The following is a 50,048-nucleotide window of genomic DNA, read 5'->3' on the forward strand; positions in this document are numbered from 1 at the left end:
GGCATTCTCGCTCATCCTCACCATCGTCGGCGTCGTCGCGTGGGTTTACTCCCTCGGTCCGCTGCCTTTCGACGACGCCCGCCAGGTTTCCACCACCATCGTCGATCGGAATGGCAAGCTGCTGCGCGCCTATGCGATGGCGGATGGACGCTGGCGACTGCCGGTCGAGACAAAAACGAACGTCGATCCGACCTATCTGAAGCTGCTGCTCGCCTACGAGGACCAGCGCTTTTACGCACATGACGGCATCGACCCGGTGGCGCTGGGGCGCGCTGCGTTTCAGCTTGCGACGCGCGGCCACATCGTCTCGGGCGGCTCGACCATCTCGATGCAGCTCGCGCGGCTGATGGAGCCTCGGCGGCAGCGCTCGCTCCATGCAAAGCTGCGGCAGATCGTGCGTGCGATCGAGATCGAGCGCAGCTTGAGCAAGGAGCAGATCCTCGACCTCTATCTGGCGCTCGCGCCTTACGGCGGCAATCTCGAGGGCATTCGCGCTGCCTCGATCGCCTATCTCGGCAAGGAGCCGAAGCGGTTGTCGCTGGCTGAAGCCGCGTTGCTGGTCGCGCTGCCTCAATCGCCGGAGACCCGCAGGCTCGATCGCTATCCCGATGCGGCGCGCAAAGCGCGTGACCGCGTGCTCGACCGCATGGTCGAGGAGCAACAGATCAGCCTCGACGATGCGAAGCAGGCGAAAGCCGTTCCTGTGCCGAAACTGCGCAAGCCGATGCCGATCCTGGCGCCGCACGCCTCCGATGCGGCGCTTGCGACGGTCAAGGACGCGCCAGTCATCAAGCTGACGCTCGATGCCACCCTCCAGAAGGTGCTGGAGCCGCTAGCGCGCGATCGTGCCATTGCGTTGGGGCCGAACATCTCGGTCGGCATCATCGTCGTCGACAATGAGAGCGGCGACGTGCTCGCGCGCGTCGGCTCGGCCGATTATTTCGACGAGCGCCGGGCAGGGCAGGTCGACATGACCCGCGCCATCCGCTCGCCGGGCTCGACGCTGAAACCCTTCATCTACGGGCTGGCCTTCGAGGACGGTTTTGTTCATCCGGACAGTCTGATCGACGATCGGCCCGTGCGCTTCGGCTCCTACGCGCCGGAAAATTTCGACATGACGTTTCAGGGCACGGTGCCGGTGAAGAAGGCGCTGCAGCTGTCGTTAAACGTGCCCGCGATCGTGCTGCTCGACCGCGTCGGCGCGAGCCGGCTGGCCTCGCGGCTGCGTCAGGCCGGTGGCAATCTGGTTCTGCCCAAAGACGAGGCGCCGGGACTTGCCATGGGCCTTGGCGGCGTCGGCGTGACGCTGCAGGACCTCGCCCAGCTCTATGCGGGCTTCGCCCGGCTCGGCACCACCAAGCCGCTGCGCGAGATCATGAGCGACGGGGACGAGCGCGAGCCGCTGCGGCTGCTCGATCAGGTCGCGGCCTGGCAAGTGGGCAATGTGCTGCTCGGTACCCCGCCGCCGGAGAACGCGGCTCATAACCGCATCGCTTTCAAGACCGGCACCTCCTACGGCTACCGCGATGCCTGGTCGATGGGCTTCGACGGGCGCATGACCATCGGGGTCTGGGTTGGCCGGCCCGATGGCGCGCCGGTTCCGGGCCTGATCGGTCGGGTTGCCGCCGCGCCGATCCTGTTCGACGCCTTCGCCCGCACCGGCAAGACGCTCCTGCCGTTGCCGAAGCCGCCGAAAGGAACTCTCGTGGCCAGCAACGCCAAGCTGCCATTGCCCTTGAGGCGGTTCCGCCCGGTCGGGGATCTGGTGCGGACCGGGGGCGAGCAGGCCCTGCACATCCAGTTTCCGCTGAACGGCTCGCGGATCGACGTCGATCGCTCAGGTGGCGAGGGCGGCGCAGCCATGCCGGTCAAGGTCGCCGGCGGCGTTCTGCCCATGACCGTCATGGTTAACGGAACGGCGCAGGGCGAGATCGACGGACGGCGCCAGCGGCTGATCGATCCGCCCGGTCCGGGCTTTGCGCGGCTGACCGTCATCGATGCCACGGGCGCCGCGGACACAGTTGTCATTCGAATTCAGTGACCCTGCCTCAAGCGGTTGTGGCGATGGCGGTTTCAGCGTAAGCGGAACCGATGGCCGAGACCTATCCAACACCCCGTTTTGGAGCTCCCCGCGAGCCGAAATCCCCGGTGAATCCGGGCAGCCGGCTCGTGTCCATGTTCGACATCGCCACGGCCAGCCACGTCCGCGCGGTCGCCTTCCTGCTGCTGTGCGCGCTGCTGCTATTCCTGCCGGGCTTCTTTACGATTCCGCCGGTTGATCGCGACGAGGCGCGCTTTGCGCAGGCCACCAAGCAGATGGTCGAGAGCGGCGATTATGTCGACATCCGCTTCCAGGAAGACGTCCGCTACAAGAAGCCCGTCGGCATCTACTGGCTGCAATCGGCCGCGGTCGAGACGGCATCGGCGCTCGGTCTGCCGCGGGCCGAATTGCGCATCTGGGTCTATCGGCTTCCCTCGCTGATCGGCGCGATAGGCGCCGTGCTCATGACCTATTGGACGGCGCTCGGCTTCGTCACGCGGCGCGCCGCGGTGCTTGCAGCACTTCTGATGTGCGCCTCCGTGCTGCTCGGCGTCGAGGCGCGGCTTGCGAAGACCGACGCCATGCTGCTGTTCTGCGTGGTCGCCGCGATGGGCGCGATGGCACGGGCGTATCTGTCGTGGCAGCGCGCCGAGGACGAGACCCATCCGCCCTGGAGCTGGCCCGCGATCTTCTGGACGGCTCTCGCTGTCGGCATCCTGATCAAGGGCCCGCTGATCCTGATGTTCGCAGGCCTGACCATCATCGCGCTCGCGATCCAGGACCGCGATGCCTCCTGGCTGTGGAAGCTGCGCCCGCTCTGGGGCCTGATGTGGATGCTGGTGCTGGTGCTGCCCTGGTTCGTCGCGATCTTCTGGCGCGCGGGCGATGCCTTCTTCGCCGATTCCGTCGGCGGCGACATGTTGAGCAAGTTGGGCGCGCAGGAATCCCACGGCGCGCCGCCCGGACTGTATCTGGTGCTGTTCTGGATCACGTTCTGGCCCGGCGCGCCGCTCGCGGCGATGGCCGCGCCCGCGGTCTGGCGCGCGCGGCGCGAGCCCGGCGCGCAATTCCTGCTGGCCTGGCTGGTCCCGTCCTGGATCGTGTTCGAGGTGGTGCTGACCAAGCTGCCCCATTACGTGCTGCCGCTGTATCCTGCGATCGCGATCCTCACCGCGGGCGCGCTCGAGCGGCGGGTGCTGTCGTGGTCCTGGCTGATGCGCGGCTCGGCATGGTGGTTCGCAATCCCCGTGGGCGGCTCGATCATCGCGGTCGTCGGCGCGGTGATGCTGACGCGGCAGCCTGCTTTCGTGGCATGGCCGTTCATCGCGGCCTCGCTGATCTTTGGCCTGTTCGCCTGGTGGCTTCACGACAACAATCACGCCGAGCGCTCGCTGCTCAACGCGCTGGTCGCAGCCCTGATGCTCGCGCTAACGGTCTACGGCATCGTGCTGCCGTCGCTGACGCCGCTGTTTCCGAGCATCGAGATCGCACGCGCCCTTCGCAACGTCACCTGCGTGGGCCCGAAGGCGGCCGCGGCCGGCTATCACGAGCCGAGCCTGGTCTTTCTGACGGGTACGCAGACGCTGCTCACCGACGGTTCGGGTGCGGCGGATTTCCTGCGGCAGGGGAGCTGCCGTTTCGCGCTGATCGAGCAGCGTTCGGAGCGCGGCTTCGTGCAGCGCGCCGAGGCGATCGGGCTGCGCTACAAGGTTGGCACCCGCATCGACGGCTACAATTTCTCGCAAGGGCGCGCGATCTCGATCTCGATCTTCCGCTCGGAAGGCACCGAGTAGGATGTCGGCACCAACCGACATCTCGCCGCGCGCGAGCTATCCCGCACAATTGCTCACGCTCTCGGGGCGCGCCCTGGCACAGCTCGTGCGCACGCCCTCGCATTCGCGCCGCGCCGAGGCCGCGCGAAAGCTGGCGCGGCATTCGCTTTGGCTGAGTGCTGCAGGTGCAGCCCTGGTCATCGCGCTGATGGTCGTGTTCGACCTGACCGAGATCCAGCTGATGCCGCCGCGTGGCACGCCAGGCCTGTGGCCGATCCGCATCCTCACCGATTTCGGCAAGGACGAGTATGTGCTCTCGGTGCTCGGGGGTGTGCTGGTGGTGCTGGTGCTGGTTGCGGCGGGATTGCACGGCACAAGCCGCGCATTGCTGCTCGGCCTCGGCACGCGGCTGCAGTTCGTGTTTCTGTCTGTTGCCGTGCCGATATTCGTCGCCGAGATCCTGAAATATCTCATCGGCCGCGGACGTCCGTTTGTCGGCGGCAAGGCCAATCCCTTCAACTTCATCCCGTTCGAGGGGACCGGGGCCTATGCCAGCTTGCCGTCGGGGCATGCAGTGACGGCGTTCGCCCTGGCGTTTGCGGTCTCGGCGCTGTGGCCGCGCCTGCGCGTGTTCATGTTCACTTACGCGATCGTGATCCTGCTGACGCGACTGGTGCTGCTTGCGCACCACCCGAGTGACGTGGTGGCCGGCGCCCTGGTCGGCATGGTCGGCGCGATGGCGGTGCGCTACTGGTTCGCGGCCCGCAGGCTCGGCTTTGCCATCCGTGCCGACGGGACCATTGTGCCTCTTGCGGGGGCAGTCTCAGGCCGCCTCAAAAGGGTTGCCCACGGGGCATCCGCCCCATAAAAGCGGCTGCCTGCCGGGACCGCCGGTTCCCGAGCCAAGCCAATTCCAACCACGAGCTTCGATTTGTCGTCCCAGCCTTCGGTTTTCCAGCCCTCGGTTTCCATCGTCGTTCCCGTGCGCAACGAAGCCGACAACATCGTGCCGCTGATCGAGGAGATCGGCGCGGCGCTCGACGGCCGCTGGGCCTATGAGATCATCTACGTCAATGACGGTTCGACGGACGCGACCGGCGAACGGCTTGGCGCGGTCATGAAGCAGCGGGACAATCTGCGCCAGCTGCGCCATGCCAGATCAGGCGGCCAATCCGCGGCCGTGCGCAGCGGGGTGCGTGCGGCACGCGGCGCGATCGTGGCGACGCTCGACGGCGACGGCCAGAACAATCCGGCCTTCCTGCCGGACCTGATTTCGGCTGTCGAGAACGGAAGCAAGGTCGGACTTGCGGCTGGACAACGCGTCGGCCGCAAGGATACCGGCTTCAAGAAATTCCAGTCACGTGTCGCCAACGGCGTCCGCAACGCGATCCTGAAGGACGGTACGCGCGACACCGGCTGCGGCCTGAAGGCGTTCCGGCGCGAGGTGTTCCTGATGATGCCCTATTTCGACGGGCTGCACCGCTTCCTGCCGGCGCTGGTGCGCCGCGAGGGTTACGAGATCGCCTATGTCGACGTGATCGACCGTCCGCGCCGCTCCGGCGTGTCAAACTACGGTTTCTTCGACCGGCTGTGGATCGGGATCATGGATCTCGTGGGCGTCTGGTGGCTGATCCGCCGCAAGAAGCCGACGCCGGATGTGACTGAGGTGACGGCATGATCATCCAATACGGTCAGGCGCTGAGCAATTATTTCTACGATGTCTTCGTGGCCAAGTTCGACTTCTGGCTCGCGTTCGGCCTCGTCGCGCAGCTGTTCTTCACGGCACGCTTCCTGGTGCAGTGGATCGCGAGCGAGCGCGCCGGCAACAGCGTGGTGCCGATGGCGTTCTGGTTCTGCTCGATGGGCGGCGGGCTGATGACGCTGGTCTATGGCGTCGTCAAGCGCGAGCCTGTCATCATCCTCGGCCAGGCGCTCGCGACCATCATCTATATCCGTAACATCATGTTGATTGTGAAGAACCGCGGCCGCGCGTCAAAGACGCTGGAGCGCTGATCCAGGCTAGCGCGGCAACGCGGACGCCGCGCCCGGCGCGGGCAGGGCGGCGGTCTCCGCTTCGTGCCTGCGATGGGGCTCCCCGGCCGCGTCGAGCACGGGATAGGCGACCGAGCAGATATGCGAGTGGATGCGGCGCAGGTCCCGCAGCACGTCGAGATGCAGCGACGTGGTTTCGATTGTCTCGGGGCGGCCCTCGCGCAGGCGGTCGAGGTGGCGCTCGACGGCGGCAAGCTCGGTATTGCGCAGCGCAGTCTTCTCCACCAGCAGCTTGCGCGCCTCGTTGGCGTCGCCCGACATGAAGACGCCGAAGGCGATGCGCAGCGAATCCATCGTGCGCTTGTGGAAGGCGGCGAGCTCCTCGGCGCCCTCGGGCGAGAACTGGAAGCGACGCTTGATCTTCTTGGTCGCGAGCTCGCTCAGGCTCTTGTCGATGATATCGCCGATATGTTCCAGATTGATGGCGAAGGAGATGATCTCCATCGCGCGCCGGCCCTCGCTCTCGTCGAGGCTGCCGCGCATGAGTTTAGTCACGTAGAGCTTGATGGCTTCGTCGAGGCCGTCGACGATGTTGTCCATCTTCGAGACCTGGTCGACGAGCGCACGGTCGCCGCTCATCATCGCCGCCATCACCTTGCGCAGCATGATCTCGACGAGATCGCCCATGCGCAGGGTTTCGCGGCCGGCATCGGCCAGCGCCAGCGACGGCGACTCCAGCGCGGTTTCGTCGAGATAGCGCGGCCGGGCCGGATCGGCCTCCTGAACACGATCGGGCAGGAGCCGGGTCAACAGGCGCGACACGGTATCGAGCAGGCCGATGAAGATGATGGCCGTGCCGACGTTGAAGGCGATATGAAACGCCGCCGTCATCCTGGCGAGATCGGGCTGCCAGGCGTGCATGTGCTCGGCGATCGGGCCCAGGAAGGGCAGGACCAAGGCGATCCCGATCACGCGGTTGACGAGATTGCCCACCGGCAGGCGATAACTGGCGGGATCGTCACGCTTGGCGCCTTCGAATACGGGATTGATGGCGCTGCCGAGATTGGCGCCAAGCACCAGTGCGAGCGCCGCGTAAGGCGAGATGAACTGCGAATAGGCGAGCGACATGATCAGCAGCACGCTGGCGACGCTCGAATGCACCGCCCAGGTGACGAGCGCCGCGATCACGATGCACAGAACGGGATCGCCCGTGATGGAGGACATCACGATGCGGACGCCCGGCGCGTTCTCGGCCGGCGCCAGCGTGTCGAGCAGGATGTGCAGCGACAGCAGCATCAGCCCGAGGCCGATCAAGACACGGCCAACGTCCTTGATCCGTGAGCGTGGACCCACGCGGAAGGCGACCAGTCCGAGCACGAACAGGACCGGCGCGACGGCGGCGATGTTGAACGACAGCACCTGCACGATCAACGTCGTGCCGACATTGGCGCCGAGCATGATGGCGAGCGCGGTGACCAGGCTGAGCAAGCCCTCGGCTGCGAACGAACTCGTGAGCAGCGCGGTCGCGGTGCTGCTCTGGAGCAGGGCAGTAAGGCCGAGACCGGCGGCGAACGCGTTGAAGCGGTTACCAAGCGCCTTGCCGAGGAGCCGTCGCAAGTCCGGGCCAAAGGCGCGCAGAATCCCGCTGTGGACCATGTGCAGGCCCCACAGCAACAGCGCCACGCCGCCCATCAGATCGAGCAGTACCAACGTTCCCATGCTCCGTGTCCGGATTGGAGTCGATTGGTGAGGCTAGCGCCAAATGCTTGAGGTTCAAACCATTCGTTGGCGCGTCGGCGTTAACGTTTGCGGCTTCTGCACGTTCCCACGGCGTGATGCCTTGTGAGCAGGCTCACATTGCTGCCTTGAGGGCAGCGAAGCCGCGATCGAGGTCGGCCTTGAGGTCGTCGACGCTTTCGAGCCCGATATGCAGACGCAGCGTCGGGCCGCCCGGCGACCATGTCGTGGCGGTGCGATAGGCGTCGCAATCGAAGGGAATCGCCAAGCTCTCGAAGCCGCCCCAGGAAAAGCCCATGCCGAACAGTTTGAGCGTATCGAGCATGGTGTCGACCGCCTTCTGCGGCGCCGGCTTCAAGACGATGCTGAACAGGCCCGAAGCGCCGGTGAAGTCGCGCTTCCAGATCGCATGACCCGGATCGGTCTCGAGCCCCGGATGCAGCACGCGCGCGACCTCGGGACGGCTCGCAAGCCAGCGCGCCATGTCGAGCCCGGAGCGATGATGCTGCGCCAGCCGCACCGACAGCGTACGCAGGCCGCGCAGTGCCAGGAAGACGTCATCGGGACCGGCACAGACGCCGAGCAGGCGGATGCCTTCGGCGATCTGCGGCCATGCCCTGGCATTGGCCGAGATGGTGCCGAACATGATGTCGGAATGACCGCCGATATATTTGGTGGCGGCCTGCATGCTGATGTCGACGCCCTGTTCGAGCGAGCGGTGATAGAGCGGCGTCGCCCAGGTGTTGTCGTCGATGACGATCGCGCCGCGGGCATGCGCGACCTCGGCGATGGCGCGGATGTCTGGCATCTCGAACGACTGCGAGCCTGGCGCCTCGACCAGCACAGCGCTTGTGTTGGGCCTGAACAGCTTGTCGATGCCGGCGCCGATCATCGGATCGAAATAGGTGGTCTCGACGCCGTAGCGGGTGAGCATGCCGTTGCAGAAATTGCGCGAGGGCCGATAGACGTTATCGCAGACCAGGATGTGGTCGCCGGCCTTCAGCACCGAGAGCAGGGTGGTCGAGATCGCCGACAAACCCGACGGCACGATGCCGACGCCGGCGCATTGCGGCCCCTCTAGCGTCATCAGCGTCTCCTGGAACGCCTTGGTGGTGGGGGAACCATGGCGGCCATAGGTGAACTCGCCGCGATGGGCGTGCAGGTCCTCGGCGGTCGGATAGAGCACGGTCGAGCCGTGGAACACCGGAGGATTGACAAACCCCTTCTGCGCCTTGGTGTCGCGGCCGGAGGTGACCAGCCGGGTCTCGGCGTGCTGTTCGGAGGGGGGTGAGGAATCCATGCGTCTGCTTTCAAAAGCGCGTTTCCACCAGGCACGCTGCGCCCGCGGGCTGGCCGAAAGGCCGCTGTCGTTAATAACAGAACACAGAAGAGTCCCGTCAACCCCTTGACCCGGCAGGCCAGTCGTTCTGTTATCGCAGGTGCTATTCAGTCGCCGCATGTTGAGGGGCCTGCCGCGACCTTCGATCCATCGCCTGACCGGACCAAGCGCCACAGCCGTAACGGCGGGCGCCTGTCGGCGGGGATTAAGGCAGGGCCTCCCGGGATCGGCGGGTGATCGGCAAGGATTTCCAGCATGACTCTTGCAGGGCTGGTCTTGAGACGGCTAGCCCTGGCAGAGGCGATCGCAAAGACAACGTTCCTGACCTTGAGACGACTTTGAAAGGCCCAAAGCCCATGAAACGCGTAACCCTGGCTCTCTCTCTCGCTCTCGCCGCCGGCCTGACTGCCCAAGCCGCCGATGCGCAAACGCTCAAGACCGTCAAGGACCGCGGCATGCTGTCCTGCGGTGTCAGCCAGGGCCTGCCCGGCTTCTCCTCGCCGGACGACAAGGGCAACTGGACCGGGCTTGATGTCGACGTCTGCCGCGCGATCGCCGGGGCGATCTTCAACGATCCGACCAAGGTCAAATACGTGCCGCTCTCCGCCAAGGACCGTTTCACGGCGCTGCAATCCGGCGAAGTCGACGTGCTGTCGCGCAACACCACCTGGACCATCTCGCGCGACACCTCGCTCGGCGCCAACTTCACCGGCGTGACCTATTATGACGGGCAGGGCTTCATGGTGAAGAAGTCGCTCAAGGTGAACTCGGCGCTCGAGCTCAACAGCGCGTCGGTCTGCGTCCAGACCGGCACCACGACCGAGCAGAATCTCGCCGACTACTTCAAGGCCAACAACATGAAGTACGAGGTGATCGCGTTCGGCACCAACGACGAAACGGTCAAGGCCTACGAGGCCGGGCGCTGCGACGTCTTCACCACCGACCAGTCGGGCCTGTACGCCAACCGCCTGAAGCTTGCCAATCCCGGCGATCACATGGTGCTCCCGGAAATCATCTCGAAGGAGCCGCTCGGTCCGATGGTGCGCCACGGCGACGACCAATGGTTCGACATCGTGAAATGGACGCTGTTTGCCATGATCACCGCCGAAGAGCTCGGCGTGACCGCGAAAAACGTCGACGAAAAGGCGAAAGGGGAAAATCCTGAACTGAAGCGCGTTCTGGGTACCGATGGCAATTTCGGTGAACAGCTCGGCATAAGCAAGGATTGGGTGGTGCGCATCGTGAAGGCCGTCGGCAATTACGGCGAAGTGTTCGACCGCAATGTCGGCGCAGGCTCGCCGCTCGGTATCAATCGGGGTCTCAACAATCTCTGGAACAAGGGCGGTCTCCAATACGCCCCGCCGATCCGCTGATCCGGCCTGACCCGCGCTCGCGGCGATGAGCATCGAGGCTCGCAAACCCCCGCCCCAGATCGCGCTGAAGATCAGGCGGGTGCTGGGGGGCAAGACAGGCTGGAACGGCATCGCCGTCCAGTTTGCCTTCGCTGCGATCCTGGGCTGGATTGCCTATGAAATCGTCTCCAACGCCCGCGCCAACCTCGAGAACCAGCATATTGCCGCCGGCTTCGGCTTCCTCGCGAACAACGCCGGTTTCGACGTCAATCAGACGCTGATTTCGTATACCGGCTCGGACACGTTCCTGCGCGTATTCCTGGTCGGGCTCCTCAACACGCTCGTGGTCTCGGTGGTGGGCGTTGTGTTCGCCACCTTGATCGGCTTCATCGTCGCGCTGTGCCGGCTGTCGCCCAACTGGCTGCTCGCGCGCATTGGCGAAATTTATGTCGAGATCATCCGCAACTTGCCGCTGCTATTCCAGATCCTGTTCTGGTACCTGGCGGTGCTCGCGGCCTTGCCCAATCCACGACAGAGCATTTCGCTGCTCGGCATAGCTTTCGTCAGCAATCGCGGTCTCGTCATTCCCCGCCCGATCGGCGAGAGCGGCTTCGAGGCGTTTCTGGCGGTGCTGGCCCTCGGCATTGTGGCTTCGGTGGCGTTGCGCATCCATGCGCGCCGGGCGCTGTTCGAGCGGGGTCAGGTGATCCGGATCTGGCCCTATCTGCTGGGCCTGCTGTTCGGACTGCCGCTCGTCACCATGCTGGTAGCGGGTCTGCCCTTCAGCTTCGAGCTGCCGCAGCTCAAGGGTTTCAATTTCGCCGGTGGCTCGCGGATCATCCCGGAGTTCGTGGCGCTCACGTTGGCCTTGTCGACCTATACGGCCGCCTTCATTGCCGAGATCGTGCGCGCGGGCATCCTCTCCGTCCACAGCGGACAGATGGAGGCGGGATCGTCGCTGGGCCTGAGCCGCGGCACCACGCTGCGCTTGGTCGTCGTGCCGCAGGCGATGCGCGTCATCGTTCCGCCGCTGACCAACCAGTACCTCAATCTCACCAAGAATTCGTCGCTGGCCGTCGCGATCGGCTATCCCGACCTCGTCTCCGTGTTCGCCGGCACGTCGCTGAGCCAGACCGGGCAGGCCATCGAGATCATCGCCATGACGATGGGCGTGTATCTCCTGATCTCGCTGATCACCAGCGCCGTCATGAGCGTCTACGGTTGGCGCGTCAGCCGGAGTCTCGGCGCATGAGCGATATCACCTCGTCCAGTTTCGTTCGCCGGGATCTTCTGGATGAGCGTCCCGCGCCGGTGAAGACCACGGGCTTCGTCGGCCTGGTGCGGACGCGCCTGTTCAACTCGCCGACCAACATCCTGCTCACGATCGTCGGCGCCTTGCTGCTCTGGTTCACCATCATTCCTTCCGTCAAATTCCTGATGGTCGATGCAGTCTGGACCGGCAAGGATCGCACGGCCTGCCTCGCCGAGAACGCCGGCTTTACGGTCGGCGCCTGCTGGCCCTACATCCAGGCCAAGCTGCCGCAACTGATCTACGGCTTCTACCCCGAAGCCGAACGCTGGCGGGTCAACCTCACGCTCGTGTTGTCAGTAGTCCTGTTGGTGCCGTTGCTCATTCCGCGACTGCCGTCGAAAGGATTGAACGCTGGCCTGTTCTTCCTTGCGTTTCCGGTGGTCGCATTCTTTCTGCTGCATGGCGGCGGCATCAAGGGATTTGGCCTGAGCTGGACCGCTGACCTGCTGCAATTGTTCGACGACAGCATCATCGGCGCTGGGCAGGCTCTGCTCGGTCTCGGCAAGACCTCCTCTGCCGCACCGCTGTTGTGGGTCGTCGGCAATGTCATCGTGCTCGTGGGTACCGCGATCTACTGGCTGATCTTTCCGCTGACCTGGCTGCGTGACCAGTTGCAGGGGACAGGCCAGTCGGTCTGGGCCGATTTCGCCATCACTGCCGCGATCGTCTCACTGATCGCCTTCGTTCTCGGCGGCGGCCTCCGCACCGGGGGGCGGGCCCTCACATCCAGCATCGTCACCTTCGCCGCCATCGCAATCGTGATCAAGCTGATGGGGCTCGATCACGGCGGACTGCCGATCGTGCAGACGAACCTGTGGGGCGGACTTCTGGTGACGCTGGTGGTCTCCGTCACCGGCATCGTCACCTCGCTGCCGATCGGCATTGCGCTGGCGCTTGGCCGCCGCTCGACCATTCCGCTGATCCGGATCTTCTCGATCGCCTTCATCGAGTTCTGGCGCGGCGTGCCGCTGATCACCGTGCTGTTCTTTGCCACCTACATGCTGCCGCTGTTTCTGCCGGGCAATTTCACGGTCGATGGTCTCGTGCGTGCGCTGATTGGAATCTCTCTGTTCACGGGCGCCTATCAGGCCGAGAACGTCCGCGGCGGGCTGGCTGCGATCCCGCGCGGGCAGGGCGAGGCGGCCGCGGCATTGGGGCTGTCCTGGTGGAAGACGACCTCGCTGATCGTGCTGCCGCAGGCGCTACGCCACGTCATTCCGAACCTCGTCAACAGCTTCATCTCGCTGTTCAAGGACACTTCGCTGGTCTCGATCGTGGCGCTGTTCGATCTCCTCGGCTCGCTGCGGGCGTCGTTCTCGGATCCGAAATGGTCGTCGCCATCGACCGCTTTCACAGGGTTCGCCTTCGCCGGGATCATCTACTTCATCTTCTGCTTTGGAATGTCACGCTACTCGCTCTTCGTTGAGCACCGCCTCAACGCTCACCGCCGCAACTGATCGAGGTCACCATGTCCGACCCCATCGTCAAGATTTCCGGCCTGAACAAATGGTACGGCGAGTTTCACGTGCTGCGCGACATCGACCTTACGGTCGAGAAGGGCGAGCGCATCGTGATCTGCGGCCCCTCCGGCTCGGGCAAGTCGACGCTGATCCGCTGTATCAACGCGCTCGAGGAGTTTCAGGAAGGCGAGATCGTCGTTGACGGCATCGAGCTCGGGCCGAACCTCAAGCACGTCGATGCGGTGCGGCGCGAAGTCGGCATGGTGTTCCAGAGCTTCAACCTGTTTCCGCACCTGTCCGTGCTGGACAATTGCACGCTGGCGCCGATCTGGGTGCGCAACATCCCCAAGAAGGACGCCGAGGCTGCGGCGATGAAGTTTCTGGAGCGGGTCAAGATCCCGCACCAGGCCAACAAGTTTCCGGGACAGATGTCCGGCGGTCAGCAGCAGCGCGTCGCGATCGCCCGCGCGCTGACGATGAACCCGAAGGTGATGCTGTTCGACGAGCCGACCTCGGCGCTCGACCCCGAAATGGTCAAGGAGGTGCTGGACACCATGGTCGACCTTGCCGAGGAGGGCATGACCATGCTGGTGGTCACCCACGAGATGGGCTTTGCCCGCGAGGTCGCCAACCGCGTGGTGTTCATGGACGCGGGCCAGATCATCGAAGCCAACACGCCCAACGAGTTCTTCGCGGCCCCACAGCACGCCCGAACAAAACTGTTCCTGAGCCAGATCCTGCGCTGAGCACCTGCAATCCGGTGGCGTCGCGGGTCTAACCGGCCCGCCAGCTTGGCACCATGCGAATCGGCCAAGCTCTTTTCGGGCCATCCTCCGGAGAGAGACTTTGCAGAGCAGCGCCGGCGCGCGCGCATTCCAGAACGCGCGATTGCAAAAGAAATTGAAGAAGCAGGCGGACGCACTCATGTCCGCCGCGGTTCAGGCACTCGGCCAAGGCAGATACGCGGAGGTCGAGACACTCTGCCGCCGGATTTTGACGGAGGTTCCGGATCATTTCGACGCCGCGCACTTGCTCGGTCTGCGCGCGTATGATGGCGGGCGGCTCGATGAGGCGCAACAACTGCTCGAGCGCGCGACCGTGCTCGATCCGCGTTCGCCCGATGCCCATGGTAATCTCGGGGCGGTGTATTTCACCCTCCAGAAGTTTCAGGAGGCTCGCGCATGCCAGGAGAAGGCCGTTGCGCTGAAGCCGAATTCTCCGATCGCCTTGACCAATCTCGGCAATACGCTGCTGCACATGGGCCTCGCCGAGCAGGCTATCGAGCTGCACGATCGCGCTATCAGGCTGAAGCCGGACTATGCCGATGCATTTTGCAATCGGGGCATGGCGGAGCTGATCGAAGGCCAGTCCCAGCGCGCCAAGGAGAGTTTCGATCGCGCCCTCGCGTTTCAACCGCGTCACGCGGAAGCGATCGCAGGCAGGGGCATGGTATGCATCGAGCTCCGGCACTACGAAGAGGCGGCCGCGGCGATCGCGGCAGGGCTCGCGATCAAGCCGGATTCGCCGAAGATTCTGGCGCAGCGCGGACGGCTCAATCTCGATCTGTTGCGGCTGGAGCAGGCGCTCGCGGACTTTGATGCGGCGCTGGCGCTTTCGCCGAGGCTCGAAGTGGCCTTGCAGGGAAAGGCGCAAGTCAACCTTGTCAAGGGCAACACGGCCGAGGCGATTGCGGCCGTCGAGACCTTGCTGGAGGAAAATCCGCGGTCCGACATCGGAATTGCGCTCCTGGCTTCCTGCTATGCGAGCCAGGGAGACATCGCGACGGCGCTCGAACATCTCGACGCCGGGCTGGCAATGGCGCCTGATTATGCGGACTTGATCGGGCGCAAGATATTCTTCCTGGACTATCTCCCGGAGGCCGATTTTTCGGTTCAGCAGGCTGCGCGAAAACAATGGTGGGACGCGATCGGCGCCAAATTGGCGCAAAGGGCGTTGGCGCCCCGCACGCTTGATCCGGACAAGCGGATTTTGATCGGATATGTCGCTTCCGAATTGAGGAACCACTCGGCAGCGTTCGCTCTGTTGCCGGTGCTGCGCCATCATGATCATGCCAGGTTCGAGATCGTCTGCTATTCGTGCTCGCCGGTAAGAGATGAGATGACCGCCGCATTCAGGTCCTCGGCGGACGTCTGGGTCGACGCCTGGCAGATGTCGGACGACGAACTGGCCGATCGCATTCAGGCCGACAAGGTCGATATCCTGATCGACGTATCCGGGCACACGACCGGCAACAGGCTCCATGTCTTCGCCCGCAAGCCGGCCCCGATCCAGGTCTCGGGGTTTGGTCACGCCACGGGCACGGGCCTTCAGACCATGGACTACGTGCTCGCGGATCCCGTCTTCATTCCGCAATCGGCGCGCCATCTGCTGGCTGAAAAGGTCTACGACCTGCCGTGCCTGATCACGATCGATCCCATTTTGGATCTACCTGCATCGGAGCCGCCCATGCTCCGCAACGGCCATGTCACCTTCGGCGTGTTCAACCGCATCTACAAGATCTCGGACGAGGCCATCCGGGTGTGGTCGAAATTGATGCGCGAAGTGACCGGTTCGAAGATCATCGTCAAACATACCCTGCTTGACGATCCCATGTTGCGCGACAATTTGGTCGCGCGGTTCGTGGCACAGGGCGTTGCCGAGGAGAATGTCACCTGCCTGGGCTCGTCGCCGCGCCCCGAGCACCTGCGGGCCTTTGCGAACGTCGACATATCGCTCGACACGTTCCCGCAAAATGGCGGCGTCAGCACCTGGGAATCGCTCTATGCCGGCGTTCCGGTCGTGGCCAAGCTCGGCAACGGCGCCTCGTCGCGTGCCGGTGGTTCGATCGTGGCTGCGGTCGGTCTCGACGACTGGATCGCGCAGGACGACGAGGGCTATGCCGCGATCGCCTGCAAATATGCGGCGCAGCCGGCGTATCTGGCGAGGTTGCGCAGCGGCTTGCCGGCCCGAATCGCAGCGTCCCCCGCCGGCAATGTCGAAATCTACACGCGCGAGGTCGAAGCGGGCTATCGCCAGTTCTGGCGCGACTACTGTGCCGCGGCTGTCGAAGGCAGCGAGGTTGCGTAGGGGACCGGCAGCGCCGGGCCGCTGAGCCCCGGGAAATCCCGGGGGTGTCACCGTGCCAGCTGACCGGCAGGTCGGGCTTGCGAATCAGTTAGACTCTGCCCCGGGCCATCTTCCGGAGAGACACCTTGCAGAGCAGCGGCGGCGCGCGCGCATTCCAGAACGCGCGATTGCAGAAGAAATTGATGAAGCAGGCGGACGCCGTCCTCTCCGCCGCGGCTACCGCCTATGGCCAGGGCCGATATGCTGAGACTGAAGCACTCTGCCGGGAGATCCTTAAAGCGCTGCCCGATCATGTCGACGCTCTGCACCTGCTCGGCATGTGCGCGCATGACGGCCGGCGCCTGGAGGAGGCGCAACAGCTGCTCAAGCGCGTGATTGTGCTCGATCCGCGCCTGCACGATGCCCATAACAACCTCGCGACCGTGCATTTCGATCTCGGCAATTACGAGGAGGCGCGGCGGTGCCAGGAGAGGGCCATCGCGCTAAAGCCGAATTTTGCGGTCGCGCTGACCAACCTCGGCAACACGCTGATGCATCTGGGGCAGTACGAACAGGCGCTCGAGCTGCATGAGCGCGCCATCAAGATCAAGCCGGATTATGCCGACGCGTTCTGCAATCGCGGTATGGTCGAGATTGTGCTTGGACAGATCATGCGCGCCAAGGAAAGCTTCGACCGCGCCCTGCTGTTTCAGCCCCGTCACGCCGAGGCTATCGTCGGCAGCGGCATGGTCAGCATGGAGCTGCGGCACCACGACGAGGCGGCCGCCAAATTTGCCATGGCGCTGGCGATCAAGCCCGGCTCGCCGAGGATCGTGGCCCAACGCGGGCGGCTCAGTTACGAGTTGCAGCGCCTGGAGCCCGCGCTTGCGGATTTCGAGGCGGCGCTTGCGATCTCGCCCAAGCTCGAGCTGGCGCTACGCGGCAAGGCCCAGGCCTGCCTCGTCATTGGAAAGACCGCGCAGGCGATGGCAGCCGCAACGGCCCTGATCGAGCAAAATCCGCGCTCCGAGGTGGGGCTGGCGCTGATGGGCTTCTCTTATTCGAACCAGGGGGACATGGACGCAGCGATCGAGTATCTCGATCGCGCGCTGGCAGTCCGGCCGGACTATGGGGATGCGATCAGAGGAAAGATCTTCCTGGAGGACTACCGCGCCGAGGCCGATTTCGTGGTCCAGCAGGCGGTGCGAAAATCCTGGTGGGACCAGATCGGCTCCAAGCAGCCGCGAAGGGAGTTGCCGAAGCGGCCGCTGGACCCGGAAAAGCGGATCGTGGTCGGCTATGTCGCTGCCGAATTCCGGCAGCACTCCGCGGGGCTCACGCTGCTGCCAGTGCTGCGCCATCATGATCACACTAAATTTGAAATCATCTGCTACTACTCATGGCCGGGCGCGGACGAGTACACCGCCATGTTCAAATCATTGGCCGACGTCTGGGTCGATGCCTGGGGGCTTTCGGACGACGAACTCGCCGATCGTATCCAAGCCGACAATGTCGACATCCTGATCGACGTTTCGGGCCACACGACCGGTAACAGGCTGCAGTGTTTTGCGCGTAAGCCGGCCCCGATCCAGGCCACTGGCTTCGGACACGCGACGGGCAGAGGCATGCCGATTATGGACTACGTGCTCGCGGATCCCATTTTCATTCCGCCGTCGGTTCGGAATCTGTTTGCCGAGAAAATCTACGATCTGCCGTGTCTGATCACCATGGAGCCTGTCTCGGATCTGGCGCCTTCGGAGCTGCCGATGCTCCGCAACGGCTACGTCACCTTCGGCGTGTTCAACCGCATCTACAAAATATCGGATGATGCGATCCGTGTGTGGTCGCGCATCATGCGGGAGCTGCCGGGATCGAAGATCGTCCTCAAGCATGGTCTGCTCGATGATCCCCTGCTGCGCGCTAGCCTGGTCGCGCGCTTCCTGGCGCAGGGCGTTACCGAGGAGAACATCACCTGCCTCGGCACCACCTCGCGCGACGACCATCTGGTGGCTTTCGCCCAGGTCGATATGTCCCTCGACACGTTCCCGCAAAATGGCGGCATCAGCACCTGGGAATCTCTCTACAAGGGCGTTCCCGTCGTGGCCAAGCTCGGCATCGGGGCCTCCTCGCGTGCCGGCGCCTCTATCGTGACTGCCGTCGGCCTCGGCGACTGGGTGGCCGAGGATGACGATGGTTATGTCGAGATCGCTCGCAGGTTTGCGTCGCAGCCCGATTATCTGGCGAAATTGCGCGCGGATTTGCCCGCCCGGATCGCGGCTTCGCCCGCCGGAAATGTCGAGACCTACACGCGGGAGCTCGAGGCGGGTTACCGAAAGTTCTGGCGCGACTATTGTGCCGCCGCCGCGGATAACGCTGACGTTGCGTAGGCGAGGCCCGGGTTGGGCACCGGCATCTTCCGGGGGATTGCCGGGCCGCCTAAACCGGCGGCTCTGGCCGCGAATCAGCTAGAATCGTCTCGGACATCCTCCGGAGAGAATCCTTGCAGAGCAGCGGCGCCGGCGCGCGCGCGTTCCAGAACGCGCGATTGCAGAAGAAATTGAAGAAGCAGGCGGACGCGATCATTTCGACCGCGAATGCGGCCTATGGCCAGGGCCGGTATGCGGAGACCGAGGCGCTCTGCCGCCAGATCCTGAATGAACTTCCGGAGCATTTCGGCGCCTTGCACCTGCTTGGCTTGGGCGCGTTCGCGAGCCGACACTTCGAGGCAGCGAAACAGGCCCTCAAATATGCCGTGACGGTCGACCCACGCTCGGCACAGGCTTTTTCCGATTTGGGAGCCACGCATTTCGCACTTGGGGAATATGAGGACGCGCGTACGTCCCTGGAGAGAGCCATCGCGTTGAAGCCCAGCTTACCGATGGCCTTGGCCAATCTCGGAAATACCTTGTTGCATCTAAACCGTGTCGAGCAGGCTATCGAAATGTACGATCGCGCGATCGGGCTGAAGCCCGATCATGCCGATGCGCTTTGCAATCGCGGCCTGGCAGAGCTCGCGCTGCGCCAGCTTGATCGCGCCAAACAGAGCTTCGAGCGCGCACTGTTGTTTCAGCCGCGAAACGTCGAGGCGCTCGTCGGCAAAGGTTTGGTCAATATCGAGCTCAAAAACTTCGACGAGGCCAAAGGCGCGCTGGAGGCGGCGCTCGCGATCAGGCCAGGCTCGGCGAAAATCCTGGCGAACCGTGGACGGCTCAATCTTGAGACGTCGAGGTTGGAACAGGCGGCGGCGGATTTCGACGCGGCCCTTGCGCTTGCGCCCAAGCTCGAGGTGGCCTTGCAGGGGAAGGCACAAGTCGCGCTCGCCATGGGAAACACGGCGCAAGCGATTTTAGCCTGCACCATGTTGCTGGAGGAATATCCAAGCTCAGCGATCGCGATGGCGCTGCTGAGCGCTTGTTTTGCAAATCAGGGAGAGATCGCGTCGGCGATCGAGCTTCTCGATGCGGCGCTGGCCATTGTGCCGGATGCATCCTTGATCGGCCGGAAGATCTTCTTCCTCGACTATCTCTCCGAGGCCGATTTCGCGGTTCAGCAGGCCGCACGAAAGCAGTGGTGGGACGCGATCGGCTCGAAGTTGCCGCGAAGGACTCTTGCCCCCCGGCAGCTTGATCCCGACAGGCGGATCGTGGTCGGCTATGTTGCTGCCGAGTTTTGGCATCACTCGGCGGCGTTCGCTCTGTTGCCGGTGCTGCGCCATCATGATCACGCCAGGTTTGAGATCGTCTGCTATTCGTGCTCGCCGGTAAGAGATGAGATGACCGCCGCATTTAGGTCCTCGGCGGATGTCTGGGTCGACGCCTGGCAGATGTCGGATGACGAGTTGGCCGATCGCATCCAGGCCGACAAGGTCGATATCCTGATCGACGTATCCGGGCACACGACCGGCAACAGGCTCCATGTCTTCGCCCGCAAGCCGGCCCCGATCCAAGTCTCCGGGTTTGGTCACGCCACGGGCACGGGCCTTCAGACCATGGACTACGTGCTCGCGGATCCGGTCTTCATTCCGCAATCGGCGCGCCATCTGCTGGCTGAAAAGGTCTACGACCTGCCGTGCCTGATCACGATCGATCCCATTTTGGATCTACCTGCATCGGAGCCGCCCATGCTCCGCAACGGCCATGTCACCTTCGGCGTGTTCAACCGCATCTACAAGATCTCAGACGAGGCCATCGGGGTGTGGTCGAAAGTGATGCGCGAGGTGACGGGTTCGAAGATCATCATCAAGCATACTCTGCTTGACGATCCCATGTTGCGCGACAATCTGGTCGCGCGGTTCGTGGCACAGGGCGTTGCCGAGGAGAATGTCACCTGCCTGGGCTCGTCGCCGCGCCCCGAGCACCTGCGGGCGTTTGCGAACGTCGACATATCGCTCGACACATTCCCGCAAAACGGCGGCGTCAGCACCTGGGAATCGCTCTATGCGGGCGTTCCGGTCGTGGCCAAGCTTGGCAACGGCGCCTCGTCGCGTGCCGGTGGTTCGATCGTGGCTGCGGTCGGTCTCGACGACTGGGTCGCCGAGGACGACGAGGGCTATGCCGCGATCGCCTGCAAATATGCGGCGCAGCCGGCGTATCTGGCGAGGTTGCGCAGCGACTTGCCGGCCCGGATCGCAGCGTCTCCCGCCGGCAATGTCGAAATCTACACGCGCAAGGTCGAAGCGGGCTATCGCCAGTTCTGGCGCGACTATTGTGCCGCGGCTGTCGAAGGCAGCGGGGGCGCCTGACCCTGCCGGTTGGGGCGTAGCCTCGAATTGCGCCGGCCACCTTAGTCCTCCGGAAACCATGCGGCGCTGCGCGACCGTGCCGGTTCATGGCTCCGAAAGCTATCTCTGGGCATGTGGCGCCAAAAGGGTGCGCCAATGCTCGGTTTCGTCTTCGGCTTGAACGCCCGGCTCGGGCGATTGCATTTCTTCCTCGCGACGGTCGCGCTTGCGATCGTGATGACGGCGATCTGCTTTGCAATCGCAATGGCCGTGCTGAACAACACCTCGCCCGGCGCGATCCGACCCGAAGACCTCACCAAGAGCTGGGCGATGATCGCCGCGATCGTGTTCTTCGGAGTTGCGACCCTCACGCTGCAATCGATGCGCATCCGCGACATCGGCTGGGATCCGGTCTGCGTGGTGCCTGCCTGGTTCGCGCTCATGATCGTCGACCATGTCGTCGCGGGCCGGTTTCCGGCCTGGGCGATCGGGGAGGAGCACCAGGCAACGGCGGTCGGCGCGCTCGTCAACCTCGCGCTGATGCTCGCGCTCATGTTCTGGCCGAGCGGCGACAGCGAGGGCTCCTACGGCGCTCCCCTCCCGCCGCGCACACGCGCGAACAAGCCTTCGCTATCGAACGAGCGCCTCGCGCGGGTGTCGCAGGGATCGTCTCGCTCGAACTGGAGCTAGACGGCCGGCTTCCGGAACGTTCTAGACGAACGGCAGCTTGATGTTGCTGCGCTTCTCCAGCCATTCAGGCACAGGAAGGCTCTTGGCGCGCATGAAGTCCGCATTGAACAGCTTCGACTGGTAACGGCTGCCGGAATCGCAAAGCACGGTGACGATCGTCTTGCCGGGCCCGAGCTGTTTTGCGAGACGCATCGCGCCGGCAACGTTGATGCCGGTCGAGCCGCCGAGGCACAGGCCTTCGTGCTGGAGCAGTTCGTAGATCACCGTGACTGCTTCCGCATCGGGAATGAGATAGGCGTCATCGACCTTTGCGCTCTCGACGATTGCGGTCGCCCGGTTGAGGCCGATGCCCTCGGTGATCGAGCCGCCCGGCGTCGCCTTGGCATCGCCCGTTCTGAAATATTCATACATGCCGGCGCCGTGCGGGTCGGCGCAGGCGATCCTGACGTCCTTGCTCTTCTCTTTCAGGAAGCGGCTGGTGCCGGCCAGCGTGCCGCCGCTGCCGACGGAGCAGACGAAGCCGTCGATCTTGCCGCCGGTCTGCTCCCAGATCTCGGGACCTGTGGACTCGTAATGCGCCTTCGCATTGTCGAGGTTGTTCCACTGGTCGGCGAACAGCACGCCGTTCGGCTCCGTCTTGCGCAGCTCGTCGGCAAGACGGCGGCCGACATGCTGGTAATTGTTCGGATTGGAATAGGGCAGGGCCGGCGATTCCAGCAGCTCGGCGCCGCACAGCTTCAGAAAATCCTTCTTCTCCTGGCTCTGCGTCTCCGGGATCACGATCAGCGTGCGGTAGCCGCGGGCGCTGGCCACGACCGCAAGACCGATGCCGGTATTGCCGGCGGTCGATTCCACGACGAGACCGCCGGGCTTGAGCTGGCCGCGCTTCTCGGCCTCGAGGATCATCCATTTGCCGGCGCGATCCTTCACCGACTGGCCGGGATTCATGAATTCGGCCTTGCCCAGGATGGTGCAGCCGGTCAGTTCGGAAGCGCGCTTGAGCTTGATCAGCGGGGTGTTGCCGATGGCTTCGACAACGTCGTTTTTGATGGTCATGTCAGGGGAAATCACTGGCAAGGGGTTGATTAGGTTGGCCAGAACCTAGTGCTTGAAATGCCAAAGGGGAAGGCTTTTGCGCTGCGGCGAAACCCGCGAAAATCCCCGTAAGCAGTGAAAATTTGGAAGGAGAGATCGCCGCTGCTGCTGTGCTACGCCGCGGGATATCGGTAGGAGGATGTGGCCGGCTTCTGCCAAAACATGGAAGATAAGGGTCGTCGCCAGCGCACCCTCCATTGGATGTCAGCCGTCGCCGTCGAAGAGTGCGGATAGTACGCGGGAGGCGGTCAAGATATCGGCACGACGAACGCTTATTCGTTTTCCGATAATGGACAACCTCGCGAAAGTGGCCAGGCCCGGTTTCGCGGCCGGACTGAAGCCGCATCGCGAGCGGTGCAGGCGGATTGGAGGGGGTTGGCGTCGGTGTGGCGGCAGTATCACATGAAATCTTGGTAAGCTCGAACGCACTCAGGAACGGCCCTGAAATTCAAGAAACACCTGCAGGACAGCACCCTTTTGTATTTTCTCAGCTCTAAGATCGTCGCGCTTTGGGGGGCACATCGCAACTGCGGGACTGTCCCGCGGTTCCGCGTCCGGCTAGTATGAGGCGCACAATTTCGCCGAAAGCATCACTTGTGAACGAGTTGTCCAAAGCCCCCCGACGACCGCGCTGCGAATCGGCTAATCCGGCCGCGCGGCGGCGGTTCGATCTGCCCGGCGGGGGGTGGATGTGACACAACGTGTTCCGGCGATCGCCGTGCGGCGGTCACCAGGCGCGACGTCCCGGACGCGACGTGCGGCGCGCTGGCTTGCGGTCGCTTGCCTCGCCGCCGGTTCGGGCGCCTGCGTGCTGACGCAGGATCTTCCTGATCCCGCGCTCGACGTTCCCACGCAATACAAATATGCCGGGAAGGCCGATGCGCCGCCGTCGCTGGATTGGTGGCGCAGCTTCCGCTCCGCGGAGCTGACACAGCTGATGGAAGAGGCGCACACCGTCAACCTCGACATCGCCGCCGCCGTTTCGCGCATCGTCGAGGCCGACGCTCAGGCGCGGCAGGCGGGTGCGGCGCTGCTGCCGAGCCTGTCCGGCACCGGGCAGGAGGCCTATTCGCGCACCTCCGGTTCCTCCGCCTCGGGGCTAACCAATGGCGGCCGTGAGGTCGTCAACTACCAGGCTTCGCTGAGCGCGAGCTACCAGCTCGATTTCTGGGGCCAAAATCGCGACGCCCTGCAAACGGCGGAAGAGACGGCAAATGCCAACCGCTTCGATCGCGACGTCGTTGCGCTGACCACGCTTGCAGGCGTCGCTAACGCCTATTTCCAGGTGCTGGCCTCGCAGGATCGCATCAGGACCTCACAGCGCAACATCGCGAGCGCGCAACGCATCCTCGATGCCGTCAGGGAACGGCGCAAGGCCGGCACCGGCACCGACCTCGACGTCGCCCAGCAGGAGAGCGTGCTCGCAAACCAGAAGGCACTGGTGCCGCCGCTGCGCCAGACGCTCGACCAGAACGTCAATGCGCTTGCAGTCCTGGTGTCGCGGCCGCCGGAGAGCGTGCGCGTGCTCGGCGGCTCGCTGAACCGGATCGCGATTCCGCGCGTGACGCCGGGACTGCCGTCGGAGCTCCTGACGCAACGGCCCGACATCCGCAGGCAGGAGGCCCAGCTCGCCTCCGCGACAGCGAACGTCGGCAATGCCCGCGCGCAGTTCTTTCCGACCATCCAGCTCACCGGCAATGGCGGCTATCAAAGCTCGGCCCTGGTCTCGCTGTTCCAGCCGCATGCGGCGTTCTTCCAGCTCGTCGGCAGCGCGACGCAGCCGATCTTCGACGGTGGCAAGATCCTCGGCAATTTCGAATTTGCCAAGGCGCGGCAGGACGAATTGCTCCAGACTTACCGCAAGACCATCATCCAGTCCTTTGCCGATGTCGACAACGCGCTGTTTTCGATCAAGCAGACCACGATCAGGCTGCAATTGCAGCGTGACGTCCTCAACGCCTCCCGCCGCGCATTCGATCTCTCCGAGCAGCAGTTGCGCGCGGGCACGGCCGACATCGTCACCGTGCTCAATACGCAACTGACCCTGTTCCAGGCGGAAGACGCGCTGTCGCAGGCGCAACTTGCCCGCCTTCTTGCTATCGTCAGCCTGTATCAGGCGCTCGGCGGCGGCTGGGAGCCGAGGATGGAGAAACCGGTCAATGCTCTTTAAGCCGGATACCAAGCAAGGCGTGAAGGAGGGAACGGCGAAGAAGTCGCGCGGGCGCGGCTTCGTCATGACCCTGATCACGCTGGCGATCCTCGGCGGGCTCGGCTACTACGGCTGGACCACCTGGCACCAGCAGCCGCAGCAGGCGAACGGCCGCAATCAACGGCCGGATCTGCCGGTGCCGGTGCTGGCGGCGACGCCCCGCATCCAGGACGTTCCCGTCTATCTCGACGGCGTCGGTGCGATCCGCGCGCTCAACACCGTGACCGTCCGCTCGCAGGTCGACGGCAAGCTGATCGCGGTCAATTTCACCGAGGGACAGGACGTCAAGAAAGGCGACGTGGTCGGCGAGATCGACCCGGCGCTCTATCAGGCGACGTACGATCAGGCGGTCGCCAAGAAGGCGCAGGACCAGGCCCAGCTCGCCAACCAGCGTATCGACCTCACGCGCTACGAGCAGCTCGCCGCGTCCAACGCCGGATCCAAGCAGCAGGCCGACACCCAGCGCGCGCTGGTCGCGCAGACCGAGGCGCTGGTCAAGGCCGATCAGGCCGCGATCGACAATGCGGCGGCGACGCTGAGCTACACCAAGATCGTGGCGCCGATCTCGGGCCGCGCCGGCCTGCGCCAGGTCGATCAAGGCAACATCATCCACGCCTCCGACACCACCGGCCTCGTGGTGATCACGCAATTGCAGCCGATCGCGGTGTGGTTCAGCTTGCCCCAGCAGCAGATCATGCGGGTCAATGCCGCCGCGTCGAAGGGCGCGCTCGCGGTCGACGTGTTCGGCAATGATGGCCTCACAGTGATCGACACCGGAAAGCTCACCGGCATCGACAACCAGGTCGACCAGACCACCGGCACGCTCAGGCTCAAGGCCGAATTCCCCAACGCCAATTACCAGCTCTGGCCGGGCCAGTTCGTCAATGTCCGCCTCAAGGTCGAGACCCTGACCCAGGCACTGGTGGTGCCGACCTCGGCCGTGCAGCGCGGACCGATCGGCACCTTCAGCTATGTCATCGGCGAGGATAACATCGTCTCGGCCAAGCCGGTGACGGTGACGCAGCAGAACGAGCATGACGCCGTCATCGCCAGTGGCCTGTCGGCGACCGACAAGGTCGTCACGACGGGCTTTGCCAATCTGTCCGACGGCTCCAAGGTGGTCATCGGGCGCGACGATCAGACCCCGTCGGCCGATCTCGCGCCGCGCAAGCGCTCGCGCGGGCCGGATGGTCAAAAGAAGGACGGCGCAAAAGACGGCCAGAAGGACGGACAAGACAAGGACGGCGAGTTCCGCGCCAAGCGCAAGAGCAGCGAAGGCGACCAGAAGGGCCAGACCGGACCGGCACCAGGGCCTCCGTCAAGTCCGGGTGCATCGGGAAGTGGAGCTAAGCAGCCATGATCCCGACAACAGCCGCCTGAGCGGCAGGCGCATCCCATGGGCGTCTCCGAACCCTTCATCCGCCGTCCGATCGCGACCTCATTGCTCGGCATCGCGCTTCTGATTGGCGGGCTGCTCGGCTATTTCGCGCTGCCGGTGTCCGCGCTGCCGCAGGTCGATTTCCCGACCGTGCAGGTGACGACGCAATTGCCCGGCGCGAGCCCCGACGTGATCGCCTCGCTGATCACCGCGCCCTTGGAGCGGCAGCTCGGCCAGATCCCGTCGCTGTCGGCGATGAACTCGACGAGCTCGTTCGGCGTCAGCCAGATCTCGCTGCAGTTCGATCTCAACCGCGACATCGACGGTGCCACCCAGGACGTCCAGGCTGCGATCAACGCGGCGGCCGGCGTGCTGCCCAAGACGCTGCCTTATCCGCCGACCTACGCCAAGGTGAACCCGGCCGATGCGCCGGTGATGACGTTGGCGCTGCGCTCCGACACAATCTCGTTGCGGGCGATGAGCGACATCGCCGATACGCTTCTGGCGCAGCGGCTGAGCCAGATTTCCGGCGTCGGGCGCGTCTCTGTGCTCGGCGGACTGAAGCCAGCCGTCCGCATCCAGGCGGATCTCGCGCGGCTCGCCGCCTATGGCATAGCCATGGAAGACCTGCGCACCGCGATCGCCAGTGCCAACGTCTCCGGGCCGAAAGGCTCGCTCGACGGCGCGCAGCAATCCTACATCATCGCCGCCAACGACCAGATCGCCGCCGCCGACGCCTACAAGCCTGTCATCATCGCCTACCGCAACGGCTCGCCGGTCACGATCGCCGACGTCGCCCAGATCGTCGATGGGCTCGAGAACGACCGCACCGGCGGCTGGTACCAGGGCTCGCCCGCCGTCATCATCGACATCCAGCGTCAGCCCGGCGCCAATGTGATCGACGTCGTCAGCCAGATCCGGGCGGAAATCCCAAAGGTCCAGCGCGCTATTCCGGCCGGCGTGAACCTCACCATCGTCTCCGACCGCACCGTCACCATCCGTGCCTCGGTGCGCGACGTGCAGTTCACGCTGATCCTCAGCGTCGTGCTGGTGACGCTGGTGGTGCTGCTGTTCCTGCGTTCGCTACGCGCCACGCTGATCGCCGGCGTGGCGCTGCCGCTGTCGCTGATCACGAGCTTCGGCATCATGTATTTTGCCGGCTTCAGCCTCGACAATCTGTCGCTGATGGCGCTCACCATCGGCACCGGCTTCGTCGTGGACGACGCCATCGTGATGATCGAGAACATCGTCCGCCACATGGAAAACGGCGACAGCGCGATGGAGGCTTCGCTGAAGGGCGCCAGCGAGATCGGCTTCACCGTGATTTCGCTGACGGTATCGCTGATTGCGGTGTTCATCCCGCTGTTGTTCATGTCGGGCCTTGTGGGCCGCATGTTCCGCGAATTCGCGCTGACCCTGACGATCGCGGTCGTGACCTCCGCCGTGGTGTCGCTGACGCTGACGCCGATGATGTGCTCGCGCCTGCTGAAGCATGCCCATGAAGAGCTGGCAGTGCCGGGTCTTGCCGCGGTCAGCCGCTTCATCGACCGCACCGTCGGGTTCTATCACCGCACGCTGCTCTGGGTGCTGGAGCGCCAGCGCGCGACACTGGTCGTGACTTTCGCCACGCTGATCGCGACCCTGGCGCTCTATGTCGTCGCGCCAAAGGGCTTCCTGCCGCTGCAGGACACCGCCTCGATCACGGCGGTGACCGAAGCCGGTCCCGACGTCTCGTTTGCGGAGATGCAGAAGCGGCAGGCCGAGGCGGCCGACGCCATCAAGGCCGATCCCGATGTGACCGGCGTGGTCTCGGTGATCGGTGCAGGCTCGGTCAATCCGACCACCAATGTCGGCCGTCTTGTCATGACGCTGAAACCTCGCGGCGAGCGGCGCGACGATGTCAGCGTCGTCATCACCCGCCTGAAGGGGCGGGTGGCCGCCATCCCCGGCATGACCGTCTATTTCCAGCCGGTGCAGGACGTGCAGATCTCGACCCAGTCGAGCCGTTCGCAATACCAGTACACGCTGACCGGCACCGACGCCGCTTTGGTGTCGGAATGGGCGCGCAAGCTGGTTGCCGAAATGCGGCGCGATCCGCTGTTCCGCGACGTCTCCTCGGAAGCGCAGGAAGGCGGTCTGCGGGCGCAGCTCACGGTCGACCGCACCCGCGCCGGCCAGCTCGGCGTCAGCCTTCAGGGCATCACCGACACGCTCAACGACGCCTTCGCGCAGCGCCAGATCTCGACCATCTACGGCCAGGCCAACCAGTACCGCGTGGTGCTGGAAGCGCTGCCGATGTACCAGCGCGATCCCTCGATCCTGTCGAAGCTTTATCTGCCGGGCGCGGCGAGCGCGACCGCCGGTGCGCCCAACGCGCAGGTGCCGCTCTCCGCCGTGGCGACGCTGACGCGCACCACCGCGCCGCTCGCGATTTCGCACCAGGCGCAATTCCCGTCGATCTCGCTCAGCTTCAACCTCGCGCCGGGCGCGGCGCTTGGCGATGCCGTCGAGGCCGTGAAGACCATCGAGACCCGGATCGAGATGCCCAACAGCATCGTCGGCGTCTATGCCGGCGACGCCGCCGAATTCGCCAAGGCACTCGCCGGCCAGCCCTGGCTGCTGCTGGCCGCGGTGATCACGATCTATATCGTGCTCGGCGTGCTCTACGAGAGCTACATCCATCCGATCACGATCCTCTCGACGCTGCCGTCCGCCGGCGTCGGCGCGATCCTGGCGCTGATGCTGTGCGGGCAGGATCTCTCGGTGATCGGGCTGATCGGCATCATCCTGTTGATGGGCATCGTCAAGAAGAACGCGATCATGATGATCGACTTCGCGCTCGAGGCCGAGCGCGGGCAGGGGATGTCGCCGAACGAGGCGATCGTACAGGCTTGTCTGCTGCGCTTCCGTCCGATCATGATGACGACGCTGGCCGCCCTGTTCGGTGCGCTGCCGCTGGCGATCGAGAGCGGCACCGGCGCCGAGCTGCGCTTCCCACTCGGCATCTCCATTATCGGCGGCCTGCTGCTCAGCCAATTGCTCACGCTCTACACCACGCCGGTGATCTATCTCGCCCTCGACCGCATCAACCGCCGCCTCGAGCAGGCGCTGCCGCCGGCCGAATCCGGCGGTCCGCCCGTCGCGGGCGCGACCGAGGGGATGCAGTGATGGCATCGATCTCGGAGCCCTTCATCCGCCGCCCGGTCGCGACCACGCTGCTGTCGATCGGGTTGTTCCTGCTGGGTATCGTGGCTTACGAGTTCCTCCCCGTTGCCTCGGTTCCGAACATCGATTTTCCCGCCATCTTCGTCTCGGCCAGCCGTCCTGGCGCCGACCCGTCCGTCATGGCCGCGACGGTTGCCTCGCCGCTGGAGCGGCGGCTCGGCGAGATCGCGGGCATCAGCCAGATCACCTCGACTTCGTCACTCGGCACGACCAGCATCCAGCTCCAGTTCGACATCGGCCGCAACGTCGACAAAGCCGCCCGCGACGTGCAGGCGGCAATCAATGCGTCGCTGGTCGACCTGCCGAGCGATTTGCCGACGCTGCCGCGCTTCCGCAAGGCGAACACCGCAGGCGCGCCGGTCTTCGTGCTGGCGCTGACCTCGAAGACGCTGTCCGCCAGCGCGGTCTACGACGTCGCCGACACCGTGCTGGCGCAGCGCATCTCGCAGGTGCCGGGGGTGGGCAATGTGACGATCTCGGGTGCCGACCAGCCGGCGGTCAGGATTCAGCTCAATCCTGTCGCGCTGTCCAATGCCGGCATCGCCACCGACGACGTGCGAACTGCGATTATCAACGCCAACCCGCTCGGTCCGGTCGGCATCTTCAACGGCGAGCGCCAGAGCGAGACGCTGTCGCTCAACAAGCAGATGCGGACGGCGAAAGAGTTCCGCGACATCGTCATCAAGAGCGCGAAGGGCAATTTCGTCCGGCTCTCCGATGTTGCCGACATCGAGGACTCCGTCCGTAACGCCCGTTCCATCGCCTGGTTCAACAAGCAGCCGGCTGTGCTGATCCAGATCACCAAGCAGGGCGATGCCAACGTCATCGATACCGTCGACCGGGTGAAGGCGCTGATCCCCGCGCTGAAGCAGTGGATCCCGGCCGGGGTCGATATCTCCACCTTGGTCGACCGCACCAGTACGATCCGCGCCAGCGTGCTCGACATGCAGTGGACCTTGCTCGCGACTGCCATTCTCGTGATGGTCGTCGTGTTCGTATTCCTGCGACGGCTCACGCCGACGATCGCAGCCGGAATCTCGGTGCCGCTGGCGCTGGCCGGAACCTGCGCCGGCATGTGGGTCGCGGGCTTCTCGATCGACAATCTTTCGCTCATGGCGCTGGCGATCTCCGTTGGCTTCGTGGTCGACGACGCCATCGTCATGATCGAGAACATGTACCGCAATCTCGAGCACGGCATGCGCCCGCTCCAGGCGGCATTGGACGGCGCCCGGCAGATCGGCTTCACCGTCGTGTCGATCAGCCTGTCGCTGATCGCGGCCTTCACGCCGCTGATCTTCATGGATGGCGTCGTCGGCCGGCTGCTGCGCGAGTTCTCCCTGACATTGACCTTCGCCATCCTGGTCTCGACCCTGGTGTCGCTGACGGTGACGCCGATGATCTGCGCCCATTACATCCGCCAGACCACGTCTGGCACGGCGACCCTGTTCGACCGGATCATCGAGGGCTCGCTGTCGCGCATCGTCGCGTTCTACACCCGCACCTTGCGCACCGTGCTGGAATATCCGCTGCTGACGCTGCTGGTGTTCTTCGCCACCATCGGCCTAACAATTACGCTCTACATCAAGATCCCTAAGGGCTATTTCCCGACCGACGATTCCGGCTTCGTCATCGGGGCGACGCGCGCCTCGGCCGACATCTCGTTCCAGTCGATGCTGAGCCTGCAGCAGCGGCTCGCCGACATCGTGATGCAGGATCCGGCAGTGGCCGGCATCGGCTCCACCGTCGGCAGCGGCGGCGGACCGGGCGGCGCGACCTCCAATCGCGGCACCATGTTCATCAGCCTGAAGCCGCCGGAGGAGCGCGACCACGTCTCGACCCAGGTGGTGATCGACCGTCTCAGGCGGGCGTTATACCCGGTGCCCGGCATCCGCCTGTTCATGTTCGCCGCCCAGGACGTGCGCGCCGGCGGACGGCAGAGCGATTCCGACTACCAATACACGCTGACCAGCACCGACCTCGGCCTGTTGCAAAAGTGGGCGCCGATCGTGGCCAAGCGCATGGAGAGCGTCGAAGGCATCACCGACATCTCCAGCGACCGCGATCCCGGCGGGCTTCAATTGACCTTGTCGATCGACCGCCAGAAGGCCTCCGCACTCGGCGTCCGCGTCCAGGATATCGACAACGCGCTCAACAACGCGTTCTCGCAGCGGCAGATCGGGATCATCTACACCCAGCGCAACCAGTACATGACCGTGCTGGAGATCGACCCGAAATTCCAGGTCGACCCCTCCAACCTCGATCGCATCTATGTCGCCGGCGCGGGCGACGCGCAGGTGCCGCTGTCGGCCGTGGTGCATGCGACGCGCGGGCTCGCCGCGCTCGCGGTCTATCATTCGCAGTCGTTCCCATCGACCACGGTGTCGTTCAACCTGTTGCCGGATGTGCAGATCCAGGCCGCAACGCAGAACATCCAGCGCGCGGTCGAGGAGCTGCACATGCCGGAAGGCATTCGCGGCAGTTTTGATGGCAATGCTGGCGATTTCGCCAAGACCAGCGGCCGCCAGCCGCTCCTGATCCTCGGCGCGCTGGTGGCGATGTATATCGTGCTCGGCGTGCTCTACGAGAGCCTCGCCCATCCGCTCACGATCATCTCGACGCTACCCTCGGCGGGACTTGGCGCGCTGCTGGCCTTGCAGCTCACCAACACGCCACTGACCGTGATCGCCTTCGTTGGCATCATCCTGTTGATCGGCATCGTCAAGAAGAATGGCATCATGATGGTGGATTTCGCGCTCGATGCCGAGCGCCAGCGCGGCCTGTCGTCGGCGGAGGCGATCTTCGAGGCCTGCCAGGCGCGCTTCCGGCCGATCCTGATGACGACGATGGCGGCGCTGTTCGCCGGCATTCCGCTGGTGGTCGCGACCGGGCCCGGCACGGAACTCCGCCGTCCGCTCGGCATCACCATCATCGGCGGGCTGTTCGTCTCGCAGATCCTGACGCTCTACACCACGCCCGTGATCTACCTGCTGGTCGACCGCCTGCGCCGCCGCTCCGAACCGCGCCCGCTGGCCGCGCCGGCGGAATAGGCGGGTTGTTGAACCGCCGTGCAGAGCGTATAGCGGCGACTATGTCGAACCCCACCGCCGCCGCGCCGGCCGATCCGATCCCCGAATGCCCGCACTGCCAGAAGCCGATGCCGTTGTGCATCTGCGACAGCGTCACGCCCATCAAGAACCGGCTCTCGCTCCTGATCCTTCAGCATCCGCAGGAGCAGGACAGGGCGCTCGGCACTGCGCGGCTGCTTGCGAAGCATTTCGCCGGTGCCACGCTGCGGGTCGGCCTGTCCTGGCCGAGCCTGTCGAAAGCGCTGGGGCAACCCATCGAGAACGCCTCGCACTGGGCGGTGCTCTATCTCGGCTCGGCGCACGCCACCGATCTCGAGGCCGAGGGCGAAATCCTGGCTCTCAACCGCAAGAGCGAGGTCGCGGACAACCAGCGCGCGCGCCTCGGCAAGCTCGAAGGTGTGGTGCTGCTCGACGGCACCTGGAGCCAAGCCAAGGCCCTGTGGTGGCGCAACCCGTGGATGCTGAAATGCCAGCGCGTCATCCTGAACCCGACCACCCCATCGCGGTACGGGCGCCTGCGCAAGGAGCCTCGGAAGGACGGACTGTCGACCATCGAGGCTGCGGCGACGATCCTCTCCGCTCTGGAGAAGCGCCCGGACATCGCCGAGACGCTGAATGCCAGCTTTGAACGGATGTTAACCCGCTACCGCGAGGTCCAGACCGAGATGCCCGAATTGGCGCCAAAGCCGCCGGTGAAGGACCGCCGGCGCGGTGTCCGGCGGGTCAAGCGAGCCTGACTCCGGTCCGGATCATCCGTACGGCCGATTGTCCCGCGAGAGGCGGGCGGATAGAGACCGTCGGCCAATAGGCCGCTATCTGCTATGCTCTCGCACGATCGGAACGCCGGAAACGAAGGGGCCGTCGCATTCAGCTTGCAGCCAAGGAGATCCTTGCCCAGGCGGCGCGGTTCGATCGTTGGGGCACGCTTGCCCTGATGGACGTTTCGCTGCGCTATCGGCGTACCGTGATCGGCCCGCTCTGGATCACACTGACGCTCGCGGCGACCATTGCCAGCGTCGGCACGGTCTATGCGGCACTGTTCAGACAGGACATCACGAGCTTTCTGCCGCACTTTGCCGTCGGCCTGATCGTCTGGACGCTGATCGCGACGACGCTCCAGGAAGGTTCCCACATCTTCGTGGCATCAGGCCATTTGATCAAGGCGGTGCCGGCGCCGCTGATCGTGCACGTGCTCCAGATGATGGCGCGCAACGTCCTCATCTTCGCGCATCATCTGGTGATCGTCGTCCTGCTCTATCTCCTGATGCCGTGGCCGCTGCATGGGAGCATGCTGCTCGCGGTACCGGGCTTCGCGATCCTGCTCACTGTGCTGCTGGGTGGCTCGGTCGCGCTCGGTATGCTCTGCGCGCGGTTTCGTGACATCGGCTCGGCGATCGTCAGCGGCCTGCAATTCGTCTTCTTCCTGACGCCGATCATCTGGACCGAAGACAGCGCGCGCGGCACCGCGTTTTATTGGCTGATCCGCGCCAATCCGTTCGCGACGCTGCTCGATCTGGTGCGCAGGCCGCTACTGTCGCAGTCGACCGATGCGGAGCAATGGCTCCTCGGGGTCATCTATGCGACCGTCGTGGCCGTCATCGGCCTCGGCTGCTACGCGAAATACCGCCATCGTGTGGCGTATTGGCTGTGAGGCACGAGATATGACCCCCGCAGCTCATATCGCGCTTCGCAACGTCTCGGTAAGGTTTCCGGTGCTGTCGTTCCGCGACCGCTCGCTGCGCAGCCGGTTCGTCAACGCGATGACACTGCGGCGGACCACGGCGACCCCGCACATCGTCTCCGCGTTGAATGACGTCAACCTCGACATCCGTGCCGGCGATCGCGTCGCCATCATCGGCGCCAATGGCGCCGGCAAGACCACGCTGCTGCGGGTGCTCGCCGGCATCTACCATCCGACGTCGGGCAGCGTGGACGTGCTGGGCCGCTGTCTGCCGCTGTTCGATCTCTCGGCCGGATTCGACGAGGAAGCGACCGGCTACGAGAACATCATGCGGCGTGGCCTCGTGATCGGCGCACGGCGCTCCGAGATCGACGCCAAGCGGGGGGAGATCGCCGCATTCACCGAACTGGGCGACCGGCTCGACCTGCCGCTGCGCACCTATTCCAGCGGCATGATGCTGCGCCTGATCTTTGCAGTCGCAACCGCCGTCGAGGGCGAGATCGTGCTGCTCGACGAATGGATCGGCGTCGGCGACCAGCAGTTCCGCAAGAAGGCGCGGCAGCGGCTCGACGAGATCGTTGTACGCGCCGGCATTCTGGTGCTCGCCTCGCACGACATCGAGTTGATCAAGAGCACCTGCAACCGCGCGATCCTGCTGGAGGAGGGGTGGATTGTGGCCGCCGGCGCGACCGATGAAATTCTCGGCCAATATCTCGGCGGCGCGAAGGCGTAGCTGGTCCGGTCGGGGTTGCCTAAACCTGTGATCCCCTATATTGCTCCGCCCTCGTTGGGGCCACGTGGCGGAGTGGTTACGCGCCGGTCTGCAAAACCGTTTACTCGGGTTCGAGTCCCGACGTGGCCTCCATCTCAACCTCCTGATATTTCAGCAATATTCGATCGTATCGCGGCTGCCATCGGCCCGCGCGGGCGATGCGTGCTGGCCGCGCACACCGGGTTTGCCCGGGGCCCGGCGGAAACCCGCCATTCAGCCCGCTGGCATAGTCTTCGCATCTGCGAAGTGATGCATCCCAACGATCGAGCGCTGGAGAGCACGTGAGCGAAACCGTCCGATTTGTCCCGAAATCCGAGCTGGAGCGGGCCCGCCTCATCCGCGAGGCCCGTGCGATCTATGACAGCATCTTTCCGCCGGCCGCACCCGACCAGGCGCCGCAGGACGGCGGAGAGCGGGTCAAGACCTGATCGCGATCACGCGGGATTTTCACCGCGTAGCTGCCATAGCAAAACGCCCGCGGAGCGCGGGCGCGTCGGCTCACGGTGAAATTGGCTTCAGCAGGCCGCGTACCAGCCGTCCGGGAAAGGCACCAAGGGCCAGGCGCCCTCATTGTCATTGGCGGCTTTGGGCTTCGCGGAGGCGTTGGGCTTCGCGTAATACGTCCACGAGCGCGGCACGAGATCCTCCCCCGGCACGAACGCCAGATCTTCATGGACCATGGCGTCCTGGACGGCATCCAGCAGCAAGTTGAATTCGGCTTCGCTCATCACACCCTCCGGACCGCGGATGGCGCAATATCGCAAAGCCGGTTTGTTTCCCGGTTGAGCCGATCGATCGCATTTTAACGATCCGCCAATCGGGTCCCGATTGGTTAGCGATTGATGAAATCGCGTTGGGAAACTTAGGTTCCTGCCGGGGTGCCCGCAGTGTGAAGGATGTCACATCTTTCGCTGTTTATTTCTCCTACCCCTTTGCACACCGGCCAATACAGGCCGGTCGGGCAAAGCAGACGGGAGACTGGTCATGAAGGCGCGGTTCTTGCGATTTGCGGGCGTGAAAAGCCGGGCGCGCCGGGCCTCGACGGTCGGGCTGTTCCTGACGCTGTTTGCCTCCGCCGCCCATGCGCAGCAGGGAACACCCGAGCAGCGCCGGGCCTGTACCCCCGACGTCTACCGGCTCTGCGCCGGCGAAATCCCCAACGTCCGCGCCATCACGGCCTGCCTGCGCCGTAACAGGCCAAGCTTGAGTGAGGCTTGCCGCATCGTGTTCGATCAGGCCGGCGGCTGACATACCGGCCCTGTGGGTTTGTGCGCAGCAAGTGGCTCGCGCGGGCAGGCGAATCCGGCATAGTCGTCCTGTGGATACACCTGTGGGTATGCTGCGGACAGGCTGGGGACGGCGGGGGATGTGCTTCGGATGTCGGCCGCAGATGCGTCCTTTGATTGTCATATCTCTGTCAAATGACCTCACCGCATGATTCGCTGATCGTGCAGATCGCGGCGTCACGCAAGATCATGTGGTTTCCCCGAATTCGCAATTGCGCGCTACAGCGTCCCGCATTCACGAACAGTTTTTGAGCAGCTGCCTGCCCAAATGGCGGGCTCCCTCCATCCAATTTTTTGTACGCCCGCGGACAAGCTTTCCGGTCCGCTCTCCTCCTAGGCTCGCTTCCGCGATCTGGAACATGGCCATTGCCATGACAATTCGAAGGAGCTGGAGATGGAGAGACCCGTATTGCCCCAGGCGCGGGGGAACGCACGTGCATCGCTGTCTTGGCACAAGGCCGCACTCGGCGCCGCGGTCACTTTCGGCGCGCTGGCAGCCGCGCCCCTGAGCGCGCAGGCTGCGGCGCCTGCGGCCTGCGCCGCGCTCCAGGACAAATATCCGGACTGGAAGGGCAAGACCCTCGTCAACGCCATCAACCCGCACACGCCGGGCTATGAGACCATCGATCCGAAGGATCCGAGCAAGTATATCGGCTTCGACATCGATCTCGGCGAAGCCATCGGCGAATGCCTCGGCTTCAAGTTGACCTACAAGCCGGTGACGTTCGCGGCGCTCCTGACGACGCTGGCCGCGGGACAAGCCGACATCGTGATTTCCGACATCTACGCCACCAAGGAGCGCGCCAAGGCCGCCGACTTCATCACCTATTCGCAAGTGTTCGACGGCGTGCTGGTCGCCAAGGGCAATCCGAAGGGCATCAACGGCATCAACATGTCGATGTGCGGCGCCGCTGCCGCTGAAAACACCGGCTATGTCGAGGTGCCGCTGATCCAGACGCTGATGCCTGAGTGCAAGAAGGCCGGCAAGGCCGAGCCGACCGTCCAGCTCTACGACAACAACGCCAACTGCATCCAGGCGATCCTCGCCGGTCGTGCCGACACCTATGTCAACGACGTCAACACCGTCGACAGCGCGGTGAAGGCCTATCCGGACAAGCTGGAGAAGGCGACCGCGGTGACGATCCCGTATTCGGTCGGCATCGCCGTCCCGAAGGACAAGCCTAAATTCCGCGACGCCGTGCTCGCAGCCCTGATCGAGGTGCAGAAGGCCGGCACGCATATGGAGCTTCTGAAGAAGCATGGGCTCGACGTGAACAACTTCAAGGAGCCTGACATTCTGACGGCCGACTGATGTCGCTATTCCTCCATTACCTGAGCATGCCGTATCTGCTCGAGGGCATCGAGCTCACCCTCGAGGTGACTGCCCTCGGGCTCGGCGGCGGATTGATCCTTGGATTGATCCTCGCCGGCATGCAGCTCTCCCGCTTCTGGCTGCTGGCGGCGATCGCCAGGGCCTACACCGTGATCTTCCGCGGCACGCCGCTGATCCTGCAAATGGTGTTCGCCTACGACGCGTTGCCGCATATCGGGATCAAGCTGCCGGCGGTGCTGGCCGCCGGCCTTGCGCTGGCCTGCAACGAGGCGCCGTTCATCGCCGAGATGCTGCGCGCCGGCGTGCTCGGTGTCGACCGCGGGCAGGTGACGGCCGGCCAGGCGCTCGGCATGACGCCGCGGATCCTGATGTGGCGGGTGATCGCGCCCCAGGCGATCCGCACCATGATCCCGGCCTTCGGCAACGAGGCCGTGAGTGCGCTGAAGAATTCGTCGCTCGCCTCCGTGGTCGCGGTCCAGGAGCTGACCCTGCGCTCGACCCAGCTTGCGTCCTCGACCTTCGACTTCTTCTCGATCTTCTTCGCCTCGGGCCTGCTATACCTGGTGCTGACCTTTGCCATCAGCATCATCCAGCTTTTCGTCGAATGGTTGCTCGATCTCGATCGTACCAAGGGCCGCCAGCGCAGGCTCGCCGATTACCTGCCCTGGCGTCGCGTCGACCTCGCCACCAAGCTCGAACTTGCCGCAGCGATCGTCGACGTCCAAGTGCCTGCACAGGCTGAGCTCACCGACACGCCACCGCTGGCCTTGACCCGCGAGGAACGCACCCGGCGCGCGGCGACGATTTCACGCAACAACATCGCGGTCGAGACCAAGGACCTCACCAAGAGCTACGGCGGGCAAAAGGTGCTTGCCGGCCTCGATCTCACCGTACGCGTCGGCGAGGTCGTCGCGCTGCTCGGGCCCAGCGGCTCCGGCAAGAGCACGCTGCTCCGCTGCATCAATCATCTCGAAAGCTGGGACGGAGGCACGGTGCGTGTCGGCGGCCGCCGCCTCGGTTTTGGCGACGACGGCAAGCTGCTGCCGCCCCGCGCGATCGCCAATGAGCGGGCAAGCGTGGGCGTCGGCATGGTGTTCCAGCAATTCAATTTGTTTGCCCATCTCTCGGCCAAGGAGAACATCGCCGGGCCCTTGCGCTGGGTGCACGGCATGACCCGCATTGATGCCGATCGCCGCGCCGCCGAGCTGCTCGAGCGGGTCGGGCTGTCGCACCGCGCCGACGCGCTGCCGCGGCATCTCTCCGGCGGCCAGCAGCAGCGCGTCGCGATCGCCCGAGCGCTCGCCCCGAACCCCAGCGTGCTGCTCCTGGACGAGCCGACCTCGGCGCTCGATCCCGAGCTCGTCAGCGAGGTGCTGGAGGTGATCCGGCGGCTCGCCGTCGATGACGGCCTCACCATGATCATCTCGACGCACCAGATCCGCTTCGCCGACGAGGTCGCCGACCGCGTCGCGTTCCTGAGCGGCGGCACGATCATCGAGGAGGGGCCCGCGCACGAGGTGCTCTCCAACCCCCGCAATCCGCTGACCGCGCGTTTCCTCAGCGTGATGGAAGCCGACAAAACTCCGGAGGTGGTGCGATGAGAGCCGCACCCACACCGTTCAAGACCGCGTTTCCAGAAGAGGCCACCTCATGAAGCATGTCACGCTGCCGGTTTCGCCGAAGACCGTCCACTGGGGCTATTTCTCCAAGAAGGTCGCGCCGGCCCTGACCCTGCGCTCGGGGGATCGCGCCACCATCGAGACGCTGACCCATCACGCCAATGATGACTACGAGCGCATGATCCAGGGTGATCCCGGCGCCGAGAGCGTGTTCCAATGGACGCGCGAGCACAAGGCCGTCGGGCGGCGCGGTTCGGGCCCGACCGAAGGCCCGTTCATCCGCGGAGCAGGCGAGGGGATCGGCGTGCATCTCCTCACCGGTCCGGTCGCGATCGAAGGCGCCGAACCCGGCGACATCCTCGAAGTGCGCATCCTCGATATCCGGCCGCGGCCGAGCTGCAGCGCCTGTCATGCCGGGCGCTGCTTCGGCTCCAACATCGCCGCCAATTGGGGCTTTCACTATCACGATCTGATCGAGGAGCCGAAGCCGCGCGAGGTCGTCACCATCTTCGAGCTCGACACGTCAGGCGAGCCCTGCGCCAAAGCGGTCTACAACTACGTCTGGACGCCCCAGACCGACCCCGACGGCATCGTGCATCCGACCATCGATTATCCCGGCGTGCGCGTCGATCACGCCACCATCAAGAAGCGCGAGAACATCCTCACAAGCGTCAGGGTGCCGGCACGGCTGCATTTTGGCACCATGGGGCTCGCGCCGTCGGAGGCCGATTTCGTCAGCTCGATCCCGCCGAGCTATACCGGCGGCAACATCGACGACTGGCGCATCGGCAAGGGGGCGCGGATGTTCTATCCGGTCGCGATCCCCGGCGCCTATTTCTCGGTCGGCGATCCCCACGCCGCGCAAGGCGACAGCGAGCTTGGCGGCACCGCGATCGAAACCTCGCTGACCGGCGATTTCGAGTTCGTCCTGCACAAGAAGGCCGATCTCGCCGGCACCAGCCTCGAAGGTCTCGATCATCCGATGCTGGAGACCGATCAGGCGTGGTCGTTCTACGGCTTCACCTATCCGAACTACCTCGCCGCGCTCGGCGCCGACGCACAGACCGAGATTGCCAACCACTCGAGTCTCGACCGTGCGATGCGCGATGCGTTCCGCAAGCTCAGGAGGTTCCTGATGACCGTGCACGGTTTGAGCGAGGACGAGGCGATTTCGCTGCTATCGGTCGGCGCCGATTTCGGCGTCACCCAGGTGGTCGATGCCAATTGGGGAGTTCACGGCACGATCCGCAAAAACATCTTTCGGTGCGACTGATGGGCCGTAGCCCGGATGGAGCGCAACGCAATCCGGGTTTGTCACGCCGGACTCAAAAGGCCCCCGGATTACGCTTCGCTCCATCCAGGCTACACATCGTGCTCGACGTTGACATCGCGCTCCAACACTTTGAAGAACAGCTCATTTCCAGGATGAGGACGTGACAAAAGACCGTCATTTGCGGCCCCTCGCTGCGACGGATGACCACGTTCGTCTGGCACAGAGGTTGCTTCGATCCACTGCAATCTGGGTCGATCCGATGAGCTTCCGTCCTTTCACGAGCGAGTCCTACGCTCAAGACGACCGCCCCGAAGCCTGGCGGGACGTGCTCGCCGCGGTCGGCCTGCAGCCGGCGGCAGGCCATTGCTTCCTGGATGGGCACGCAACGGCGTCACATCGCCACGCCGCAGGCGTTGCGCTGACGCGCATGGCGGCCGGCGCCCAGACCATCGGTCCGCGTCCGCAGGCCAACGAAGACCTGCCGATTGCGCTGATGCCGGTCGAGGACGGCATGGTGCTCAAGAGCGCCGCCGGCCATCGCATCGTTCCGGTGGGCCATCTCGTGCTGCTGCCGCGGAGCGGGGACTGGAGCATCGTATTCCAGCGCGACATGCGCGCCGTCGTGCTGTCGGTGACCTCGGAGGCGCTGCACGGCCGCCTCTCGGGCAGGCCGCGGCTCGGCGAACCCAGGGTCGTTCCGCCCAGCGGCTTTGCCGATGTCTTCGCGCGCTTGATGGACGCGACCGCGCGCACGCTCGACACGCTGAGCGATGCCGAATGGAATGCGGTCACGCAGTCGCTCGTCGATCTGCTGCTGACACTCGCCCATCAATTGGCGGCTTCGACGTCCGACGCCGGATCGAGCGCGACGCAGTCGGCACTCCTGCACCGGATCTGCCAGACCATCGAACGCCGCCTCGACGATCCCGGACTGGTGCCGGCGCGCGTCGCGCAGGCCGAAGGGATTTCCGAGCGCTATCTGCAAAAGCTGTTCGAGACGGTCGGCGACAACTTTACTCATTACGTTCGCGAGCGGCGGCTGCAGCGCGCCTGGGCCGATCTGTCCAATCCGTCCGAGGCGCATCGCTCAATCTCGGAGATCGCCTACGCCTATGGGTTTGGCGATTCCGCGCATTTCAGCCGCGCCTTCCGCCATCGCTTCGGGCTGCCGCCGCGCGAGTTTCGCCAGCAGGAAGCGGAGCGGGCGACGACCCAGCAGGGGATAGCCGGTCAGCGCGGCTGGCCGCAGGATGCGCTGGCGCAGCTTCGCGTGCACCCGGCGAGCGCCGAGGCGCGCGGCAATCTCGCCCGAACCGACATCGACGAGCCGAGAACGGCCGAACGCAAGCATCATCATCTTCCGATCGAAGCCCACCGTGTTCATTGGGGATATTTCAGTCGCGCGTTACAGCCGCAGCTCGAGATCAATTCGGGTGATACGATCACGATCGAAACGCTAACGCAGCATGCCTCCGATGATCCTGAGCTGATGATCGCGGGCGATACCGCCGCCGAAAGTGTATTCGGTTGGACCAAGGCGAGGAAGAACGTGGATCGCCGCGGCGCGGGTCCGATGGATGCCAGCATATTCGGGCGCGGCGCCGGCGAAGGCTTTGGCGTGCACATCTGCACGGGGCCCGTGTCGGTGAAGGACGCCCAGCCCGGCGACGTGCTGGAAGTCCGGATCCTCGACATCGTACCGCGCACAAGTCGTCATCCGAAACATTCAGGGCGCGTGTTCGGCTCCTCGGTCGCGGCCTGGTGGGGCTATCATTACGACGAATTTCTTTCAGGACCGAAGCCGCGCGAGGTCGTGACGATCTACGAAATCCTGGACGATACCGATGCGCCGCATGCCCGCGCGCTGTATTCCTACCGCTGGGAGCCGCAGACCGACCCGTTTGGCGTGGTGCACGCCACCTACGACTATCCCGGCGTTCCGGTCTTGCCCGGCACCGTGAAGCGCCGCCACGCCGTGCTCGACGGCATCCGCATTCCCTTGCGCCCGCATTTCGGCGTGATCGCGGTGGCGCCGCGCGAGGTCGATTTCATCGACTCCGTGCCGCCGTCCTATTTCGGCGGCAATCTCGACAATTGGCGCTTGGGGAAGGGGGCGACCGTCTATCTTCCGGTCTCCGTTCCCGGCGCATTGTTATCGGTCGGCGATCCCCATGCCACGCAAGGCGACGGCGAATTGAGCGGCACCGCGATTGAATGCTCGATGACCGGAACCTTCGAGGTGATCCTGCACAAGAAGGCCGACCTCTCCGGCCAACCCTTCGCCGATCTCTCTTATCCCCTGATCGAAACCGAATCTGATTGGGTCCTGACCGGATTCAGCCATCCCAACTACCTCGCCGAGTTCGGCGCTCAGGGCCAGAGCGAGGTTTACGCAAAGTCCTCGCTCGATCTCGCCATGAAAGATGCGTTTCGCAAGATGCGACGCTTCCTGATGAACGTGAAGGGGTTGAGCGAGGACGAGGCGATCGCGCTGATGTCGGCCGCCGTCGACTTCGGCGTCACGCAGGTGGTCGACGGCAATTGGGGCGTGCACGCGATCATCAGCAAGCGCCTGTTTCTGGACGCGCCTTAAACCGAAGGATACTCCAGTGAAATTCCACATGATCAGCGGCGGACCCAAGCCGGTCGCGCCCTTCAGCCACGCGGTGGAGACCGACGGTTTTGTCTTTGTCACCGGCCAGATGCCGGACACGCCGCAAATCCCGGGCGTGCTGCCGGAGGGCATCGTGGCGCAGACGAGGGCGGTGATGGAGAATTTGAAGGTGGTGTTGGCGGGCCTCGATCTCGGTTTCGAGCACGTCGTGATGACACGCATCTATCTCACGCGTTTCAAGGAAGACTACACCGCGATGAACGAGACATATCGCGCGTTCTTTCCGCCCGACCGCCTGCCGGCCCGCACCTGCGTCGGTGTCACCGGGCTTGCCTACGACGCGCTGATCGAGATCGACCTGGTCTGCCGCCGGCCGTGAGGAGATGATCCGTAGCCCGGATGGAGCGAAGCGCAATCCGGGATTCGTTTAACGGATACAGGGTGCCGGATTACGCTTCGCTCCATCCGGGCTACAAGCCCTTGCGTTGCCCGACGGGCAAAACACCCAAACGACGGGTCAATCCGCTCGCGCGAAAAGATTCTACTTTACCGAAATTCGACTTTGGCGTATTCAGTCGCCACCTCATCCCTGTCAGCGGGGCGTATCGCGATCGTCACGAACGCGGGGTGAGCTGCGGTGGACGCTAGTCACATCGGCGCGAAGGGCTTTGCAGGGCGGGCAACCGTGAGCGAAGGCGTCGCGCACACGACCGGTGCTATTAGCGTACGGCAAAACCGTGTCGTCCTGACGCCCGGGGTCTGTGCGTCAAGTCTTGTGGTGATGTCGCTGCCCGACCGGGCACGCAGCATCAGCCATCCGCAAGGCGACGGGGGCAATAGTGCATCGCTCCCCGGGGAGAGCTCGGCATAAGCCGTCAAACCACTGCGCAGGGAAGGCCGTGTGTTGGGCTTCACCTGTATGCCGCTGTGCAGCCTCTTGTAGCGCAACCTTCGCACAGTGGACCGTGGGTGCCAGCCGGCACCCGGTCTTCCCTGCGCCCTCTGACGAGGAGGGTGTACGAAACAAAGCAAAGCTCGGGCGAGCCAAGCCGCGAGGGCGCGAAGCTGTGTCTGCGACAAGAATCATATTCGCGCGGTGCCGGGCGCCCGCCCCGGAGACAACAAACCCCGCGATCTATGAATGCCGGTTCATTGCTGCGGAGAATTCGAATCGATAAGAATTGCTCGCTGCGCGTCTCGCGTCGTGCAGAGAGCCGGAGGCGGATCGATCGCGTCTTGCACCTTTCGATTGCGCCTCCGACGAATCCTTCGAGGCAACGCCATTGGTTGCCGCGGCGCCTGCGCCGATCGACGTCAGGCACCGAAAGCCCGTTTCGATCGGGGGAATTTCATATGAAGTATTTTCTGTCTGCACTGATCGCGGTCGGTCTATCGATTGCCGCCGCGCCGTCGTACGCGACTGACGCCCGCAACGTCACTGTCGTCAACGAGACCGGCTATGCCATCAAATTCCTGGGCTTCAACGCCCCGGACGATGGCATGGACGAATGGGACAACGAGCTGGACAAGGTTTTGCAGAACCAGGCGAGCACCTATGTCGAGTTCGACGATGACGACGAAGGATGCGTCTGGAACGTCCGCGTTGACTGGCAGAACTATGACGAGACCGTGCTCTGGAAGAACGTCAACCTCTGCAAGTTCACGGCACTCCGGCTGCGCTACGATTCCGGCACCAAGACCACTTCGTTCGTCGCCGAGTAACTTGACCTGAGGCCGGGCGGAGGAGGGGCCGCGTGCCCTTCCTCGCCGCAATGTGCCACATAGCGAATTCGTCCTTTGCAAGCGCAAGCGGCTTTGTTATACGCAGCCGCGCGCGAACGACAGGTTCGCCCTTTTCCTCGGTAGCTCAGCGGTAGAGCATCCGACTGTTAATCGGATGGTCGCTGGTTCGAATCCAGCCCGGGGAGCCATTTACTACAGGTTAAGAACCTGAATTCATTGCGCTTTTCGAGATAGCAAAAAACGCTTCCCCGCTTTCTCTCCCTACTTTTGTCAGAGCTTTGCCGCGCTCCGGCGGGCGACTCACCTCGCAGGGCGGGGTTCCGGTTCCGGCGCGCGGTCTCTGGAGCGAGTGCACTTCCACGAAAAATAGGATGCAGTTTCGTACGGTTTTGGAGTTGTCAATAGCGAATTGGTTGTCTATGTAGTCCGTAGCCCAAGCGACTCAGTCGCAACCCGGACTGGCCCTTGTGCCGGCGGGTATCGGTTTCCTCGACGCAGCCAAAGACTCCTCAGGAGCTGGTACCGGCGTCAGACTGAAATCAATCTCTCCCATGTCTACCAATCCGTCTGCCTGCGAGCCCATGCTCGTCAGCATGAAGACCGCATGCGCGCTCACTAGCCTGAGCCGCACGATGCTGAATCGCTATCGTGCGGAGGGCCGCTTCCCGGCCGCGGTCCAGCTCGGGGACAAACGCATGGCGTTCGTCCGTCAGGAGGTGAATCAGTGGATCGCTGACCGCATCGCTGCGCGTGCCGCCAACGACAACACCAAGCGCCAGGTCGCGGCGTGAGCCTCAGTGACATCCTCCGCGAAGAGAAGGACCGCACCGGCATCGACCTTGGCAACCTGACCGTGCTGTCACCGCGGCTTGACCCGTATCGTCTCGACACTAAGGCCAATCATAATAAGGGCCAGTGGTTCCGCGACCAGATGGAGCATGCCGGCCTATTCAGGACCGAGGCAACGTACCATAACAGAGGGATTCATTATGCCGTGGTCTCGCTCGGTGACGCATGCCTTCCTTCAGGCATACCTTACAAGAACGACTTTGATTGTTGGACCTTCCTGCAGGACGCCTCGAATATCGCTCGGTGGCTCGGCTACGTTTCGTTTGAGAAGGTATTCGATGCCAGGAACGCAGACCCGGTCATAAGGATTCGTAGCAGGGCAACTCGTGGGTACAAGGTGGGTCTCGCCGCGCAACTTCTCATGCCCGATGACGACGACCTTATCCCGACTGTCGCCGGTAACTGGGGCGATGCCAGGCAAGCCTATCAACTTGTCATCTATGGCGAGAAAACCTCGCTTGAGAGTGCGCTCGGTCCAATCGCCGAGGAGTACGAAGCAGACCTGTATCTGCCATCCGGCGAAATCAGCAATACGCTCTTGGCGAAGATGGCTGCGACTGGCGCCGGGGATGGCCGCGAAATGGTTGTCGCAGTGTTTGCCGACTGCGACCCGTCCGGTTATCAGATGGCCATCAGCATTGCCCATAAGCTGCGTGCATTCCGGGACCTGCATTATCCGAACAACCTGTCGTTCCGAGTGATCACGCCGGCATTGACGGTGGAGCAGGTTAAGGAGTTCGGCCTTCCCCATGCGCCGCTCAAGCCGACCGAGTTGAGGGCTGCTGGGTGGGTAGAACGGTACGGCATTGAGCAGACCGAAATCGATGCGATGGCGACACTGCGGCCCGATGTTTTTGACGCCATCGCTCGCAAATCTCTAGACCCGTACTTCGATCACGGTCTGGCCGCCCGGCATGCCCAAGCCAAGGGTGAATGGCATCAGATGGCACAGGGGCGCTTTGCCGACCACTTCAACGGAGAGCTTGATGACGCTTGGCAGGCTGCAGTTGGGGCGCGCGCTGACCTTCAGGCTAGGGTTCAGGTTTTGTGCGAACTCGCCGATAGGTTCAACGAGGAGCTTCCTGGATTCGACAGACCGCAGGCCGATGTAATCGGCGATGGTCCAGTCCTTGTGTCGTCCGACATGCCGCTTGCCGAGCATGCTGGCGTTCTGCGCGACCGCAAGGATTACTCGGTCGCCACCTAGACCGCCCGCTCGATCGGCCCCTTAGCCGAGAGCATCCCGCAGCTTTGCCGTGCCAACCACCAAATAGATCGGGGGCAGCCTTTAGTGCCCGGCCGCGAAACGGCAATAGTTATCAACTTCGGAGGTGAAGTGCATGACCGCAGGACAGCAGGTGATTGCCGACTACTACCGCATGTTTCCGCGACGCGAGCCGGCTCCCACTCGCGTTATCACTCGCGACGATAGCGTGACCTTTTATGTGACCGACGGCGACGGCGTCATCTACGGACGCTCGCAGTGGCGCACAGAGGAGAGGTACATTTGAAGATACTGTCTGCTCGACCTGGGCAAGCACCAATAATCGGGCATGTCGACGTCGAGACATCACCCGGCATCAGACTTTACGGCCTGCGCGTGTCGCGCGCCTTAGATGGCTCATTCCGAGTTTTCGGACTCAGCAATGACCACGGCCGAACATGCGCGTTCGACCGTAATGCGGTTGATGCAATCGCTAACGAAACTATGCGCTTTATGACCATGAATGGACCTTCGCACAATGCCCGACTCCCAAGCTAGACTTATCACCCCCTTCGAGTGGAAGGACCCGAGGACGTTCACGCCCATCGGCATGACTGCCGAACCTATATTTGAAGAGATCGATCCTGAGATATTCAAAATTGTCCGGCAGGCCATCGCCGCACGCGAAATCGTTGAGGCCGGGATCGCCCCAGCCAGCGAGCCCGGCAATGATAATGAGGATGGCACCACCAGCGAGCCAGCCTTCGCTCTCACGCCATACATCCCGCAGGACCCCACCAAACTACCGCGCCGCGATTGGCTGTTCGCGCAGCACTACATCCGCAAATATGTATCAGTCACCGTATCGCCTGGTGGTCTTGGCAAGACGTCCAACAGCGTCGTTGAAGCCCTGGCGATGGTGTCAGGTAGGCCTCTTCTGTCATGTGATGGCGATGGCGGTCTGTCGAACCGGCTGCGTGTCGCGTTGTTCAACGGCGAAGACCCGCGCGACGAGATGGAGCGGCGTATCGAGGCTGCTCGCCTTCATTACAAACTGAAGCGTGAGGACGTTGCCGGTCTCTTCCTTGATGTCGGCCGGGAGCAGGAGCTTGTGCTTATGGAAGAAACCAGAAGGGGCGTCGACCCTCGCCAGCCCATCGTCGAGGCGGTGGTTGAACACATCATGGCGAACGGAATCGATGCCATGATTGTCGACCCGTTTGTGTCATCGCACAGGGTGAATGAAAACGATAACGGCGCGATTGATAGGGTCGCGAAGCTGTGGGGACAGATTGCCGATCGCACGAATTGTGCGATTGAGCTTGTCCACCATCTACGCAAGTTAAACGAGAATAAAGAGGCCACGATCGACGATGCCCGAGGAGCTGTGGCGCTTATCGGAGCCGCCCGTTCTGTGAGGCTGCTGAACCGAATGTCGCCTGAGCAGGCGAAGGAGGCGGGCGTTCCTCCGCACGATACCTCCAGCCACTTCTATGTCATCACGGGAAAAGCGAACATGACGAAGCAAGACAATCGCCGCGCCTGGCGTAAGCTGGAGAGCGTCGGCCTCGGAAACGGTGACGGCCTGACTAGGCCGCAGGATCACGTTGGTGTTGTGACGCCGTGGAACTGGCCATCAAAGGCTGAGACCGCCGCTACAGCAGCCGGTGCAGTGACGCCTGAGCAGATGGAATTGATTTTAGTGCGCCTGGAGAATCAGACCTGGAAACCGGGTCGAACCTCAGGAACGAACTGGGCCGGAAACCTCGTCATGGACGTGCTGGGACTCGACGCTAGCGAGAAGGAAAATCGGGTGCAGGCTGACAAGATCATTGCGGGTTGGAGAGCAGACGGAACCCTTGCCGTCGAGGAAGAGCAGAACCCCGCCAATCGGCATAAATGGCATGTGCTCAGACCCACTCGACCAAGCCCAAGCTGGGTGCGCCAACTACCGCGCTAAGTACTGCGCTAACTTGATTTTATAGTTGACGCAAAGAGCACTTGCGCTGCGTCAACTACCACCCTTGAGGGGGTGTTGATGCAGTGCTGTGCGCCATCTTGTCGATTTTAGAAGGTAACGCACGAACGGGCGAACAGAGTCACCCCCGTGCTGGGTTGATTTCCTTGGGCCCTGTTTTGCTGGGCAAGCGCTTGATCTCGTTGGCCATGGGGCCGATTTCCAAGAGGGGGTAAGGGCCATCTCGATCCCTAGGCCGGCCCGCCTTGGCTTCCGGCCGTACAGTCATAGAGTTTAGGCCGCAAGTTTCCAAAAAGTGTCACGGGCAAAAAAAGTTGCGAAATCCGCGGCGTCGCGTGTGCAAGTGCGGTCCGCGGGGGTGACCGCTCCAGAAGCCTGACCTACCCCTCTGGGCCCGGTCACATCGGCCCAGAGCCGAAAAGCACCAGAGGCCGCGCCTACATCACAGCATGTAGAGGTTCCCATTTAATCACGCAAACCTAACCAGCCGCTATCGCCCGCTGCCTTCACCGACCTTGCCGCGTGCCCATCTGCCATCTGGATGAGACGCTCGACCTTCGACATGCTAAGCGCCTGTGCATCGGTATTGGCGACGATGAAGTCGAAGCCTTGCAGCCCGGCCGCGATCATGTTGTTCACGGCATTGCCACCGGTACCGCCGACCCCAAACACGGTAATGCGCGCCTTCATCTCGCGAATATCGCTAATGTTGGCCATTTTTGCCTCGCAAATACTCCACCGAGCTGGGGAATGAGAGGACACGGATTGCTATACGCCAGGACTTTGCTCCGAAAGTGAGCGCGGCAAGCGCAATCACAAGCGACGAGCGGCCACTGGAGAGATTTTCAGGCACGCACCTAGCGCGGCATATGTCAGGTCTCGGCGGACACCGGCTGTTCTCCTTGAACGAACCGAGCGGCAATCCGCTGATGATGACCGGCCAATGACGGCAGGCTAGGCCCCGATGGTTAACGATTCCTAAGGGCGAGCAGCGGTTTACCGCTTGAGCGTGACCGTGGGGATCGCGTGCCACCATCTGACCTCATCGCGAAAGTGCGCCGGCCTCGCGTCTGAGGGCAGGCGGGCAAGCCTCGAATGGGCCACTTCCAGACTCATTCAAGTCTTCGCATGTGTTTCGGCATGGAATAAGGACCCCGTTTTCGGGGTGATCGGCATCCAATCGGGGGTCTGACTCATTTCCGATGAAGTTTGCGGGGCGACT

At 63.8% G+C, this 50,048-nt stretch carries 36 protein-coding genes, 2 tRNA genes and 1 pseudogene; 34 read left to right on the top strand and 5 right to left on the bottom strand.

Annotated elements, in window-relative coordinates; genetic code table 11:
• The first annotated feature begins 13 nt into the window (after positions 1 to 13).
• The 5 genes from pbpC to IVB13_RS39765 all read left to right on the top strand — a co-directional run bounded on the left by pbpC (position 14) and on the right by IVB13_RS39765 (position 5,826).
• Positions 14 to 2,041, top strand: coding sequence for a penicillin-binding protein 1C (gene pbpC / locus IVB13_RS39745; protein ID WP_247492778.1), 2,028 nt, complete (start codon positions 14 to 16; stop codon positions 2,039 to 2,041).
• 50 nt (positions 2,042 to 2,091) lie between these two features.
• Positions 2,092 to 3,834, top strand: a complete 1,743-nt coding sequence (locus IVB13_RS39750) for a glycosyltransferase family 39 protein (RefSeq protein ID WP_026233442.1) — start codon at positions 2,092 to 2,094, stop codon at positions 3,832 to 3,834.
• Between the two features lies 1 nt (position 3,835).
• Positions 3,836 to 4,681: a phosphatase PAP2 family protein gene (locus IVB13_RS39755; protein ID WP_085385250.1), complete on the top strand. Its 846-nt coding sequence runs from the start codon at positions 3,836 to 3,838 to the stop codon at positions 4,679 to 4,681.
• Positions 4,682 to 4,744: 63 nt separating this feature from the next.
• Positions 4,745 to 5,491: a glycosyltransferase family 2 protein gene (locus IVB13_RS39760; protein ID WP_018457785.1), complete on the top strand. Its 747-nt coding sequence runs from the start codon at positions 4,745 to 4,747 to the stop codon at positions 5,489 to 5,491.
• Positions 5,488 to 5,826 carry a lipid-A-disaccharide synthase N-terminal domain-containing protein gene (locus tag IVB13_RS39765; RefSeq protein ID WP_007591223.1) on the top strand — a complete coding sequence of 113 codons (339 nt, stop codon included), beginning with the start codon at positions 5,488 to 5,490 and terminating at the stop codon, positions 5,824 to 5,826. Before IVB13_RS39760 ends, IVB13_RS39765 begins: the two co-directional genes overlap by 4 nt.
• Positions 5,827 to 5,832: 6 nt before the next feature.
• Here the strand turns inward: IVB13_RS39765 and IVB13_RS39770 are convergent, their stop codons facing one another.
• A complete protein-coding gene (locus IVB13_RS39770; RefSeq protein ID WP_018457786.1) occupies positions 5,833 to 7,524 on the bottom strand; it encodes a Na/Pi cotransporter family protein in 1,692 nt (563 codons plus the stop codon).
• A 133-nt stretch (positions 7,525 to 7,657) separates the two neighbouring features.
• A complete protein-coding gene (metC, locus tag IVB13_RS39775; protein WP_018457787.1) occupies positions 7,658 to 8,842 on the bottom strand; it encodes a cystathionine beta-lyase in 1,185 nt (394 codons plus the stop codon).
• Between the two features lie 395 nt (positions 8,843 to 9,237).
• Between metC and IVB13_RS39780 the strand changes: the two genes are divergently transcribed.
• The 8 genes from IVB13_RS39780 (at position 9,238) to IVB13_RS39815 (ending at position 21,481) form a co-directional block, all read left to right on the top strand.
• A complete protein-coding gene (locus tag IVB13_RS39780) occupies positions 9,238 to 10,254 on the top strand; it encodes an amino acid ABC transporter substrate-binding protein (protein ID WP_018457788.1) in 1,017 nt (338 codons plus the stop codon).
• 25 nt (positions 10,255 to 10,279) lie between these two features.
• Positions 10,280 to 11,485 carry an ABC transporter permease subunit gene (locus IVB13_RS39785; RefSeq protein WP_018457789.1) on the top strand — a complete coding sequence of 402 codons (1,206 nt, stop codon included), beginning with the start codon at positions 10,280 to 10,282 and terminating at the stop codon, positions 11,483 to 11,485.
• Positions 11,482 to 13,002: an amino acid ABC transporter permease gene (locus IVB13_RS39790; protein ID WP_018457790.1), complete on the top strand. Its 1,521-nt coding sequence runs from the start codon at positions 11,482 to 11,484 to the stop codon at positions 13,000 to 13,002. Before IVB13_RS39785 ends, IVB13_RS39790 begins: the two co-directional genes overlap by 4 nt.
• Positions 13,003 to 13,013: 11 nt before the next feature.
• Entirely contained in the window at positions 13,014 to 13,751 is a 738-nt protein-coding gene (locus IVB13_RS39795; RefSeq protein ID WP_018457791.1) for an amino acid ABC transporter ATP-binding protein, read from the top strand.
• A 100-nt stretch (positions 13,752 to 13,851) separates the two neighbouring features.
• Entirely contained in the window at positions 13,852 to 16,092 is a 2,241-nt protein-coding gene (locus IVB13_RS39800) for a tetratricopeptide repeat protein (protein ID WP_018457792.1), read from the top strand.
• Between the two features lie 125 nt (positions 16,093 to 16,217).
• Positions 16,218 to 18,458, top strand: coding sequence for a tetratricopeptide repeat protein (locus IVB13_RS39805; RefSeq protein ID WP_247492739.1), 2,241 nt, complete (start codon positions 16,218 to 16,220; stop codon positions 18,456 to 18,458).
• A gap of 113 nt (positions 18,459 to 18,571) precedes the next feature.
• Complete coding sequence (locus IVB13_RS39810) at positions 18,572 to 20,812, top strand: glycosyltransferase family 41 protein (RefSeq protein WP_018457794.1); 2,241 nt, start codon at positions 18,572 to 18,574, stop codon at positions 20,810 to 20,812.
• 135 nt (positions 20,813 to 20,947) lie between these two features.
• Positions 20,948 to 21,481 (top strand): DUF805 domain-containing protein, encoded by a 534-nt coding sequence (locus IVB13_RS39815; protein WP_018457795.1) that lies wholly within the window; start codon positions 20,948 to 20,950, stop codon positions 21,479 to 21,481.
• A gap of 21 nt (positions 21,482 to 21,502) precedes the next feature.
• Here IVB13_RS39815 and IVB13_RS39820 read toward each other — a convergent pair whose 3' ends face one another.
• Positions 21,503 to 22,537: a cysteine synthase A gene (locus tag IVB13_RS39820; RefSeq protein WP_204511168.1), complete on the bottom strand. Its 1,035-nt coding sequence runs from the start codon at positions 22,535 to 22,537 to the stop codon at positions 21,503 to 21,505.
• Between the two features lie 724 nt (positions 22,538 to 23,261).
• Here IVB13_RS39820 and IVB13_RS39825 point away from each other — a divergent pair.
• From IVB13_RS39825 to IVB13_RS39865, 9 genes are all read left to right on the top strand, one after another.
• On the top strand, positions 23,262 to 24,746 hold the full coding sequence (locus tag IVB13_RS39825; RefSeq protein WP_026233443.1) for an efflux transporter outer membrane subunit: 1,485 nt from the start codon (positions 23,262 to 23,264) through the stop codon (positions 24,744 to 24,746).
• Positions 24,736 to 26,145 (top strand): efflux RND transporter periplasmic adaptor subunit, encoded by a 1,410-nt coding sequence (locus tag IVB13_RS39830; protein ID WP_247338011.1) that lies wholly within the window; start codon positions 24,736 to 24,738, stop codon positions 26,143 to 26,145. The genes IVB13_RS39825 and IVB13_RS39830 overlap by 11 nt, the downstream gene beginning before the upstream one ends.
• Before the next feature lie 36 nt (positions 26,146 to 26,181).
• Entirely contained in the window at positions 26,182 to 29,331 is a 3,150-nt protein-coding gene (locus IVB13_RS39835; protein WP_018457799.1) for an efflux RND transporter permease subunit, read from the top strand.
• Positions 29,331 to 32,435: an efflux RND transporter permease subunit gene (locus IVB13_RS39840; protein ID WP_018457800.1), complete on the top strand. Its 3,105-nt coding sequence runs from the start codon at positions 29,331 to 29,333 to the stop codon at positions 32,433 to 32,435. The genes IVB13_RS39835 and IVB13_RS39840 overlap by 1 nt, the downstream gene beginning before the upstream one ends.
• A 41-nt stretch (positions 32,436 to 32,476) precedes the next feature.
• Complete coding sequence (locus IVB13_RS39845) at positions 32,477 to 33,211, top strand: tRNA-uridine aminocarboxypropyltransferase (RefSeq protein ID WP_018457801.1); 735 nt, start codon at positions 32,477 to 32,479, stop codon at positions 33,209 to 33,211.
• 197 nt (positions 33,212 to 33,408) lie between these two features.
• Positions 33,409 to 34,125 (top strand): ABC transporter permease, encoded by a 717-nt coding sequence (locus IVB13_RS39850; protein WP_085385242.1) that lies wholly within the window; start codon positions 33,409 to 33,411, stop codon positions 34,123 to 34,125.
• A 10-nt stretch (positions 34,126 to 34,135) separates the two neighbouring features.
• Positions 34,136 to 34,888 (top strand): ABC transporter ATP-binding protein, encoded by a 753-nt coding sequence (locus IVB13_RS39855; RefSeq protein ID WP_018457803.1) that lies wholly within the window; start codon positions 34,136 to 34,138, stop codon positions 34,886 to 34,888.
• A 58-nt stretch (positions 34,889 to 34,946) separates the two neighbouring features.
• Positions 34,947 to 35,020 (top strand) — tRNA-Cys (locus IVB13_RS39860).
• A gap of 188 nt (positions 35,021 to 35,208) precedes the next feature.
• Positions 35,209 to 35,355: a hypothetical protein gene (locus IVB13_RS39865; protein ID WP_018457804.1), complete on the top strand. Its 147-nt coding sequence runs from the start codon at positions 35,209 to 35,211 to the stop codon at positions 35,353 to 35,355.
• An 87-nt stretch (positions 35,356 to 35,442) separates the two neighbouring features.
• On the opposite strand, the gene IVB13_RS39870 is transcribed toward IVB13_RS39865, so the two are convergent.
• Positions 35,443 to 35,655: a hypothetical protein gene (locus IVB13_RS39870; RefSeq protein WP_018457805.1), complete on the bottom strand. Its 213-nt coding sequence runs from the start codon at positions 35,653 to 35,655 to the stop codon at positions 35,443 to 35,445.
• 256 nt (positions 35,656 to 35,911) lie between these two features.
• Here IVB13_RS39870 and IVB13_RS39875 point away from each other — a divergent pair, with 256 nt between their 5' ends.
• The 12 genes from IVB13_RS39875 (at position 35,912) to IVB13_RS39930 (ending at position 48,808) form a co-directional block, all read left to right on the top strand.
• On the top strand, positions 35,912 to 36,175 hold the full coding sequence (locus IVB13_RS39875; RefSeq protein ID WP_018457806.1) for a hypothetical protein: 264 nt from the start codon (positions 35,912 to 35,914) through the stop codon (positions 36,173 to 36,175).
• Between the two features lie 432 nt (positions 36,176 to 36,607).
• The gene (locus tag IVB13_RS39880) at positions 36,608 to 37,525 is read left to right on the top strand and encodes an ABC transporter substrate-binding protein (protein ID WP_247492750.1); all 918 of its coding nucleotides are present in this window, start codon (positions 36,608 to 36,610) and stop codon (positions 37,523 to 37,525) included.
• A complete protein-coding gene (locus IVB13_RS39885) occupies positions 37,525 to 39,147 on the top strand; it encodes an amino acid ABC transporter permease/ATP-binding protein (protein ID WP_018457808.1) in 1,623 nt (540 codons plus the stop codon). Before IVB13_RS39880 ends, IVB13_RS39885 begins: the two co-directional genes overlap by 1 nt.
• A 49-nt stretch (positions 39,148 to 39,196) precedes the next feature.
• Positions 39,197 to 40,438: an acetamidase/formamidase family protein gene (locus IVB13_RS39890; protein WP_018457809.1), complete on the top strand. Its 1,242-nt coding sequence runs from the start codon at positions 39,197 to 39,199 to the stop codon at positions 40,436 to 40,438.
• A gap of 259 nt (positions 40,439 to 40,697) precedes the next feature.
• Positions 40,698 to 43,031 carry an acetamidase/formamidase family protein gene (locus IVB13_RS39895; RefSeq protein WP_018457810.1) on the top strand — a complete coding sequence of 778 codons (2,334 nt, stop codon included), beginning with the start codon at positions 40,698 to 40,700 and terminating at the stop codon, positions 43,029 to 43,031.
• A 16-nt stretch (positions 43,032 to 43,047) separates the two neighbouring features.
• Positions 43,048 to 43,431: a RidA family protein gene (locus tag IVB13_RS39900; protein WP_026233445.1), complete on the top strand. Its 384-nt coding sequence runs from the start codon at positions 43,048 to 43,050 to the stop codon at positions 43,429 to 43,431.
• 974 nt (positions 43,432 to 44,405) lie between these two features.
• Complete coding sequence (locus IVB13_RS39905; protein ID WP_018457812.1) at positions 44,406 to 44,774, top strand: hypothetical protein; 369 nt, start codon at positions 44,406 to 44,408, stop codon at positions 44,772 to 44,774.
• 134 nt (positions 44,775 to 44,908) lie between these two features.
• Positions 44,909 to 44,983 (top strand) — tRNA-Asn (locus tag IVB13_RS39910).
• Positions 44,984 to 45,346: 363 nt separating this feature from the next.
• Entirely contained in the window at positions 45,347 to 45,586 is a 240-nt protein-coding gene (locus IVB13_RS39915) for an AlpA family phage regulatory protein (RefSeq protein ID WP_247492788.1), read from the top strand.
• Complete coding sequence (locus IVB13_RS39920; protein ID WP_247492752.1) at positions 45,583 to 46,851, top strand: hypothetical protein; 1,269 nt, start codon at positions 45,583 to 45,585, stop codon at positions 46,849 to 46,851. The genes IVB13_RS39915 and IVB13_RS39920 overlap by 4 nt, the downstream gene beginning before the upstream one ends.
• Positions 46,852 to 46,984: 133 nt before the next feature.
• Positions 46,985 to 47,155: a hypothetical protein gene (locus IVB13_RS39925; protein ID WP_247492754.1), complete on the top strand. Its 171-nt coding sequence runs from the start codon at positions 46,985 to 46,987 to the stop codon at positions 47,153 to 47,155.
• Between the two features lie 231 nt (positions 47,156 to 47,386).
• Positions 47,387 to 48,808, top strand: a complete 1,422-nt coding sequence (locus tag IVB13_RS39930) for an AAA family ATPase (protein WP_247492756.1) — start codon at positions 47,387 to 47,389, stop codon at positions 48,806 to 48,808.
• Positions 48,809 to 49,360: 552 nt separating this feature from the next.
• Here the strand turns inward: IVB13_RS39930 and IVB13_RS39935 are convergent.
• Positions 49,361 to 49,543: pseudogene (locus tag IVB13_RS39935) on the bottom strand (cell division protein FtsZ); the annotation flags it as partial.
• Positions 49,544 to 50,048: the final 505 nt, after the last annotated feature.

This window comes from Bradyrhizobium sp. 17, from assembly GCF_023073515.1.
GTDB classification, from domain to species: Bacteria; Pseudomonadota; Alphaproteobacteria; order Rhizobiales; family Xanthobacteraceae; genus Bradyrhizobium; species Bradyrhizobium canariense_D.

Coding starts and splice junctions, on each gene's coding strand:
- IVB13_RS39750 (WP_026233442.1), top strand. CDS start 2,092: ATGGCCGAGACCTATCCAACACCCCGTTTTGGAGCTCCCCGCGAGCCG.
- IVB13_RS39755 (WP_085385250.1), top strand. CDS start 3,836: ATGTCGGCACCAACCGACATCTCGCCGCGCGCGAGCTATCCCGCACAA.
- IVB13_RS39765 (WP_007591223.1), top strand. CDS start 5,488: ATGATCATCCAATACGGTCAGGCGCTGAGCAATTATTTCTACGATGTC.
- IVB13_RS39770 (WP_018457786.1), bottom strand. CDS start 7,524: ATGGGAACGTTGGTACTGCTCGATCTGATGGGCGGCGTGGCGCTGTTG.
- metC (WP_018457787.1), bottom strand. CDS start 8,842: ATGGATTCCTCACCCCCCTCCGAACAGCACGCCGAGACCCGGCTGGTC.
- IVB13_RS39780 (WP_018457788.1), top strand. CDS start 9,238: ATGAAACGCGTAACCCTGGCTCTCTCTCTCGCTCTCGCCGCCGGCCTG.
- IVB13_RS39785 (WP_018457789.1), top strand. CDS start 10,280: ATGAGCATCGAGGCTCGCAAACCCCCGCCCCAGATCGCGCTGAAGATC.
- IVB13_RS39790 (WP_018457790.1), top strand. CDS start 11,482: ATGAGCGATATCACCTCGTCCAGTTTCGTTCGCCGGGATCTTCTGGAT.
- IVB13_RS39795 (WP_018457791.1), top strand. CDS start 13,014: ATGTCCGACCCCATCGTCAAGATTTCCGGCCTGAACAAATGGTACGGC.
- IVB13_RS39815 (WP_018457795.1), top strand. CDS start 20,948: ATGCTCGGTTTCGTCTTCGGCTTGAACGCCCGGCTCGGGCGATTGCAT.
- IVB13_RS39820 (WP_204511168.1), bottom strand. CDS start 22,537: ATGACCATCAAAAACGACGTTGTCGAAGCCATCGGCAACACCCCGCTG.
- IVB13_RS39830 (WP_247338011.1), top strand. CDS start 24,736: ATGCTCTTTAAGCCGGATACCAAGCAAGGCGTGAAGGAGGGAACGGCG.
- IVB13_RS39835 (WP_018457799.1), top strand. CDS start 26,182: ATGGGCGTCTCCGAACCCTTCATCCGCCGTCCGATCGCGACCTCATTG.
- IVB13_RS39840 (WP_018457800.1), top strand. CDS start 29,331: ATGGCATCGATCTCGGAGCCCTTCATCCGCCGCCCGGTCGCGACCACG.
- IVB13_RS39845 (WP_018457801.1), top strand. CDS start 32,477: ATGTCGAACCCCACCGCCGCCGCGCCGGCCGATCCGATCCCCGAATGC.
- IVB13_RS39850 (WP_085385242.1), top strand. CDS start 33,409: ATGGACGTTTCGCTGCGCTATCGGCGTACCGTGATCGGCCCGCTCTGG.
- IVB13_RS39855 (WP_018457803.1), top strand. CDS start 34,136: ATGACCCCCGCAGCTCATATCGCGCTTCGCAACGTCTCGGTAAGGTTT.
- IVB13_RS39870 (WP_018457805.1), bottom strand. CDS start 35,655: ATGAGCGAAGCCGAATTCAACTTGCTGCTGGATGCCGTCCAGGACGCC.
- IVB13_RS39875 (WP_018457806.1), top strand. CDS start 35,912: ATGAAGGCGCGGTTCTTGCGATTTGCGGGCGTGAAAAGCCGGGCGCGC.
- IVB13_RS39880 (WP_247492750.1), top strand. CDS start 36,608: ATGGAGAGACCCGTATTGCCCCAGGCGCGGGGGAACGCACGTGCATCG.
- IVB13_RS39885 (WP_018457808.1), top strand. CDS start 37,525: ATGTCGCTATTCCTCCATTACCTGAGCATGCCGTATCTGCTCGAGGGC.
- IVB13_RS39890 (WP_018457809.1), top strand. CDS start 39,197: ATGAAGCATGTCACGCTGCCGGTTTCGCCGAAGACCGTCCACTGGGGC.
- IVB13_RS39895 (WP_018457810.1), top strand. CDS start 40,698: ATGAGCTTCCGTCCTTTCACGAGCGAGTCCTACGCTCAAGACGACCGC.
- IVB13_RS39905 (WP_018457812.1), top strand. CDS start 44,406: ATGAAGTATTTTCTGTCTGCACTGATCGCGGTCGGTCTATCGATTGCC.
- IVB13_RS39915 (WP_247492788.1), top strand. CDS start 45,347: ATGTCTACCAATCCGTCTGCCTGCGAGCCCATGCTCGTCAGCATGAAG.
- IVB13_RS39925 (WP_247492754.1), top strand. CDS start 46,985: ATGACCGCAGGACAGCAGGTGATTGCCGACTACTACCGCATGTTTCCG.
- IVB13_RS39930 (WP_247492756.1), top strand. CDS start 47,387: ATGCCCGACTCCCAAGCTAGACTTATCACCCCCTTCGAGTGGAAGGAC.